A 56,398-nucleotide genomic window follows, 5' to 3' on the forward strand; every position below is an offset into this window, starting at 1 on the left:
GTCCTCGACCACCTTGGGGCTCTTGGACTTGTCGGGGGTCTCGGCGCGGATCTTCTCCAGGATGACCCCGTCGGCGTCGACGACGCCCGCCATCACCTTGGTGCCGCCGATGTCGATGCCGACCGTCGGGACCCGGGGGGCGGTCAGGTGCGAGCGGCGCTCACGGCTCCCGATGGTCCGCAGGACGGTGCCCCGCGCCGACCCGCGGTGGGTGAGCGAGAAGTCCCGGTAGGTGGTCATCGAGTCGTGTCGTCCCTGTCGGAGGCGGTGGTGGCGGCGGCGGTGTCGGTGGCGGGGAGGGAGCCGGACGGGGTGTCCCGTCCCGATTCTGCCACCCGCTCCAGTTCGTGGCTCAGCTCCTCCAGCTCGGAGCCGCCGGCCATCTGCCGGGTGAGCTCGTCCAGCGTGATGGAGTCCCGGGTGTGACTGCCCGCCATGGCCCCGCGCTTGAGCAGCACGAAGCGGTCGCCGACGAGGTGGGCGTGGTGCGGGTTGTGCGTGATGAGGACCACGCCGAGTCCGGCGTCGCGGGCGGCGGCGACGTACTTGAGGACCACGCCGGACTGCTTGACGCCGAGCGCGGCGGTGGGCTCGTCCAGGACGAGGACCTTCGCGCCGAAGTGGACGGCGCGGGCGATGGCCACGCACTGGCGTTCGCCGCCGGACAGGGTGCCGATCGGCTGGTCCACGTCCCGCAGGTCGATGCCCATGCGCAGCAGCTCGGCGCGGGTGGTCTCGCGCATCAGCGCCACGTCGAGGCGGCGCAGGGGGCCGCGGCCCCGGGTGGGCTCGGAGCCCAGGAAGAAGTTCCGCCAGACCGGCATCAGGGGGACGACGGCGAGGTCCTGGTAGACGGTGGCGATGCCCCGGTCCAGGGCCGCGCGGGGGTTGGCCAGGACGGTCTCCTCACCCTCGATCTCGAAGGTGCCGGCGTCGTGCCGGTGCAGCCCCGCGATGATCTTGATGAGGGTGGACTTGCCGGCGCCGTTGTCGCCGAGCACACAGGTGATCTCCCCGGCCGAGACCTCCAGGGAGACCTCGCGCAGGGCGCGGATGCTGCCGTAGAACTTGCTGACCCCGGTCAGCTTCACCAGTGGCGTGCTCATGACCGTGCCTCCGCCCGCTTGCGGACCCATGCGTTGAGCAGCGTGGCGAGCAGCAGCATGGCGCCGAGGAAGAACTTGAACCAGTCCGGGTTCCACTGCGCGTAGACGATGCCGTTGCTGGCCATGCCGAAGATGAACGCGCCGACGGCCGAACCGATCGCGGAGCCGTAGCCGCCGGTCATCAGACAGCCGCCGATGACGGCCGCGATGATGTAGAGGAACTCGTTGCCGACGCCCTCCCCCGACTGGACCACGTCGAAGGAGAACAGGATGTGCTGCCCGGAGATCCAGGCGCACAGCGCGACGCCCATGTAGAGGCCGATACGGGTCTTGACGACCGGGACGCCGGTGGCGCGGGCCGCGTCGGCCCCGCCGCCCACGGCGAAGATCCAGTTCCCGGCGCGGGTGCGCAGCAGGATCCAGGTGGCGACGGCGACCAGGACCAGCCACCACAGGATGGTGACCTTGAGGGTGACCGAGCCCACGTTCCACTGCGAGGCGAACAGCGCCCGGGCGGAGGGGAAGCCCTCCATGTCGGCGATGGACTTGGTGGACACGGTGCCGCTGATCAGCTTGGTGAAGCCGAGGTTCAGGCCGGTCAGCATCAGGAAGGTGCCCAGCGTGATGATGAAGCTGGGCAGTTTCGTACGGGTCAGCATGAACCCGTTGAAGAAGCCGATGGCCAGGGTGACCAGCAGGGAGACGCCGACGCCGACCCAGACGTTGGCGGTCATCTGGTAGCTGAACATCGAGCTGACCAGTGCCGAGGTGGTCACCATGACGCCCGCGGACAGGTCGAACTCGCCGCCGATCATCAGCAGGGCGACGGGAACGGCCATGATCCCGATGGTGGAGGCCGAGTAGAGGACCGTGCTGAGGCTGGAGGCCCTCAGGAAGCTGTCCGCGGCGAAGGAGAAGAAGACGAAGACGGCGGCGGCGCCGACGACCGCGCCCAGCTCGGGGCGGCCCAGCAGCCGGCGGACGTAGGAGACGGGCGCCAGCCGCTCGTCGGCCGCCGGGGCGGCGGCGCTCATCGGCTGCCCCGCTTGATGAACGGCTCCAGCGCGGCGGCCTGGTCCGCGGTGACGATCTGCGGGCCGGTCAGCACCGGCCGGCCGCCACCGAGCACGTCCCCGTTGTAGCGGTGCAGCCACAGCAGGTCCACGGCCTCGTAGCCCTGGAGGTAGGGCTGCTGGTCGACGGCGAAGCCCAGGGCGCCGGACTTGAGGTCGCGGGCGACGGACTCGTTGAGGTCGAAGGTGTCCACCTCCGCCTTGCTGCCCGCCGCCTCCTTGGCCTTGACGGCGGTGGGGGCGAAGGGGGCGCCCAGGGTGAGGATCCCGTCGACGCCGGGGTCGGCCTGGAGCTTGGCCTGGATGGCGGCCTGGACGGAGGGCATGTTGGTGCCCTCGACGTACAGGTTCTCCAGGCTGCCGCCGAAGGTCTTCTTCGCCCCGGCGCAGCGCTGCTCGTGGCCGACGTTGCCCTGTTCGTGCAGGACGCAGACGGCCTTCTTCAGCCCCCGCTTGGTCATCTCGGTGCCGACGGCCTCGCCCGCGATCTCCTCGTCCTGGCCGATGTGGGCCAGGGCCCCGTACGCGGCCGACTGGGCGGAGCCGGAGTTGACCGTGATCACCGGGATGCCCGCCTTCACGGCCTTGGCCACGACGTCCTTGAGGGCGTCGGGCTTGGCCAGGCTGACGATGATCCCGTCGGCCTTCTGGTCGATGGCGTTCTGCACGAACTGGGCCTGCTGCTGCGCCTGGTCGTCGTGCGAGTAGACGAAGTTGATGTTGTCCTTCGCCGCCGCCTCCTTGGCGCCCTTCTGGACGATGTCCCAGAAGGTGTCGCCGTCACCCGCGTGCGTGATCATCGCGAAGGTCCAGCGCGGTGTGGAGACGGCGGGCCGGCCCGCCTCCGCGGCTTTCGCCCGTTCCTCGGCACGCTTGCCGCCCGTGCTGCTGCAGCCCGCGAGGGAGGCCCCCAGTACCGCCGCGAGCACGGCGCCGACGACGCGTACCCCTGTCCGAACCCTAGCCACGTCCCCGTGCCCTTCCCTCGTCCGTCATGAATCGGTCATTTCCGGTGTCAGCCGCCCAGTATCCGCCACAGTGGACCATGCGGGGTCATCGGGGCGTGCGGGCGCGGATTGACAGGTCCCCCGTACGGGGTCACGTTGAGTGCATGCGCATCGGGCTCATCGGAACGGGCCGGATCGGCTCCTTCCACGCGGCCGCGCTGGCCCGCCACCGGGACGCCGGCTCCCTGCTGCTGGCCGACGCCGAGCCGGGGCGGGCCGCGCGGCTCGCGGACCGGCTGGGCGCCACCGCCGCGCCCGCCGTCGACCAGGTCTTCACCTGGGGCGTGGACGCGCTGGTCGTGGCCTGCGCCACCGAGGGGCACGCCGAGCTCGTCGTCCGGGCGGTGCGCGGCGGGCTGCCGGTGTTCTGCGAGAAGCCGCTGGCCCCGGACCTGGCCCGGACCCTGGCGGTGCTGCGCGAGGTGGCCTCCGCCGGCGGGCTGCTCCAGGTGGGCTTCATGCGCCGCTTCGACCCCGGCTACCGCACGGCGCGGGAGCTGGTCCGTTCGGGTGCGCTGGGGCGGCTGCACACCGTCCGCACCACGACCGCCGACCCGGCCCCGCCGGACGCCGCCTACCTCACCGCCTCGGGCGGGCTGTACCGGGACTGCCTGGTGCACGACTTCGACATGGTGCGCTGGGTGACCGGGCGGGAGGTCACCGAGGTGTACGCGGCCGGTTCGGACGCGGGAGCGGCCGTCTTCCGCGAGAGCGGCGACATCGGCACGGCCGCGGCGGTGCTCACCCTGGACGACGGGACCCTGGTCTCCAGCACCGGCACCCGCCGCAACGGCGCCGGGTACGACGTGCGGATGGAGCTCGCCGGGGAGCTGGACCAGGTCTCCTGCGGGCTGGACGACCGTACGCCGATCGCCTCGACGGAACCGCACGGGCCGCCCCCGGCGAGCAAGCCGTGGACCGGCTTCCTGGAGCGGTTCGGACCCGCCTACGAGGCCGAGCTGGCGGCCTTCGTCCGGCTGGTGCGCGGCGAGGGGGACAACCCGTGCGACGGCCGGGAGGCGCTGGCCGCGTTCCGGATCGCGGAGGCGTGCGAGCGCTCGCGGCGGGAGCGGCGCCCGGTACGGCTGGAGGAGCTCCCGGACCTGTAGCGCGGGCGGGACGGGCATCCGGCCACAGTAGGCCCGGTGATCAAATCCGGAAGAGGCGATTACCGGCCAAACGGCAGGGCCGTGTGGAGTCCCGGGACCGGGGTGCCCGCGCCCGGGCCGGGGTCAGGCTTCGAAGTCCCGGAAGACGGCCCGGCCCTTCGGGCGGTAGGTGTGGATGGCCGTCCCGCCGCTGGTGGTGCGGGAGGCGGCCAGCTCGCAGGCGGTGGGCAGGCCGCCGGTGGGGAACAGGCGCCGGCCCGCGCCGAGGAAGACCGGGAAGACCAGGAGGTTCAGCTCCTCGACCAGGTCCCGGGCGAGCAGCCACTGGGCGAGCCGCCCGCTGCCGTGCACCTGGAGCTCGCCCCCGATGGCGTCCTTGGCCCGGACGACCTCCGCCTGGAGGTGCTCCCCGTCCAGGACGGCGGCCGGGCCCCAGGCGGGGTCTTCGAGGGTGGTGGAGGCGACGTACTTCGTCAGCCGGTTGAGGCTTGCGGCGATCGGGTTCGCGGGGTCGTCGTGGTGCGGCCAGTACGCGGCGAAGATCTCGTACGTCCGCCGGCCGAGCAGGAAGGCGCCGGCGCGGCTGAAGACCTCCTCCATGAACTCCTGCATACCGGCGTCGGCGTGGGGGGCGAGCCAGCCCCCGTAGCGGAACCCGTCGCTGCTGTCCTCCTCCCGCCCTCCGGGGGCCTGCATCACCCCGTCGAGGGTCAGGAAGGTGGTGAGGGTCAGCTTGCCCATGGCTCGGCGCTCCTTGTGTCGGTGACCTGCTCCCCTTCCAGACTCCCGCCCGGCCCCTCACTCATCGGCGCGGCGCGCGTGAACGCCAGGTCGGATTCCCGCCAGCGCCGCCCACCCCCGGCCGATTTGATTGAACTCGCAACCAAACAGCTCGGAAGGGAGCGGGAATGAACGACGACACGGTGGCTCTGGTGACGGGCGGCAGCCGGGGGATCGGGGCGGCCACCGCACTGCGGCTGGCGGCGGACGGCTTCGACGTCGCCCTCACCTATGTCAACGGTGACGGGGCCGCGGCCGAGGTGGCCGGCCAGGTGGAGGCCCTCGGCCGCAGGGCGCTGGCGGTACGGGCCGACGCGGGCTCCGCCGACGGTTCCCGGACGGCGGTGGAGGAGACCGTCCGCGCGCTGGGACGGCTCGACGTCCTGGTCAACAACGCGGGCGCGGGCGTACTCGGCCCGATCGGGACGCTCGCCGCCGCCGACGTGGACCGGGTCCTCGCCGTCAACGTCCGGGGCGCCTTCCTGGCCGCGCAGGCGGCCGCCCAGCACATGGGCCCCGGCGGACGGATCGTCACCGTCGGCAGCTGCATGGTGCAGCGGGTCCCCGGGCCGGGCGGCACCCTGTACGCGATGAGCAAGGCGGCCATGACCGGCCTGACCAAGGCCCTCGCCCGGGAGCTCGGCGCCCGCGGCATCACCGCGAACCTGGTGCACCCGGGGCCGACGGACACCGACATGAACCCGGCCGACGGCCCGTACGCCGACGCGCAGCGGTCGTTGACGGCGCTCGGGCGCTACGGCACGCCGCAGGAGGTGGCCGCCCTGGTGTCCTTCCTCGCCGGGCCGGACGCGGCGTACGTCACCGGGGCGGAGTTCTCGGTGGACGGCGGCCACGCCGCCTGAGGGAACGCCGACGGGCGCACCGCGTTCGCGGTGCGCCCATCGGGCCGTTGCCGGGCCCCGGGGGTGTCGGCCCCCGAGGCGGCCGGCGGGCGGCGCGGACTCAGCCGCCCAGCTCCTGGTGGCGGGCGGCGTGCACGGCCGCGCCGGCCTCCGTCAGCGAACCGAACAGGCGCAGGCGGGAGAAGCCGCCGTCCGGGAAGATGTCGATCCGGACGTGCGTGCCGACCGCCGGGGTGTCCAGCACGAAGCGGTGGTTGGTGTCGGGCTGCAGGCGGGTGCGCGGCAGGAACTCGGTCCACTCGCCCTCCTCGCCCGTCTTGACCGACAGCGAGGCCCAGCCGGCCGAGTTGCCCTTGAGGTAGGCGGTGTCGATCTCGACGGCGCGGATCTCGGACTCGGCGACGAGCTGGTAGCGGATCCAGTCGTTGCCGTTGTCACGGCGGCGGGCGGTCTCCCAGCCGTCGTCCATCTTGCGGGAGCGGCCCGGGTTGATGGTGTTGGTCGGCGGGGAGTAGAAGCGGTTGGAGGCGTCCTCGACGGAGCCGCCGTTCTCCAGGGCCACGACGTCGAAGGTGCCCAGCGCGGCGAGCCACTTCGGGTCGGGGCGGACCTCGCCGTAGACGCGCAGGCGGGCGATGCCGCCGTCGGGGTGCTGGTTGAGGCGCAGGTGCGTGAAGCGCTGCTCGACGTCGACGGCGAAGCCGTTGGCCGCGTGGCCGCCGACCGGGGTGCGCTCGACGAGGGTCGTCCACTTGACGTCGTCGGAGAGGAGTTCCTCGGCGGTCGGGGAGCCCTCGACGGCGGCGGCCTGGACGGACACGGCCTGCGGCATGTTGCCGCGGAAGTGGGCGGTGTCCACGACGATGCCGCGGATGACGCCGGGGGCCCCGAGGCGGATCAGGGCGTAGTCGTGGTCCTCGGCGGTCGGCCAGGGCTGCTCGGCGGAGACACCGCGGCGGCGGCGGGTCTCCCAGCCGTCCATGACCTTGCCCTTGTGGCCGAAGTGCTCGGGGTCGAAGTGCGCGGCCTCGGCGATCAGCAGGTTCTCGCGCTCGGCGAAGAACTCGTCGTTGGCGGCGATGACACCGGCGCCCAGCTCGCGGGCGGCGAGGTTGGCGTACTGGGTGAACTCGAACTCCGCGGTGCGGTAGTCGGCGTACGGGTCGCCGCCTCCGTACGGGTTCGCGTTACCGGTGAAGGATGCAATCGCCACTGTCAGTTCTGCCTTTCAAGGAGGAGGCCCGTGGGCTCGGTCGGGGTGCCGTGGTCGGCGATCTTGCGACCGCGCAGCCAGGTGGACTTCACGACGCCGTGCAGGGTCTTGCCCGCGTACGCCGTGACCTGGTTGCGGTGGTGCAGGTGCGCCGGGTCCACGGTGAAGGTCTCTTCGGGGGCCAGGACGGCGAAGTCGGCGTCGCGGCCGGCCTCGATGGCGCCCTTCTGCGACAGCCCCGCGAGGCGGGCCGGCGCGGCGGACATCCAGCGGACGACGTCCTCCAGGGAGTGGCCGCGGCCGCGCGCCTCGGTCCAGATCGCCGGCAGGCCCAGCTGGAGGGAGGAGATGCCGCCCCAGGCGGTGGAGAAGTCGCTGGTCTTCAGGTCCGCGGTGGAGGGCGAGTGGTCGGAGACGATGCAGTCGATGGTGCCGTCGGCCAGCGCCTCCCAGAGCAGGTCCTGGTTGGCGGCCTCGCGGATGGGCGGGCAGCACTTGAATTCGCTGGCGCCGTCGGGCACTTCCTCGGCGGTCAGGGTGAGGTAGTGCGGGCAGGACTCGACGGTGATCCGCACGCCCTCCGCCTTGGCGGCGGCGATCAGCGGCAGCGCGTCGCTGGAGGACAGGTGCAGCACGTGCACCCGGGCGCCGAGCCGCCGGGCCTGGGCGATCAGGTTCTCGATCGCGGTGTTCTCGGCGTCGCGCGGACGGGAGGCGAGGAAGTCGGCGTACTTGGGGCCGGGCACGACGGGCGCGGAGCCGAGGTGGTGCGGGTCCTCGGCATGGACGATCATCAGGCCGCCGAAGCCGGTGATCTCGGCGAGGGAGGCGGCCAGCTGCTCCTGGTCGAGCTCGGGGAACTCCTCGACGCCGGAGGGCGACAGGAAGCACTTGAAACCGAAGACGCCGGCGTCGTGCAGGGGGCGCAGGTCCTTGACGTTGTCGGGCAGGGCGCCGCCCCAGAAGCCCACGTCCACATGCGCCTTGGCCCGGGCGACCTCCTGCTTGACGCGGAGGTGGTCGACCGTGGTGGTGGGCGGGAGGGAGTTGAGGGGCATGTCGAGGAGGGTGGTGACGCCTCCCGCGGCGGCCGCGCGGGTCGCCGTCCAGAAACCCTCCCACTCGGTGCGGCCCGGGTCGTTGACGTGGACGTGGGTGTCCACCAGGCCGGGGAGCAGGACGTCGTCACCGAAGTCCTCGACCCGGGCTCCGGCCGGCACCTCGGCCTCGTACGCCAGCACGGCCGCGATCTTCCCGCCGGCGACGGCGACCGAGGCGGCGCGCGTCCCCTCGGGGGTGATGACGCGTGTCGAGCGCACTACCAGTTCCACAGCCGCATCGGCCACCGGAACCTCCCCATCTACTTCCACAGAGCGAAATTCAACGTTCTGTTGACGGAGTCTTCCCCCCGATCCGGAGCCCGTCAAGAGCCCCCGGACGGACGGCCGACCCACCCCCGTCGCAATTGGATGTTTCCACTAGATGGAATTAGGATTTCACTATCCAGAATGTAGCTACCGCCACGGGTACCCCGGCGGGTACCTTCCGAGGGTGTCCGCCACCAGGACAAACCGCCTTTGACCGGCGGGGACGGCCGAGGCCCGGCTCTAGGGCCGACGTCGAGCGACCGGTAGGCTGCTTCCTTGCCTGCCAGCACCGAAAGGACCGCGCCGTGCCGACGTCCAGCGCCAGCACCACCGACGCTTCCGCCAAGCCCACCGCCGCCAGCGGTGGCGTCCAGTCCCTTGAGCGCGCCTTCGATCTGCTCGAACGGATGGCCGACGCCGGGGGCGAGGTCGGCCTGAGCGAGCTCTCCGCCGCGAGCGGTCTGCCGCTGCCGACCATCCACCGCCTGATGCGCACCCTCGTCGCCTGCGGCTACGTCCGGCAGCAGCCCAACCGACGGTACTCCCTCGGGCCGCGTCTCATCCGGCTCGGCGAGTCCGCGGCCCGGCTGCTGGGCACCTGGGCCCGCCCCTACCTGGCCCGTCTGGTCGAGGAGACCGGCGAGACCGCCAACATGGCCCTGCTCGACGGGGACGAGATCGTCTACGTCGCCCAGGTGCCGTCCAAGCACTCCATGCGCATGTTCACCGAGGTCGGCCGCCGGGTGCTGCCGCACTCCACCGGCGTGGGCAAGGCGCTGCTCGCCCACACCCCGGCCGAGGAGGTACGCGCCCTGCTGGCCCGTACCGGTATGCCGGCGGCGACCGAGAAGACCATCACCACGCCCGAGGGCTTCCTGGAGGCCCTGGAGCAGGTCCGCAGGAGCGGCTACGCCGTCGACGACAACGAGCAGGAGATAGGGGTCCGCTGCCTGGCCGTGTCGGTGCCGAACTCGCCGACCGCCGCCGCGATCTCCATCTCGGGTCCGGCCGGCCGGGTGACGCAGGAGGTGGCCGAGTCCTTCGTGCCGATCCTCCAGGGTGTGGCCGCGGAGCTGTCGGTGGCCCTGCAGAGCCAGAGCCCCGCGTAGGCCGGTACGCAGGACGTGAGCCCCGGCGCTCTCCCCCGTGGGGGCGCCGGGGCTCACGCGTGTGCGGGCCGGGGTGGAGCGGGCCTGCTCAGGCCGCCGGGGCGGAGGCGGCCGAGGGCTCGGCGGCGCCGTGGGTGAGCCGGCCGTCGGTCATGGTCGCCGTGCGGTCCATCCGGTCCAGGTGGGCGCGGTCGTGCGTGACCAGGACGGTGGCGGTGGAGCGCTCGCGGGTGAGGGTGACCAGCAGGTCGAGGACGGCCGAGCCGCGCTCGTGGTCCAGGGCGCTGGTGGGTTCGTCGACCAGCAGCACCGAGGGCTCGTTCATCAGGGCGCGGGCGATGTTCACGCGCTGGCGCTGCCCGCCGGAGAGCTGGTGGGGGCGCCGGTCGGCCTTGTCGGCCAGGCCCACCGCGTCCAGCAGCTCCAGCGCCCGGCCGCGCAGCCGGCGGGAGGGCCGGCCGGAGAGGTGGGCCATCACCAGGAGCTGCTCGGCGGCGGTCAGCGAGGCCGGCAGGTTGGGCTGCTGGAAGACGATGCCGATCTCCTCGCGGCGCAGGGCCGCCTTCTCGGCGGCGCCGAGCCGTGCGGTGTCCCGGCCGGCGACGAGCACCCGTCCCGCGTCGGGGGTGACCAGGGTGGCCGCCACGGCCAGCAGGCTGGACTTCCCGGAGCCCGAGGGCCCCACGATCGCGGTCAGGGTCCCGGCGGGCACCTCCAGCTCCACGGCGTCGAGGGCGGTCAGCCGGCCGTCGCCGTCGGGGTAGGTGAGGGTGACGTCGTGCAGGTGGAGGGTCATCGGGCGCTCCCCAGGGCGGTCAGCGGGTCGACGGCGGTGATCCGCCGGATGGACAGGGCCGCGCCCAGCACGCCGAGCACGATCATGATCGCGGCGGGGGCCAGCACGGTGGCGGCGTCGAGGACGAACGGCACGTCGCCGCCGCTGATCAGGGCGCCGATGCCGGAGGCGAGCGCGGTGCCGGCGCCGGTGCCGATCGCCAGCATCACCACGGCCTGGCCGAGGGCGTCCTTCAGCAGGTACGGGGTGGAGGCGCCCAGGGCCTTCAGGACGGCGATGTCACCGCTGCGCTGGATGGTCCACACCGTGAAGAAGGCGCCTATGACCAGCGCGGAGATGGCGAAGAGGAACCCGCGCATCAGCTGGAGCGAGCCGTTCTCGGCCTGGTAGGAGCCCAGGGCCCCCAGCGCCTCGCCGACGGTCTGGCTGCGGGTGCCGGCCGCCCGGTCCCCGGCGGCCCAGTCCACCTCCCCGGAGCCGGCGAGGGCGAGGACGGTGGCGGTGGCCTCCTGGGGGACGGCGGGGCCGGCGAGGCGCTGCCAGTCGTCCAGGGCGGCCCAGACGACGGGGGTGTGGCTGTAGGCGGCGGTGCCCGAGACGGCGGCGACCGTCAGCTCCAGGGGCCCGGCCCTGAGCCGGTCCCCGGCGGTGAGCCCGCCGAGCTCCTTGGCGGCCTTCTCGGTGAGGACGACCCGGCCCCGGCCCAGCCCCGTCCCGGCGGGGGCGAGGCGACCGCCGGGATCGACGCCGAAGACGGAGACGGCGGCGGTGCGCTCACCGGCCACGGCGTTGGTGGTGCGGATTCCGAGCGGCTCCGCCGCCTTGACGCCGGGGCGCCCGCGCCAGGTCCGCCAGGCGCTCTCGGGCAGCTGGGAGCTGGTGAAGGAGACCTTCTGGTCCCCGGGCGGGACGGCGAAGGCCAGCCGTGAGGCCGGCAGCCCGGTGATGGCCGAGATGTTCTCCCGGGCCAGGCCGGAGGTCAGCCCGGACAGCAGGCCGACCAGCAGGGTGATGAGCAGGACGACGGAGCCCATGAGGGCGAAGCGGCCCTTGGCGAACCGGAGATCTCTCCATGCGACGAACATGTCCCCCACCTTGGCCGTGGGCCCGGGCCGGGCACATCGCGCCACGGGAGGGATCCTGGTATCGAAGGAGGCATCCCGATATCGAACTTTCGGTTGACCGGTGCCCTGGCCGGCCCGCTTACGCTGGTCGGACGATGTCCTCCGCCGCGCCCGCCCGCCCCCTGACCCCCGTCACCCGCGTCCTGCGGCTGTGCCTGCACGCCCTCTTCGCCGGGCTGCTGGCGCTGGCCGCGGCCCGGGCCGTCACCGGCTCCGCGCCCCGGGCCGGGTGGACCGCCGCCGTCTGCGCCCTGCTGGCCGCCGGGTACGCGGCCGGCGTACGCGCCCCGGCCGTCGGGCGGTCGGCGCGCGCGGCCGGGGTGTGGCTGGCCGGGATGGGCGCGGTGTGGGCCGCACTGCTCGCCCTCTCCCCCGACGGGCTGTGGCTGGCGTTCCCGCTGTACTTCCTGGAGCTGCACCTGCTGCGGCTGCGCTGGGCGCTCGCGGCCGTCGCGGTGACGGCGTGCGGGGCGATCGGCGGCTTCGTCGCGCACACCGGCGCCGCCAACCCGGGCGCCTTCCTCGGGCCGCTGCTGGGCGGGGCGGTGGCCGTGGCCACCGTCCTGGGCTACCAGGCGCTGTACCGGGAGAGCGAGCGGCGCCGGGAGCTGATCGAGGAGCTGATCGCCACCCGCGCCGAGCTGGCCGCGGCCGAGCGGGGGGCGGGGATCCTCGCCGAGCGGGAGCGGCTGGCCCGCGAGATCCACGACACCCTGGCCCAGGGCCTGTCCTCGATCCAGCTGCTGCTCCGGGCGGCGGAGCGCACGCTCTCGGAGGACCCGGCGCCCACCCGCCCCGTCCCCGCCCCGGCGGACGTCGTGCCCGGGGCGGCCCCGGCGTTCTCGGCGGCCCCGACAGTCTCGGCGGCACCGGTGGGTCCGGCTACCCCGGCGGGCAGGGCGGCAGCCCCGAGCACGTCTGCGGCCCCGGCGGCCCCGGCAGCGGCCGTGTCCGCGGCCTCCGTGGCGGCGGCGCTCGGGCATATCGCCCGGGCCCGGGAGGCCGCGCAGGACAACCTCGCCGAGGCGCGCCGGTTCGTCCGGGCGCTGACTCCCCCCGACCTGGAACACGGCTCGCTGGCGGCCGCGCTGGAGCGGCTGTGCTCGGGGGCGCCGGGCCCGCGCGTGCGGTTCTCCGTCAGCGGCGTCCTGCGCGAGCTGCCCACCCCGTACGAGGTGGCCCTGCTGCGGATCGCCCAGTCGGCGCTGGCCAATGTGGTGCGGCACGCCCGGGCCGGCCGGGCGGAGATCACCCTGACCTTCATGGACAGCTCCGTCACGCTGGACGTCGTCGACGACGGCCGCGGCTTCGACCCCGACCGGGCGCCCTCCGGCGACGGCGGGTTCGGCCTCCCCGCGATGCGGGCGCGGGCCGAGTCGCTGGGCGGGCTGTTCACCGTGGAGTCCGGACCGGGCCAGGGCACCGCCGTGGCCGTCACCCTGCCGCTGCCCCTGGAGACCTGACGATGACCATCCGGCTGCTCCTCGCCGACGACCACCCGGTGGTCCGCGCCGGGCTCCGCGCGGTGCTGGACACCGAACCGGACTTCGCGGTGGTCGCGGAGGCGGCGACGGCGGAACGGGCCGTGGAGCTGGCGGCGTCCGAGCCGGTGGACGTCGTCCTGATGGACCTCCAGTTCGGCACCGGGATGCACGGCTCGGCGGCCACGGCGGCGATCACCGCCCGCCCCGGCGCCCCCCGGGTACTGGTGCTGACCACGTACGACACGGACGCGGACATCCTCGCCGCGGTGGAGGCGGGCGCCTCGGGCTACCTGCTCAAGGACGCCCCGCCGGAGGAGCTGGCGGCCGCGGTGCGCACAGCCGCGGCCGGGCAGTCGGCGCTGGCCCCGGCGGTGGCGCTGCGGCTGATGGACCGGATGCGGACGCCCGCCGAGGCACTGACGAAGCGGGAGCTGGAGGTGCTCCAGCTGGTCGCGGACGGCCTGTCGAACCAGCAGATCTCCAAGCGGCTCTTCCTCAGCCAGGCCACCGTCAAGTCCCATCTGGTGCACGTCTACGCCAAGCTCGGGGTGGACTCCCGTACGGCGGCGGTGGCGGCGGCGGCCACGCGGCGGCTGATCCGCACGCCCTGAATATCGCTTTCGCCGGACCCACGGTGATCATTAAGGTCTGGACCATGACCTCCTTACTGACACGCACCGCGGCCTCGGCCGCACTCGCCGTTTCCCTCCTCCTCGGCTCCGCCGCCGCGGCCTCCGCCGCCGCCGAGCCCGAGCTCACCGGCCTGAGCTGCGGCTACGACAACCGCACCCCGCCCCCGCCCCTCGCCCTCGGCGACCGGGGGCGGACGGTCCTGGAGGCGCGCTGCCTGCTGGCCTTCTGGACCGGCCTGCGGGCCACCGACGAGGAGCCCGCGACCGTCTTCGGGCCCGACGCCGCGTCGGCCACGCGGTCCTTCCAGGAGCGGCGGGCCCTGCCCGTGACCGGCGCGGTGGACGCCGCGACCTGGGCGGAGCTGCGGCACAGCTGACCGGCCCCGCCGGCCGGCCCCCCCAGGCCGGCCTTCACGCCACCCAGTAGGGGCGCTCCACCGCCGGAGCCAGCGGCACGCCGTCGTGGAAGGCCGCCGCGAGCCGGCGTACGCCCTCGTCGAGGCGGTCGGGCGGCAGGGTGTACGGGATGCGCAGACGGTGTTCGAAGGTGCCCGGGTCGACGCCGAACCGGGCGCCCCGGCCGATGTGCACCCCCGCGGCGGCCGCCCGCTCGGCCAGGGCCGAGCTGACCGGCTCACGCAGGTCCACCCAGAGCGAGAGGCCGCCCGGCGGCAGCCGCCAGGACCACTCGGGGGCGTGCCGCTCCAGCGAGCCCACCAGGGCCGCGCGCCGCACCCGCAGCTCCGCGAGCCGCCTGGGCAGGTGCCGGTCCAGGCCCTCCAGCAGCGGCAGGGCCACCACCTGGTCGAGGACCGAGCCCGTCATGTCCGCCGAGACCCGTACGGCCGTCAGCTCGTTGACCAGCCTGGCCGTGGCCCGGATCCAGCCCACCCGCAGCCCGCCCCAGTGGCTCTTGCTCAGCGAGCCGATGGTGATCACGTGGTCGGCGCCGGAGCGCGGGGCGAGCGAGGCCAGCGGCGCGGGGGCCGGCACGTCCAGGGCGATGTCGGCGATGGTCTCGTCGACCACCAGCCAGGTCCCGGTGGCGCGGGTGGCCGACAGCAGCCGCAGCCGGTGCTCCTCGGGCATCAGGGCGCCGGTCGGGTTGTGGAAGTCGGGGATGGTGTACGCCAGGCGCGGGAGGGTCCGGTGGAGCGCGGACTCCGCGGTCTCCATGTCCCAGCCCGCGTCGGAGACGGGGACCGAGCCGGTGCGCAGCCGGGCGTGGCGCAGGGCGTCGAGGGCGTTGGCGTAGGTGGGGCTCTCGGTGAGGACCCGGTCGCCGGGCCGGCAGAGCAGGCTGACGACCAGGGCGAACGCCTGCTGGGCGCCCGCGGTGACGAGGATCTGCTCGGGGCGGGTGGGCAGGCCGCGCCGGGTGAACCGGTCGGCCACGGCCGCGCGCAGGTCGGGCAGGCCGAAGGGGTGGTAGCCGGGGCTGCGGGCGAGGGCGGGCAGGCGGGGCACGGCCCAGGCGAGGGCTTCCGCGAGGCTGTCCTCGGGGGCTCCCATGGCGGCGATCGCCAGGTCGATGCCGGCCTCCCCGCCGGCCCGGGCGCCGGAGCCGGCGGTCGGCAGGTGGGCACCGACCGGGCCGTGGCCCTCGGGGAGCTCGGTCCAGGTGCCGGAGCCGCGCCGGCTGCGGAGGTAGCCGCTTCCGCGCAGCAGGTCGTAGGCGCCGGTGACGGTGGCGCGGCTGGCGCCGAGGGCTTCGGCGAGCTCCCGCTCGGCGGGCAGCCGGACGTGCAGGGCGATCCGCCCGTCGAGGATCAGGGTGCGCAGCGCGTCGGCGAGGGAGCGGTAGCCGGGGCGGGCCAGCACCTGTGCCGGGAGCATGGCCGCGACCTGACGGCTGCCGAGCGTCGTGTCCGCCGCGGGGACCGCCCGGGGGGCCACGCTGTGGACCGCCCTGTGGACCGCTCCGTGGACCGCTCTGTCGGCCACTGTGTGGACCACTCGCCCGTTCGCCATGCCAACCTCCCCTGATTGGCTCTGCCTGCCGGGCCAATCAGGGGCCAGACTCCCCTCATTGGCCCGTAAATGGCAAGGAGAGGCCCATGTCGTCGTCCCCGATGTCGTTCCCGCCGTCGTCCTCGATGTCCTCCTCGACGTCCGGCGACCCGTTGACCGACCGTGACGAGCGGGTCCTGCTGGCGGCCGCCGAACAGCGGATCAGCGCGCCGCTGCGGATCGGCGCCGCACTGGCCGCAGGCATACGGCGTCTGCTCGGGCGGCGTCCGCCCGTACGGCGCGCACCCGTACGGGGGAAGGCGCGAGAATCGCTCCCATGTCAGCAGCCGAACACACCCGTCCGTCCGCTCCCCCGGTGATCGCGGGCCTGCTCCTGGCCGCCGGCGGCGGCCGCCGCCTCGGCGGGCGCCCCAAGGCCCTGCTCCCCTACCATGGCCGGCCCCTCGTGGAGAACGCCGTACGCGTGCTGCGCGAGGCCGGCTGCGATCCGGTGCACGTGGTGCTGGGCGCCTCTGCCGCGGAGGTCCGCGAGCGTGCCGACCTGAGCGGATGCGTGGTCGTGGACAACCCCGACTGGGCTGAGGGCATGGGCTCCTCCCTCCGGGTGGGCCTGGCCTCGCTGGGCGGTACGGGGGCCGGCGCGGCCCTGGTGTCCCTGGTGGACCAGCCAGGCATCGGGCCGGCGGCCGTGACCCGGGTACGGGAGGCGTACCGCTCCCCCGACAGCCTGGTGGCGGCCTCGTACGACGGGGAACGCGGGCATCCGGTGCTGTTCGGGGCGGCCCGCTGGGCGGACATCGCGGCGACGGCGACCGGGGACCAGGGTGCGCGTGTCCACCTGAGGAACCACGCCGGCGAGGTCATCCTGGTGGAGTGCGGGGACGTCGCGGCCGCCTTCGACATCGACACCCCGTCCGACCTGGCACGTCTCGCCTGAGGCGGCCTGGAGCCGGGCCTGAGCGGGCTGTGACCGTGATGGCACTGAGGGCCACAGGGAGCGGGAATCTGTCGACTCAGAGAATCTCGACATCAACAAACCATTGAACTTCCACCATGAGGAAATTACTATCCACTGGTCAGAAGCGCCCTGAACCCCCAGACGGCGCCCGCGACCGTTGACCGGAACTCTCCACACCCGACGGCACTGCGTGCCGTCTCGCGCGAGCATTCCCCGCGGCCGCAAGGCACCGCCGCTGAAGGAGTGACAGATATGTCCGCACCAGCGCCGTCCCCGCTGGCCATCGTCGACGCCGAGCCCCTGCCCCGGCAGGACGAAGTCCTCACCGATGCGGCCCTCGCCTTCGTGGCCGAGCTCCACCGGCGGTTCGCCCCCCGCCGCGCCGAGCTCCTCGCCCGACGCGGCGAGCGGCGCGCCGAGATCGCCCGCACCTCCACGCTCGACTTCCTCCCGGACACCGCACAGGTCCGCGAGGGTGACTGGAAGGTCGCGCCGGCACCGGCCGCCCTGAACGACCGCCGCGTGGAGATCACCGGTCCGACCGACCGCAAGATGACCATCAACGCCCTCAACTCGGGCGCCAAGGTCTGGCTCGCCGACTTCGAGGACGCCTCGGCCCCCACCTGGGAGAACGTGGTCCTCGGCCAGCTCAACCTCATCGACGCCTACGAGCGCCGGATCGACTTCACGGACCCGCGCACCGGCAAGGCGTACGCCCTCAAGCCCGCCGAGCAGCTCGCCACCGTGGTCATGCGCCCGCGCGGCTGGCACCTGGAGGAGCGCCACCTGCGCTTCGAGGGCGGCCCGGCCTCCGGCTCCCTCGTGGACTTCGGCCTCTACTTCTTCCACAACGCCCAGCGCCTGATCGACCTCGGCAAGGGCCCGTACTTCTACCTCCCGAAGACCGAGTCGCACCTGGAGGCCCGCCTCTGGAACGACATCTTCGTCTTCGCCCAGGACTACGTCGGCATCCCCCAGGGCACCGTCCGCGCGACCGTCCTCATCGAGACCATCACCGCGGCCTACGAGATGGAGGAGATCCTCTTCGAGCTCAAGGACCACGCCTCCGGTCTCAACGCGGGCCGCTGGGACTACCTGTTCTCCATCGTGAAGAACTTCCGTGACGGCGGCGAGAAGTTCGTCCTGCCGGACCGCAACGCGGTGACGATGACGGCCCCCTTCATGCGCGCCTACACCGAACTGCTCGTCCGCACCTGCCACAAGCGCGGCGCGCACGCCATCGGCGGCATGGCGGCCTTCATCCCCTCCCGCAAGGACGCCGAGGCCAACCGGGTCGCGTTCGAGAAGGTCAAGGCCGACAAGGACCGCGAGGCCCACGACGGCTTCGACGGCTCCTGGGTCGCCCACCCCGACCTGGTCCCGATCGCGATGGCCTCCTTCGACGCCGTCCTGGGCGAGAAGCCCAACCAGAAGGACCGGCTCCGCGAGGACGTCGCCGTCGCCCCCGGCGACCTGATCGCCATCGACTCCCTGGACGCCCGCCCCACCTACGAGGGCCTGCGCAACGCCGTCCAGGTCGGCATCCGCTACATCGAGGCGTGGCTGCGCGGCCTCGGCGCCGTCGGCATCTTCGGCCTCATGGAGGACGCCGCCACCGCCGAGATCTCCCGCTCCCAGATCTGGCAGTGGATCAACGCCGGAGTCGTCTTCGAGAACGGCGAGCGCGCCACCGCCGAACTCACCCGCTCCTTCGCCGCCGAGGAACTCGCGGCGATCCGCGCCGAGGCCGGCGAGGAGGCGTTCGCGGCCGGAAAGTGGCAGCAGGCCCACGACCTCTTCCTGCAGGTCTCCCTGGACGCCGACTACGCGGACTTCCTCACCCTTCCCGCGTACGACCAGCTGACCGGCTGACACCACTTCGGCTGAATCGCACAGCAGCCGAACCCCCTCCGCCCCCGCCGCCCCCCAGGGCCCGGGGGCGGAGCCATGTCCCGACCGACCGGTCGGGCGTTACGTCATCGTAATCCGACTGTACCTAGCGGTAACAAGCGGGCGCGTGCCACCTTTCCGATGCCACCGGCGCCGGCGGTACCCCCACTTTCCAAGCCACGCACCGAAGTTGTTGGCGACTTCGGCGTGGCCGACCGCAGGAGTTCCGCAGTGATCGGATTCCGCAAGGCCGGCAAGGACCGGGCCGCCCGAGGCCGTGTGCGACGGGTGGCCGGTGCCGGGATGGTCGCACCGCTCGCCGCCGGCGCGCTGCTCTTCGGCGGGGCCGGGCCGGCGGCGGCCGGGCCCGGGACGGGTCCCACCGCCGTCGTGTCCATGGGCGACAGCTACATCTCCGGCGAGGCCGGACGCTGGAAGGGCAACAGCCTGACCAACAGCGGGAGCAGGAACGGCACCGACCGGGCGTGGGTCAGCGGCAGCAGCTACGACCCCGCGAAGGTGTACGGCGCCACGGCGGGCGGCTGCGACCGCTCGGACTCGGCCGAGGTGCTCAGCGCGGGCGCCGTCGCCGAGACGGCCGTCAACCTGGCCTGCTCCGGGGCGACCTCGCAGAACGTCTTCCGCGCCTCCAGCGGGGGCGTGTCCTACAAGGGCGAGGCCCCTCAGGCCGACCAGCTGGCGGCCGTGGCCGCGAGCCGCAACGTGAAGGTCATCGCGCTCTCCGTCGGCGGCAACGATCTCGGGTTCGCCGACATCATCAAGGAGTGCGCGATGGACTTCGTGCTCTGGAACTCGTACTGCTACGACGACCAGCAGGCGGGCGTGGACGAGAAGATCGACGGGGTGATGGCGAACGTCGGCAAGTCGGTGGACGAGATCCGGGCGGTGATGCGCCAGGCCGGCTACACGGACTCCTCCTACCGCATCGTCCTGCAGTCCTACCCCTCCCCGATCCCGCGCGGCGCCGAGAACCGCTACACCCAGAGCGACTGGAGCCGGCTCAACAGCGGCGGCTGCCCCTTCTGGAACCGTGACTCCGACTGGGCCCGGGACTCCCTGGTCCCGCAGCTCGCGAACCGCCTCAAGCAGGTGGCGGCGGCCAAGGGGACCCAGTTCCTGGACCTGCGCGACATGCTCCAGGGGCGCGAGGTCTGCGCCAAGGCCAGCAAGCAGGTCACCTCGGCGGTCCCCGCGTCGGGGCAGAGCAGCGAGTGGGCACGCTGGATCGACAACAACGAGACCCAGGGCCTGGTCCAGGAGTCCATGCACCCGAACTACTTCGGCCAGCTGGCCGTCGGCCGCTGCCTGGCCCTGGCCGTGGCCCAGCCCGCGAACTCGGCCTCCAGCTGCAAGAACACCGCCGGGAGCGACCAGAGCGGGATGTACCTGACGTCCGCCCCGTGAACGGGTGAGGTGGGCCGAGGGGGCGGGCTGTCATGATCAAACCAGGGGCACCCCGCCCCCGAAGCCGCACCCACGAAGGAAGTTGACCGGACATGGCCGTCATCCACCGCACCACCATGAAGCCCGGCAAGCGGGAGCTGCTCGCCGGCTGGCTGCCCACCCGGCCCTGGTACGCCGGCGCGTCCCCGGCGCCGGAGCTGACGCCGGCCGGCGGGTTCCGGCTCGACGACCCGGAGGGCGAGGTGGGCATCGAGTTCATCGTCGTCACCGACGCCTCCGGCGGTGAGCCCGTCGCCTACCTGGTGCCGCTCACCTACCGCGGCGCCCCGCTGGAGGGCGCCGAGGCGGGGCTCGTCGGCACCTCCGAGCACGGGGTCCTCGGTACCCGCTGGATCTACGACGGGGCCCACGACCCGGTGTTCACCGAGCGGCTGCTCGCCCTCCTCCGGGGCGCCGCCGAGCCCCAGCAGCAGAGCGTGACGGACGCCGCCGACCCGACCGTCGTGGCCGAGTCGGACGGGGAGGTCCTCCCGGCGGGTGCGGTGGTGGTGGCCGTGGAGGACGGACCGGACGGAACCCGTCTGGCGGTGGAGGCGGACGGGCGGCGGCTCGGCCTGGAGCTGGTGCGGGTGCTGGGGACCGGCCGGGCCGCTCCCGGGACGCTCGGCCGGGTCACCGCCGGCTGGGAGCTGCCCGACAGGACGGCGCGGCGCGGGCCGGTCGCCGTCCTGTACGCGGGCTGATCCGGGCCTGCGGCGCGCCGGCTTCCTCGCCCGGTCCGGGCCTGCGGTGCGCCGGCTACGCCGCCCGGTCCGGGCCGGTGAGGGCGCGCATCGCCGTGGTGAAGGCCGCCCGGCAGCGGAGCCAGTCCGGGTCGGGGGACGGGGCGTGCAGGTCGGCGAGCTTGGGCAGCAGGTCCGCGGAGAAGGCCCGGGCCGCCTCGGCCGGGAGCAGCGAGGGCAGGTTGTCGATGGCGATCACGTCGAGCGGCCGGCTGCCGCCGCGCAGCCGCCGGACCGGGGTCGTCCAGTCGGTGAGTCGGTCGTAGACGGGGAGCAGGTGCAGCTCCGAGCCGGTGTCGCAGGTGATGTCGGCGATGACCGAGAGCCGGCCGGTGCCGCTCTCCAGGTCGGCGGCGGTCAGGAAGGGCGGCACGGGCCGGGTGGTGAGCACCGCGTTGACCAGGATGTCGTGGTCCAGCAGCGCGGCCCGGTCCAGGCGGCGGGTGGCCCCGCGCCCCCAGCGGGTGACGGCGATCCCGGCGGTGGTGAGGGCGTCGCAGGCGCCGCGCCCGCTGCGGCCGCCGGCGCCGATCACCAGGGCCCGTAAGCCCCCGGGCGCCGCCTCCCGCAGCCGGGCGTCCAGTTCCCGGCGGGGCGCCGGGACCAGGGGGGCGGTCAGCCGGCCCCGCGCGTGCAGGGCGGCCAGCGCGGCGCCCGCGTAGCCGGCCCAGTAGCCGAAGGCGGCCAGCCGGCGGCCCTCGGCGTCGGCGAGGTACTCCAGGTCGAGCAGGGTCCCGCCGCCCACGGCGAACCGCCGCAGCAGCCCGGGGGCCTGGGGCTGGCCCTTGTAGGCGTGGCCGAAGTAGACGTGCCGGTGGTGCAGGGCCTCGGGCGCCGGCGGGAGTTCCTTCAGGCCGAGGACGTACGCCGTCCCGGGCGCGTCCCGCGCCCAGGAACCGGCGGGCGCGGTACGGCAGCCGGCGGCGGCGTACGCGTCGAGCGGGAAGACGCGGTGGGCGGAGTCCTCCACGGTGATCCGTACGCCGCGGCGGACGAGGAGCCCGGCGTCCTCGGGGGTCAGCGGCGCGCGGCGTTCGGTGGGGCGGGTCTCGCTGCGGATCCACAGCTGCGGGGTTTCGGCCATCGCTGTACCACCTGTCCGGTCAGAGGGGTGGGACGAGCCAGCGCTCCAGCGATGTCTTTCCGCGTCCCTTACGCCGTACGCCGGATCGGGGCGGCAACTCCGGGCCCCCTGGCACCCCGTGCCCCGCCGGTCCACAGCGGTCTCAGGAGCCCGGCCGCCCGGGCCCCCGGCTGCCCCTCACAGCTCCCGCAGGAGTTCGCGCAGCGGGGTGCGGGCGCCTTCGGTGTGGGCCGCCCGCAGGGCTTCCGGGGTCAGCCGCAGCCGCAGGACGCGTTCGGCGCGCGGGGCGCAGGCGGTGGCCGGGCGGTGGCCGGCGACGGCGCCGAGCAGCCGGGCGGCCAGCTCGTACCGGCCGAGCTCGGCCTCCATCTGGGCCAGCAGCTCCGCCGACAGCGCCTGGCCGAGCCGGTCGCCGAGGGCGAACTGGGTCTCCAGGGAGCGCAGCAGCCAGGTACGGGCCAGCTCGGGCCGGCCCTCGCGGCGCCGGCGCAGGGCCTGCGCGTAGCCGGCCCAGGACCGGGCCCACAGGTCGGGCCCCTCGCCCGCCCCGGCGGGCGGGGCCGTCGGGCCGATGGCGGCGAGGGCCATCGCCAGGGCGGCCTCCAGCGCCTGCCGGCCGGGCCCGAACCCGGGTCGCTCCGGCAGCAGTTCCAGGGCGTCGCGGTACTCGTCGGCGGCCTCGGCGGGCCGGTCCCGCCACAGGGCGACGGTGCCCCGTACATGCGCGAGGTAGGCCAGGACGGCGTCCTCCCCCTCCTGCACGGCCGCCGCCCACGCCTCCACGAGCAGCGGATCGGACACCTCCGGCCGGCCGAAGCTCGCCGCCAGCCAGGCCGCCAGCCACAGCGCCCGGGCCGGACGGGGCGCCGGGTGCGCGGCCAGGGCCCGTTCCAGGAGCCGGCCGCCCTCCTCCACCAGCCCGCAGGCCGACCACAGGAACCACAGGCGGACGGCGATCTCCAGCGCGCCGCCCGGACCGCCCGGGCCGGACGGGTCCATCGCCCGGCGCAGCTCGGGCAGTTCCCGCAGGGCCAGGGCGCGGGCCTCCAGCTGCGCCCCGACGCGCCACAGCCACGCGGCCCGTTCCGCGGTGACGCGGCAGCGCTCGTGGTGGCGGCGGGCGGCGGTGTCCGCGTCCCCGTCCGGGTTACGGGCCAGGCGCCGGGCCGCGAAGGCCCGTACGGCCAGCGGCAGCCGGTAGCGGGCGGCGTGCCCGGGCTCCGCCAGCAGGGCGGGGGACAGCCGGCGCAGGATCCGGGCGGCGTCGCGCGGGCCGAGCGCGCCGAACCCGCACACCTCGGCGGCGGCCGCCTCGTCGAAGGAGCCCGCGAAGACCGAGAGCCGCTCCCACAGCAGCCGCTCCCCGGGCGGGGCCAGCCGGTACAGGCGCAGGGCGTCGGCCCCGCCGGCCCGGCCCGCGCCGCCGGCGAGGAACTCCAGCGGGTCGTCGGTCAGCCGGCGCAGCGCCTCGGCGGGCCCGGTCCACCGGGCCCGCGCGGCCGCCAGCTCCAGCGCGCCGGGGACCCCGTCGAGGGCGCGGCACAGGGCGGCCACGGCCCCCGCGTTGTGCTCGGTGAGGGCGAAGCGGGGGTCGGCCCCACGGGCCCGCTCCGTGTAGAGCCGTACGGCGGCGGAGCGGGCGATCTCGGCCACCGCGGGCGGTGCGGCGGCCTCCCCCGGCGCGGCGGAGTCCCCGGGCGCGGGGGGCAGGGCCAGCGGGCCTACCGGCAGCAGGGTCTCCCCGTCCACCCCGAGGACCCGCTGCGAAGTGGCCAGAACCCGTACCCCGGGCCACCGGGCCAGCAGCTCTCCCACCAGCTCCCCGGCCCCTTCCCCGAGCTGCTCGCAGCCGTCCAGGACCAGCAGCGCCTCCCGCCCGGCGAGCCCCCCGCCCAGCTCCGCGGCCAGGGCGTCCGCCGGGGAGGACGGCCACCGCGCCAGGCCGGCCCACAGGACGTCGGCCCCGCGCTCCCCGCGGAGCTCGCGGACGGCGCGCACGGCGATCCGGGTCTTGCCCACCCCGGCCGGTCCCGTGAGCGTGACCAGGCGTTCCCTGTCCACCAGGGCTCGGGTCCGGGCCACTTCGGCGCCCCGGCCGACGAGGCTGGACAGTTCGGCGGGCACCTCGTGGCGCATCCACGACCCGGGCTCCCCCATCGGTCCTCCCGCTGCTCGTCTCCTGGGGTCGCGCACCTGCCTCCCGTCCGGCTCCGCCGTCCGATGCGGCGGTTCGGCGCACGAAGAGAGATGATCAGCCGAAAGTCCGGTTAACCGGTCCAGGGCCGGGAAAACCGCCAGGGGTAAGTATGAACTCGGCCATTTCCTCCATCGACGACACCGACCGCGCCCTGGTGCACGCCCTCCAGCTCGCACCCCGTGCCAGCTGGGAGCGGCTCGCCTCGGTGCTGGGGGCCCGGCCGGAGACGCTGGCCCGCCGCTGGGAGCGGATGACCTCCTCCGGTGAGGCGTGGGTGTCGGGGCTGGGCCTGCGGACGGGCGGCCAGGCGCCCTGTATGGCGTGGGTCGAGGTGATGTGCGCGGCGGGCGCCTCCCCCGCCGTGGGCGCGGCCCTGGTGGACGACGCCCACACGCTGGGGGTGCAGCACACCACGGGCGGCCGGGACCTGCTGGTCTTCGTGGCCGTACCGGACCTGCACATGCTGTTCCGCTACCTGTCGTTCCGCGTGCAGCGCATCGAGGGCGTGACGGGCACCCGGTCCTCCGTGGTCACGGCGGTGCACTCGGCCCCCGACCGCTGGCGGATGGACCAGCTGTCCCCCGCCCAGACCGCCCTGCTGACCGGCCGCACCCGGCGCGCCCCGGCCGCGCCGGGCCCGGCCGCGCCGCCGGTCACCCCGGTACCCGAGGAGGACCGGCCGCTGATGATGGCGCTGGCCGCGGACGGGCGGCGCAGCGTGGCCTCGCTGGCCCGGGAGGCGGGGATGAGCGAGTCGACCGTACGGCGCAGGCTGAGCAGGCTGGAGGCGGGGCAGAGCCTGCGCTACAGCTGCGCGATGGCCTCGGGCCTGTCCGGCTGGCCGGTGTCGGCGACCCTGTGGGCGGAGGTGCGCGAGCACGAGGTGGCCGACTGCGCGGCGGTGGCCGCGGGGCTGCGCGAGACGCGGACCTGCATGTCGGTGAGCGGGACCTGGAACTTCATGATCAGCGCCCGGCTGCGCACCGTCGAGGGGCTGGCGCGCTACACCGCCGACCTGTCCCGGCGGCTGCCGGGGCTGCGCGTCACCGATACGGCGGTGGCGCTGCACGTACGCAAGTCGGAGGCGCAGGAGCTGGACCCCACGGGGCGGCGGCTGCGGACGGTCCCGCCGGACATCTGGACGGACCCGGCGCCGGGGGCGGCGGACCGGAGCTGAGACGGGCGTGCGGCGGCCCGTACGCCACACCCGCAGTGGGTGACGTACGCACCGCCGCACGCCCGCCGGGGGTGTGCTGGGCGCCCCCTGCGGGGCGTCAGTGCACGAAGGCCGGTTCCGCGGCGGGTTCCGCCGCGGTTTTGCGGGCTCCGAGGTGGTTGAAGGCCAGGTTGAGCACGATCGCGACCACGCAGCCGGTGCTGATGCCGGAGTCGAGGACGACCAGCAGGTCCTTGGGGAAGGCGTGGTAGAAGGTCGGCGCGGCGATCGGGATCAGGCCGATGCCGACCGAGGCGGCGACGATGAGCGCGTTCTCGCCCTTCTCCATGGCCGCGCCCGCCAGGGTCTGGATACCGCTGGCCGCCACCGAGCCGAAGAGCACGATCCCGGCGCCGCCGAGGACCGGCAGCGGGACGACCCCGATGACGGAGGCGGCCACCGGGCACAGGCCCAGCAGGATCAGGATGCCGCCGCCCGCGGCGACGACGAAGCGGCTGCGGACCTTCGTCATGGCGACGAGCCCGATGTTCTGGGCGAAGGCGCTGCACATGAAACCGTTGAACAGGGGGCTGAGCGCACTGCCGAGGGTGTCGGCGCGCAGGCCCCCCTCGATGGTCCGCGCGTCCGCCGGACGTCCCACGATCTTGCCGAGGGCCAGGATGTCGGCGGTGGACTCGGTCATGCAGACCAGCATCACGATGCACATCGAGACGATGGCCGCGACGTTGAACTGGGGTGCGCCGAAGTGGAACGGGGTGGGGAAGCCGATGAGGTCGGCGTCGCGGACGGCGTCGAAGTGGGCCATGCCCAGCGGTATCGCGATCAGCGTTCCCGCGACGAGGCCGAGGAGGATGGAGATCTGCTGGAGGAACCCGCGCAGGAGTTTGCGCATCGCCAGGACGATCACCAGGGTGAGGGCGGCCATGCCGATGTTCTTCATGGACCCGTAGTCGGTGGCGGTGCGGTTGCCGCCCTGCGACCAGTTGAACGCCACGGGCAGCAGCGAGACGCCGATCAGGGTGATGACCGTGCCCGTGACCACCGGCGGGAAGAACCGGACGAGCCGGCCGAAGTAGGGGGCAGCGAGGAAACCGATCAGTCCGGCGACGATGATCGCGCCGAAGATGACGGGGATGGCGTCGTGTCCCTGCCCCTTGCCGATGGCGATCATCGGGGTCACGCCGGCGAAGGAGACGCCGTTGACGAAGGGGAGTTTGGCGCCGATCTTCCAGAACCCGAGGGTCTGGAGGAGGGTGGCGAGTCCTGCGGTGAAGAGGGAGGCGCCCATCAGGAAGGCGGTCTCCGTGGCCGAGAGGCCGACGGCGGGACCGACGATCATGGGAGGGGCGACGACACCCGCGTACATGGCGGCCACGTGCTGGAGGCCGCTGGTGAACATCTTGAACGGAGGCAGGGTCTCGTCGACCGGGTGCTTCTCGTCCGGTACTGCGACTGCATCTTTGCGGAACCTGGGCGCATCGGCCACGGCTTCCTCCGGTCGGTTAAACACGTCGGCAGGGACGTGGGTGTCATGGAGGTGGTGCGAAAGCGTGCTGGTCGAGCCTGTATGGAGTTGTGGGTGGAGCTGCTTCTCGTGCTTCTCGTACTTCTCGTCCCAAGGTGCGCGGAAACGATTCGCCCAAAAACCGGTTCCGCCCGGTGGGGCCAGCCCGGGGTCGGGGCTGGGGGTGCCGTGGCAGGGGCGCGGGTGACGCGCCGTACTGGGGAGGGGTGTTACGTGTCACCGGCCCCGGGGCGCCCTCGGATCTCTCCTCGGGCGCTTCCCGGGAACGGCTCCCGCGGACCCCGCTCGGGCCCGCGGCGGCCGGCCAGGGGCCGTCCCCCCCGGCCGGACTCCGTGGGGGTCAGCCCTGCGCGGTGATGCGCGCCAGGCGCTGGGCCTCCGCGCGGGTGGACACCGCGATGGCGTCCTCGTCCGCGAAGAGCAGCCGGTTGTTCTCGACGATCTGCTTGCCGTTGACGAACGAGGCGGTCACCGGGGCGGCCGCACCGAAGACCAGCGCGGTCACCGGGTCGGCGATCGAGGAGTGCAGGAAGGTGCTGATGTTCCACAGCACCAGGTCGGCGCACTTGCCGGCCTCCAGCGAGCCGATGTTGTCGGCACGGCCGAGGACCTGCGCACCGCCGTAGGTACCCAGGCGCAGCGACTGGCGGGCGTTGAGAGCCGCCTCGCGGTGCACCGGGTTCAGACGGTTGATCAGCAGCGCGTTGCGCAGCTCGGTGTGCAGCTCGCCGGACTCGTTGGAGGCGGTGCCGTCCACGCCGAGGCCGACCGGGACGCCGGCGGCCAGCATGTCCGGGACGCGGGCGATGCCGGCGGCCAGGCGGGCGTTGGAGGACGGGCAGTGCGCCACGCCGGTCTTGGTCCGGGCGAACGCGGCGATGTCGGAGTCGTTCATGTGGACGCTGTGCGCCATCCACACGTCCTCGCCGAGCCAGCCGGTCGACTCGAAGTAGTCGGTCGGGCCCATGCCGAAGAGCTCGTGGCAGAACTTCTCCTCCTCGACGGTCTCCGAACCGTGCGTGTGCATCCGCACACCGAGGCGGCGGGCCAGCTCGGCGCCCTGCTTCAGCAGCTCGGTGGAGACGGAGAAGGGGGAGCAGGGGGCGACGGCGACCTGGGTCATCGCGTCGAAGGAGGCGTCGTGGTACTTCTTGACGGTCGCCTCGGTGTCCGCGAGGGCGCCTTCGAGGGTTTCGACGGCGTGGTCCGGCGGCAGGCCGCCGTCCTTCTCGCTGCGGTCCATGGAGCCGCGGGCGAGGGTGAAGCGGACGCCCATCTCGGACGCGGCGCGGATGATCGCGCCGGAGAGGTCGCCGGAGTTCCTGGGGTAGACGTAGTGGTGGTCCATCGCGGTGGTGACACCGCCGCGGGCCATCGCGGCCAGGGAGCCCTGGGCCGCCGCGTACGCCATCTGCTCGTCGATGCGCGCCCAGGTCGGGTAGAGCGCGACGAGCCAGTTGAAGAGGTTGTGGTCGGTGGCCAGGCCCCGGGTGATCCACTGGTAGAAGTGGTGGTGGGTGTTGACCAGACCGGGGGTCACGAGGTGCCCGGTGCCGTCGATGCGGCGGACGACGTTCTCGAGGTTCTCGGGGGCCTTGCCCGCACCGACGAACTCGATCGTGTTGCCTGCGATGACGACGTGACCCGAGGCGTACTCGGTGTCGTTTGCGTCGACGGTCGCGATCGCACAGTTTTCGATGACGATGCGCTCCACAGCGCCGTCAAGGGCTGCCGATGCTGCCATGGGACTTCCTCGTGCTTTCAGTGGCGGTGCGGGCACGGCAAAACCCAGGGGATTTGAGTGCCGGAGCCGGGGGCCTGACAGCTGACAGTACTGCCGCCCCGTGTGATGCGTCCGGGTGCCGATTCAGGAAGCTGTGGGGGTGTCGCCCCGGGGCCACTGCGGAGCCCCGGGACGCGCGTGCACTGCTCGGAGGTGGTTCAGAGGTTGGTCATGTCCACGGGAATACGGGCGTCGACGCCGTCGCGCAGGACCGTCGCCTCGATCAGACCGTACGGACGGTCCGCGGCGAAGTACACCTCGTTGTCGTTCTTGAGGCCGAAGGGCTCCAGGTCGACGAGGAAGTGGTGCTTGTTCGGGAGCGAGAAGCGGACCTCGTCGATCTCCGAACGGTGGTTGATGATGCGCGAACCCATCTGGTACAGGGTCTGCTGGAGCGAGAGGGAGTAGGTTTCCGCGAACGCCTGGAGCATGTGCTTCTTGGTCTCGGCGTAGGACTTCTCCCAGTTGGGCATCCGCTGCTCGTCGTCCGACCAGTTGAAGCGCCAGCGGCCCGACACCTGGGTGGCCAGGATGCGGTCGTACGCCTCCTGCAGGGTCGTGTACTTGTCCTTCACGTAACCCCAGAACTCGGAGTTCGTGGAGTTCATGACGACCAGGTCCTTGAGGCCGGAGATGACCTCCCAGCTCTCGCCGTCGTACGTGATCTGGGTGACGCGGGTCTCCATGCCCTGGCGGACGAAGGAGTGGTTGACCTCGTCGGAGCCGATGAACTTCGAGTTGGCGTCCGAGGTGGCGATCCGGTCCCAGCCGTACTCCTCGATCCGGATGCGCGCCCGCTTGATCGGCTCCTGGCTGGTGACGAACCAGCGCGCCAGGTGGATGCCGAACTGCTCGGCGGACTCGATGCCGTACTCCTTGGCGAACGCGTACACCGTGTTCTTGGTGGTGTCGGTCGGAAGGACGTTGGCGTTCGAGCCGGAGTAGTGGACGTCGTCCATGTCGCCGGAGAGCGCCACCGAGACGTTCAGGTCCTTGATGTGGTGCGTGTCGCCGTCCCGCGTGATCTTGACGACGCGGTTCTCTGCCTTGCCGTACTGGTTCTGGCCCAGAATCGTGGCCATGCTAGCTCCCTCGGTAAACGGAGTAGCCGAACGGGTTGAGCAGCAGCGGTACGTGGTAGTGCTCGCCCGGGTTCACCGCGAAGGTGATCGTTACCTCGGGGAAGAACGCACCGCTGTCCCTTACGCGGGGGGCGTCCTGCTGCGCCTCGGCTTGCTTCTTGTCGAAGTACGTCTCGGTCTCGAAGTCGAGACGCACGTGTGTGGTGCCCTCCGGCAGCGCCGGCAGGTCCTTGCAGCGCCCGTCGGCGTCGGTGGCGGAGCCGCCCAGGGCCGCCCACTCGCCCTCCAGGCCCGCGCGGGCCGACAGGGAGATGGCGACGCCCTCGGCGGGGCGGCCGATGCTGGTGTCCAGAATGTGCGTGGACACCGACGCGGTGGTCTCGGTGCTCATGGTCACTCTCCTCCTGCGGATCCGACGAGACGGGTCAGACGGATCCGGTTGATCTTCACGAGCTCGCCGCGCGCGATCTCTCGCTCCTGCTCCGGCGAGTTCCCGATCCGGACCTTGACCGCGTCCCGCATGAACTCACCGGTGGCACCGGTGGCGCAGATGAGGAACACGTGGCCGAACTTCTCCTGGTAGGCCAGGTTGAGCTCCAGGAGTTCGTTCCTGAGCTCCTCCGAGGCACCGGCCATGCCACGCTGCTCGCGGGCGGAGGTCGGGTCCCCCGGCTTCGGCCGGCCGATCGGCGCGTGGCCTCCCATCGCCTCGCCCAGGTCGTCCGCGGTGAGCTCCGCCATGGCGGTCTCGTTCGCGGCGTACAGGGCATCGGCGGTGGCGAAGGGGCGCTGGGCGAGCAGCTTGCCCACCCACGCCGAGCTGGCGCACACCTCGTGCAGCTCGGCCGTGGCCGCGCTGTCGTCCAAGGCGTTGAACCGGGTCAGACCCGGGGTCGGACTCGAAGTCACGGTAGACCTCCGTGGCCTGTTGTTGCTTGACGGGCTGCGCATAGCTAACGCCCTCGACAACACGGCGTCAACACTTTGTTGAAACTTCCTGTACACAAAAGCCGCCCCCCGGGTGAATTGGGCGGCGGCTCGTGACCGTGGGTCGAGTGTCCCTCACTCCGGGCTGTCCGGCCTCGCTGTCTTGTTCGGGCGGGTCGAGGTGGCGGAGTCGCGGTTCAGATAGTTGTAGACCGTGAAACGGCTGACGCCCAGGGCCCCGGCGACGGTCTCCACGCCGTGCCGCACGGAGAAGGCGCCCCGCGCCTCCAGTATGCGCACGACGTCCTGCTTGGACTTCCTGTCGAGCTGTGCCAGCGGTACGCCGTGCCGGCGCTCCAGCGCCGCCAGGATGTGGTCCAGCGAGTCGGAGAGCTGCGGCAGCCGTACCGCCAGCACCTCCCGCCCCTCCCAGCTCAGCACCACATCGTCGGGCTCCGCCCGGGCGGGGTCCATCAGCTCGCCGCCCATCGCGTCCACCAGCGGCTTGACCGCGGCGACGAACGGGTGGTCGCGGGGCTCGGTCATGCGCCGTCCTCACCGATCACGTTGACCTGGAGCGAGACCCGGGTGGCGCCGGCGTCCAGCGCGTCGCGCAGCAACGCGGTCACCGCGCCCAGCACCTGGCCGGCGTCGCCCTCGGCGGTGTTGCCGAAGGGACCCACGTCGACGGCGTCCAGCTGGGCCTTCTGGATGACCTCGCGGGCGGCCACGGCGTGGGCGGGGGCCTCTTCGAGGTCGAAGGGCTCGGTCGTGAACTCCACTCTCAATCGCACGCCGCCCAAGCTACCCGGCAGTCCTGAGATTCCGGGAGCCGGCACTTGACAAGTCCGACACCCGGCTTGCAGTCTTCCATCAAGCAGAAACTAACTTCCGCAATACGGAAGGAGCGCACACCCCTCATGGGATACACGGACCAGCGCTTCGATGTGAACCTTTCGATCCTCTTCACGGAACTCCCGCTCCTGGAGCGTCCCGCGGCCGCCGCCGCGGCGGGCTTCACCGCGGTCGAGCTGTGGTGGCCCTGGATCGAGACCCCCACCCCCGCCCAGGAGGAACTGGACGCTCTCAAGAAGGCTCTTGAGGACGCCGGCACCCAGCTGGTGGGCCTGAACTTCTACGCCGGCCAGCTGCCGGGCCCGGACCGCGGCGCGGTGTCGGTCCCCGGCGAGGAGTCGGACCGCTTCAACGCCAACATCGACGTCGCGGCGGACTTCGCCGCCTCGGTCGGCTGCAAGGCGCTCAACGCCCTCTACGGCAACCGCGTCGAGGGTGTGGACCCGGCCGTCCAGGACGAGCTGGCCCTGAAGAACCTGGTCGTGGCCGCCCGGGCCGCGGACCGCGTGGGCGCGATCCTCCTGATCGAGACCCTCAACAAGCCCGAGTCGCCGCTCTACCCGCTGGTGAGCGCGCCGGCCGCGATCGAGATCGTGGACAAGGTGAACGAGGCCACCGGCCTCGGCAACGCCAAGTTCCTCCTCGACCTGTACCACCTGGCGATGAACGATGAGGACCTCTCCGAGGTCATCGAAAAGTACGCCGCCAAGACCGGGCACGTCCAGATCGCCGACAAGCCCGGGCGCGGTGCCCCCGGCACCGGTGAGCTGCCGCTGGAGGACCTCCTCGACCAGCTCAGGAAGGCCGGCTACCAGGGCTTCGTCGGCCTGGAGTACAAGGCCGCCGACGCCGCCGCGTCCTTCGCGTGGCTGCCGGCCGAGGCCCGCGCCGCCCAGTAGAAGGACGAAGTCCGGGCGAACGCCCAGGCGACCCCCGCACTTTTCGTACGTATCAATAGAAGGACCCTCATCATGAGCACCCTCCCCAAGATCGCTTGGATCGGCCTCGGCATCATGGGCTCCCCCATGTCCGAGAACCTGCTGAAGGCCGGCTACTCGGTCACCGGCTTCACGCTGGAGCAGGACAAGCTGGAGCGCCTGGCCGCCGCCGGCGGCACCGCGGCGGGCTCGATCGCCGAGGCCGTCAAGGACGCCGACGTCATCATCACGATGGTGCCCGCCTCCCCGCAGGTCGAGGCCATCAACTACGGCCCCGAGGGCATCCTCGAGAACGCCCGGTCCGGCGCGCTGATCATCGACATGTCGTCGATCACCCCGCAGACCTCCGTCGACCTGGCGAAGAACGCCGCCGAGAAGGGCATCCGCGTCCTCGACGCCCCGGTGTCCGGCGGCGAGGCCGGCGCCATCGAGGCCGTCCTGTCGATCATGGTGGGTGGCGAGCAGGCCGACTTCGACGAGGCCCTGCCGATCCTCGAGGCCCTCGGCAAGGTCATCGTCCTGTGCGGTCCGCACGGCTCCGGCCAGACGGTGAAGGCCGCCAACCAGCTCATCGTCGCGGTGAACATCCAGGCGTGCGCCGAGGCCGTGGTCTTCCTGGAGAAGTCCGGCGTGAACCTGGAGGCCGCCCTCGACGTCCTCAACGGCGGTCTGGCCGGCTCCACGGTCCTGACCCGCAAGAAGGACAACTTCCTGAACCGCGACTTCAAGCCCGGTTTCCGGATCGACCTGCACCACAAGGACATGGGCATCGTCACCGACGCCGCCCGCAACGTCGGTGCCGCCCTGCCGGTCGGCGCGGTCGTGGCCCAGCTGGTCGCCTCCCTGCGCGCCCAGGGCGACGGCGGCCTGGACCACTCCGCCCTGCTCCGCGCGGTCGAGCGCCTCTCCGGCGCCCAGGTCTGATCCCCCCGCGGCCCGCCCGCCCGGGCCGCACTCCCCCTGAAGGGGGCCCGAGTTTCCGGATGGTGCCGGTGCTGACACCTGTCCTGTCGCGCCCAAGCGCCGGCACCGTCCGGATCACCTCCCCATTCTTTCTTTCAACAAACTGTTGACGATGCGTTCACGCCGAAATTAGGCTGTTCCGCATGACGGAAGACGCTTTCCGTCGCAGTTTCCCGTACGGAAGGTCACCATGTCGAAGCGCACGCTGACGACCGAGTCCGGCGCCCCGGTCGCCGACAATCAGAACTCCGCCACCGCCGGCGTCGGTGGCCCGCTCCTGATTCAGGACCAGCAGCTCCTGGAGAAGCTCGCCCGCTTCAACCGTGAGCGCATCCCGGAGCGCGTGGTGCACGCCCGCGGCTCGGCCGCGTACGGCTACTTCGAGGTGACCGACGACGTCACCGCCTACACCTCGGCCAAGTTCCTCTCCGAGGTCGGCAAGAAGACCGAGACCTTCCTGCGGTTCTCCACGGTGGCCGACTCCCTCGGTGGCGCGGACGCCGTCCGCGACCCGCGCGGCTTCGCGCTGAAGTTCTACACCGAGGACGGCAATTACGACCTCGTCGGGAACAACACCCCGGTGTTCTTCATCAAGGACCCGATCAAGTTCCCCGACTTCATCCACTCCCAGAAGCGCGACCCCTTCACGGGCAAGCAGGAGCCGGACAACGTCTGGGACTTCTGGGCGCACGCCCCCGAGGCCACGCACCAGATCACCTGGCTGATGGGCGACCGCGGCATCCCGGCCTCCTACCGCCACATGAACGGCTACGGCTCCCACACCTACCAGTGGACCAACGCCCAGGGTGAGGCGTTCTTCGTCAAGTACCACTTCAAGACGAACCAGGGCATCCGCTGCCTGTCGTCCGAGCAGGCCGCCGAACTCGCCGGCAAGGACGCCAACTCGCACCAGACGGACCTGCTCCAGGCCATCGAGCGCGGTGTGAACCCGAGCTGGACCCTCTACGTCCAGGTCATGCCGGCCGCCGAGGCCGCGGACTACCGCTTCAACCCGTTCGACCTCACCAAGGTGTGGCCGCACGCCGACTACCCGCTGCAGCGCGTCGGCCGCCTGGTCCTCGACCGCAACCCGGACAACGTCTTCGCCGAGGTGGAGCAGTCCGCGTTCTCCCCGAACAACTTCGTCCCGGGCATCACCGCCTCGCCGGACAAGATGCTCCAGGGCCGCCTGTTCGCGTACGCCGACGCCCAGCGCTACCGCCTCGGCGTCAACCACACCCAGCTGCCGGTCAACGCCCCCAAGGCGACGAAGGCCGACAACTACGGCCGCGACGGTGTGATGGCGCTGCGCAACGGCTCGCGCCACGACAAGAACTACGAGCCCAACTCGTACCAGGGTCCGGCCGAAACCGGTCTCGCGCTGGGCGCCCCGAAGGCCGTCTCCGGCTACACGGGTACCCACGAGGCGCCGGCCCACACCAAGGACGACGACTTCTTCCAGGCCGGTGAGCTCTACCGCCTGATGTCGGAGGCCGAGAAGCAGCGTCTGGTGGCGAACATCGCCGGCGGCCTGTCCCAGGTCACCCTCGAGGACGTCATCGAGAAGAACCTGGCTCACTTCCACGCCGCGGACGCCGACTACGGCCGCCGCGTCGAGGAGGCCGTGCGCGCCCTGCGCGACGCCTGAGCCCCACAGATGTGCCGGGGGTCTGACGGGAGGTCAGGCCCCGGGTGCTGAGCCCGCACCGCGGACCCGGATGAGGGGTGGTACGCGGTGGGGGCCGGACGAGGACCGTGGTGGGCGAGCGAGCCAGTGCGGTGGTCATGGGTTCCGAGGCCCGTCTCTTGACCTGAGGGAGACGACGCCGGAGTTCTCGTCGCCCGCCCGCCACGGTCCCAGCCATTCCCCTTCGTACCGGGGCCGCGCACAGAGCCCCCTGTACGGAGGACACCTCCCCTTCAGTCTCCGCCCGGCGGTGCGAACGTCCTGTCGCGCCAGCCTCGCTCCGTCGGGCGGTCACAAACCAGAGCGCCGAGTCACGGACGGTCCCGTGACTCGGCGCTTTGCCGTACCCGTGGCCGTCCTGGCCGTCACACGTCACACGTCACACCGAGCGGGCGGCCGTACGGATCAGGTCCAGGACCTCCTGCGGCCGCGACAGCATCGGCACGTGCGAGGAGTCCGCCTCGGCGGTGGTGGCGCCCATGCGCTGCGCGGCGAAGCGCTGGAGTTCCGGATCGACCGCCCGGTCCCGCGTGGTGACCAGGAACCAGCTGGGCCTGACCCGCCAGGCAGGGTCATCGACCGTGGAGCCCAGGACCTCGGCGCGGGGCGCACCCTGCGTGGCCCACACCAGGCGCTGCTCCTCCTCCGGCAGGTCGCCGCAGAAGTCGGAGATGCCGTCGCGGGAGATCCAGATGCGGCCGTCCTCCTGGTCCAGGTGGGAGAAGAGCGGCGGCGGGTCGAACTTCCCGATCAGTTCCTCGGGGGTCTCGCCGCTGTCCGGCGCCAGCGCCGCGAGGTAGACCAGTCCCGCGACCCGTGCGTCCGTGCCGGCGGCGGTGATGACGTACCCGCCCCACGAGTGCCCGACGAGCAGGGCCGGGGCGCTGACCCGGGCCAGCGCGCGGTGGACGGCGTCCACGTCCCCGTCCAGGGAGTCCAGGCTGTTCTGCGCGGAGACCACCTCGTGCCCCTCGCGCTGGAGGGCCGGGATCAGCTTGCTGTAACAGGATCCGTCGGCCCACAGGCCGTGGGCGAAGACGATGCTCGGCTTGCTCGACGACATCTGCGTGCTCCTCCGGGGACGGGGCTGCCGCGGCCGCGCCCGGCCTTCCGGGGCGGGGTGCGGGCGGCGGGGCCCGCGGCGGCGGTGCCCCTCCAGAAGTCCACACCAGGACCCGCCGTGCCGCATCCCGGCGCGCGCTCACGAGCGGCAGGGAGACGGGCACGTGAAGCGGCCCCCGTCCCTCCTTCCGGAAGGGCGGGGGCCGCTGCGCGGTGCGGGGGCGGTCAGACCTGGAGGGCCTTGATCGCGGTCGGGGCGTGGCCCGGCTCGGTGGCGAGCTCCTCGAACTCGGTGACGTCGCTCATGTCGACCGTCTTGCTCATCGCGATGTTGGTGACGCGCTCCAGGATGGCCTCGACGACGACGGGGACCTGGAACTCCTGCGCCAGCTTCTTGGCCTGCTCGAACGCCTCGCCCAGCTTCTCCGGGTCGGTGACGCGGATGGCCTTGACGCCCAGGCCCTCGGCGACCTTGACGTGGTCGACGCCGTAGACGCCGATCTCCGGGGTGTTGATGTTCTCGAACTCCAGGTTGACCTCGAAGTTGATGCCGAGGCCGCCCTGCGCCTGGCGGATCAGACCCAGGTAGGCGTTGTTCACGAGGACGTGGACGTACGGGACCCGGTGCTGGGCGGCGACCGCCAGCTCCTCGATCATGAACTGGAAGTCGTAGTCGCCGGAGAGGGCGACGACGGGGGTCTCGGGCTGCGCGGTCGCGGCGCCGATGGCGGCCGGGATGGTCCAGCCGAGCGGGCCGGCCTGGCCGCAGTTGACCCAGTGGCGCGGCTTGTAGACGTGCAGGAACTGCGCGGCGGCGATCTGCGAGAGGCCGATGGTGGTGACGTAGCGGGTCTCCGGGCCGAACGCCTTGTTCATCTCCTCGTAGACGCGCTGCGGCTTCATGGGGATGTTCTCGAAGTGCGTACGGCGCTGCAGGGTGGCCTTGCGCTCCTGCGCGGAGGCGGCCCAGGCGGAGAAGTCCGGGAGCTTGCCCTCGGCCTTGAGCTCCTTGGCGACCTCGATGAAGAGCTCCAGGGCGACCTTGGCGTCGGAGGCGATGCCGAAGTCGGGGGCGAAGATCTTGCCCAGCTGGGTGGGCTCGATGTCGACGTGGACGAACTTGCGGCCCTTGGTGTAGGCGTCCAGGTTGTAACCGGTGTGACGGTTGGCCCAGCGGTTGCCGATGCCGATGACGGTGTCCGACTCCAGGAACGTCGCGTTGCCGTAGCGGTGGGCGGTCTGCACGCCGACCATGCCGGCGGCCAGCTCGTGGTCGTCCGGGATGGTGCCCCAGCCCATCAGGGTGGAGATGACGGGGATGTTCGTCAGCTCGGCGAACTCGACCAGCAGGTCGCAGGCGTCGGCGTTGATGATGCCGCCGCCGGCGACGATCAGCGGACGCTCGGCCTCCAGCAGGAAGCCCAGGGCCTTCTCGGCCTGCGCGCGGCTGGCCTGCGGCTTGTAGACCGGCAGCGGGGTGTAGGTCTCGGGGTCGAACTCGATCTCCGTCAGCTGGACGTCGATCGGCAGGTCGATGAGGACCGGGCCGGGACGGCCGGAGCGCATCAGGTGGAACGCCTGCTGGAAGACGCCGGGGACCTGCGCGGCCTCCAGGACCGTGGTGGCGGCCTTGGTGACGGGCTTGGCGATCGAGGCGATGTCGACGGCCTGGAAGTCCTCCTTGTGGAGCTTCGAGACCGGGGCCTGTCCGGTGATGCACAGGATCGGGATGGAGTCCGCGATCGCGGAGTACAGGCCGGTGATCATGTCGGTGCCGGCCGGGCCCGAGGTACCGATGCAGACGCCGATGTTGCCCGCCTTGGCACGGGTGTAGCCCTCGGCCATGTGCGAGGCGCCCTCGACGTGACGGGCCAGCGTGTGCGCGATCCCGCCCACGTTCTTGAGCTCGCGGTAGAACGGGTTGATCGCGGCACCGGGCACGCCGAACGCCTGTTCGACACCCTCGAGCTTGAGGATCTCAACGGCGGCAGCGGCGGCTGTCATACGAGGCATCAGGTTCTCCTGCGGGTCTGGCGGTCAGACTTTTTCCGGCATCCGGAATTATTGTTCTGCTATACGAAACAAGCTAAGTGGCGGCTCCCTGCGCGTCAAGGCGGTGGGGCACCCCGGAACCCACCAAAAGCCGCATCTGTTTCGGTGAGTTGCACAAATGACCGCCCTCGCGGACCGAAACGGCGTGATTCGGCGGGCACGCTCGCCCCGGCGGTCGCCGGTGGTGGAGCATGGACGCACGCACAGCGACGGAGGGGGTCCAGGGCTCATGGCGGAAGCGGTACCGGTGCGCTGCCCGGCGTGCCAGCGCGAGAACAGCTACACCTCACCGGTCTTCCCGTGTGCCTGCGGGAGTCCGGTCGTCCCGCCGCTGGACCGGGAGGCCGCGCCTCTGCCGCTGACGCACCGCACCTGGCAGGACAGCTGGGTGACGGTGCGGTGCGGGGCCTGCGGACGGGAGAGCGAGTGGCCGCACCCGGAGGTGGGCTGCGGGGCGTGCGGGACGGTGGTGCTGGTACCCGTACGGCCGCCGGGGCCGGCCACGGCGGACGGGGGCGCGGAGACCGGGCCCGGCGCGGGCGGCGAGGGTTCCGACGGGCGGGAGCCAGCGGCGGCGGACGGCCCGGACGGGACCGGGCACCGGGCGGGCGGCCCCGGCTCCGGTCAGGCCGCGGCGCGGGGTCCCGTCTCGCGGCCGCCGTTCCGGCCCGTGACCATCCGTACCGCCCGGGACGCGGTCGCGGCGGCCGTGCTGTACCTGCGCTGGCTCGGCTTCCGGGACGTCCGCCAGCCCGACGGGGTGCCCATCCCCTCGGCGGCGGTGGACCTGCGGGCGCCGGGGGTGGTGGCCCAGGTGGACCCGACCACGGCGCCGGCCGGGCTGCGGGCGGTGGAGTGCGTGTGGCTGAACGGTCTGACGGCCTCGGCGACCAGCGTCTACTTCGCCCTCGCGGGCTATACGGAGGAGGCCCGCAGCCGCGCGGACGACCTGGGGATACCGCTGTTCGTCATGGACCTCACTGGTATGCCCCAGCCGGCCAACGACCCGGCGGACGCACTGGTCGGGCGGGGAGCTTAGGCTCGGGGGCTGTCGGCCCTGACCGCTGACCCGACCGCCGAGCCGAGGAGAGTCCGATGAGCCTGTACGACATCCCGCTGACCACCCTGGACGACGAGCCCACCAGCCTGGGAGCCCACCGCGGCAAGGCCGTCCTGGTGGTGAACACCGCCTCGCAGTGCGGGCTCACCCCCCAGTACTCGGGTCTGGCCCGGCTGCAGTTCAAGTACGAGGAGCGGGGCTTCACCGTCATCGGCGTGCCCTGCAACCAGTTCGGCGGCCAGGAGCCGGGTACCGCGGAGGACATCCAGACCTTCTGCGCGGCCGGCTTCGGGGTGACCTTCCCGATGCTGGAGAAGTCCGAGGTCAACGGGGAGAACCGGCACCCGCTGTACCAGGAGCTGGTGAAGACCCCGGACGCCGACGGCGAGGCGGGGGACATCCAGTGGAACTTCGAGAAGTTCCTGATCTCCCCCGCCGGCGAGGTCGTGGCGCGCTTCCGCCCCCGCACCGAGCCGGAGGCCCCCGAGGTCATCGCGGCGATCGAGGCACACCTGCCGGCCTGACCCCGGGCCCGGCGGGCGCCCGTGCGGTACGGGCGCCCGGGGGCCTCATTCCGCCACGTCGGCCTCGTCGTACTCGGCGCCGGAACCGGCGGCCGTGAGGTCCCGCAGCTCCACCCGGCGGATCTTGCCGGACACGGTCTTGGGCAGCTCGGCGAACTCGATGCGCCGGATCCGCTTGTACGGGGAGAGCACCGCCCGCGAGTGCGCGAACAGCAGGCGCGCGGTCTCCTCCCCGGGCTCCCAGCCGGCGGCGAGGGTGATGTACGCCTTGGGCACGGCGAGCCGCAGCGGGTCCGGGGCCGGGACGACGGCCGCCTCGGCGACGGCCTCGTGCTCCAGCAGGGCGCTCTCCAGCTCGAACGGGCTGATCTTGTAGTCGGACGCCTTGAACACGTCGTCGGCCCGGCCCACGTAGGTGAGGTAGCCGTCGGCGTCGCGCGAGGCGATGTCCCCGGTGCGGTAGAGCCCGTCCGCCATGGCCTCGGCGGTGCGCTCGGGGTCGTCGCGGTAGCCGGTCATCACCCCGGCGGGGGCGGTGCGCAGGTCCACGCAGAGTTCGCCCTCGTCGGGGGACTCCTTGCCGGTGACGGGGTCCAGCAGCACGATCTCGTAGCCGGGCGCGGGGCGGCCCATGGAGCCCGGCTTGACGGGGGCTCCGGGGAAGTTGCCCACCTGGAGGGTGGTCTCGGTCTGCCCGAACCCGTCGCGGATGGTGAGGCCCCACGCCTGCCTGACCCGTTCGATGACCTCGGGGTTCAGCGGTTCGCCCGCTGCCACGGCCTCGCGCGGGGGCCGGCGCAGGGCCGTCAGGTCGGACTGGATCAGCATCCGCCAGACGGTGGGCGGGGCGCAGAAGGTGGTGACCCCGCCCCGGTCCATCTCCGCCATGAGCCGCTGCGCGTCGAAGCGGGTGTAGTTGTGGACGAAGACGGTGGCGCCCGCGTTCCAGGGGGCGAAGAGGTTGGACCAGGCGTGCTTGGCCCAGCCGGGCGAGGCGATGTTGAGGTGGACGTCGCCGGGGCGCAGACCCAGCCAGTACATGGTGGACAGGTGCCCGATGGGGTACGAGGCGTGGGTGTGCTCGACGAGCTTGGGGCGGGCGGTGGTGCCCGAGGTGAAGTAGAGCATCAGGGGGTCGGAGGCGGCGGTGGGCCCGTCGGGGCGGAAGGCGCTGTCGGCCGCCCCGGCGTCCGCGAGCCGCAGCCAGCCGGCCGGGACCTCGTCCCCGGCGGCGATCCGTGTGTAGCCGCCCGGGACCTCGTCGAACTTCGGGGCGTCCTCGACGCGCGCGATCACATGGCGCACGTTCCCGCGTTCGATGCGGTCGCGCAGGTCGGCGGGGCCGAGCAGCGGGGTGGCCGGGATGACGACGGCGCGCAGCTTCATCGCGCCGAGCATCACCTCCCACAGCTCGCGCTGGTTGCCCAGCATGACCAGGATCCGGTCACCGGCGGCGACCCCCTGCGCGCGCAGCCAGGTGGCGGCGGATCCGGACCGCAGCCGCATCTCCTCGAAGGAGACGGCGAGGGTGGTCCCGTCCTCCTCCACGATCCGCAGCGCGTCGGCGGTGTTCCCCTCCGCGATGCGGTCGAACCAGTCGAACGCCCAGTTGAACCGCTCGGGGCGGGGCCAGGTGAATCCGGCGCGGGCCTCCTCGTACCGGCCCCGGCGTTCGAGGAGGAAGTCCCGTGCGGCGAGGAAGCTGTTGGTGGCGCTGTTCTCCGTCATGGTCATGATATGCATCGTGCCGCGCCGGACGGGCCCCGCACCAGGGCGACATCAGCCTCGGACGGACCCGAAGCGCACCTTCCCGGGCCCGTCGCCCAGCGCGGCGAGCATGGCCTCCCCCTCGGCGACGATCTCCTCCTTCACCGCCGCGGCCGTCTCCCGGAACAGCTCGACGATGACCACACCGCCCGCGGCGGCCCACACCCCGCCCAGGAACCCGTCGGCCATCAGCACGCACCGGCTCTGGTTCCCGCTGGTGTTGCGCCCCTTGAACTCCGGCGGGACGACACGGGCCCGGTCGGCGTGCGAGAGCAGCAGGTTGTCGAACTCGGGGAGGAAGCGGGGCGGCGCCGGGGTGCCGGGGTCGGGGCGGGGGGCGTCGGGCAGGTCGAACAGCTCGACGCCGTTCTCGTCGCGGAAGGTCACCAGGCGCGGGCGGAGCCCCTCGAAGACCCCGCGGAGCCGGGTGAGCCCGGCCCAGGTCTGCATGTCCTTGACGGAGGCGGGCCCGAAGGCGGCGAGGTACCGCAGCACCACCCCGTCCATCCCCTCCCCTTCCCTCTCCCTCTCCCCCGTCCACCGCTCCAGGGTGGTCAGCCGCACCTGCCCGCCGCGCCCCCACACCCCGCGCGGGGTGACCTGGACCAGGGGCAGCAGACAGCGCGCGGCCACGGCGAGCGCCTGGGGATCGGCCCCGGGCCACTGCCGCAGCAGCTCCTCGCGGATCTCCCCCATGGTCCGCGGCTCCTCCTCCACGAACCCCCGGGCCCGCCCGGCCAGCGCCCCGAGGTCGACCCCTGCCAGGCCCTTCCGGAAGTACCCCACCTCCCGGTCCCGCGCCCCCTGCACCAGGGGCCTGAGGGTCAGGGCGTCCTGGACGGTATGGGCGTGGATGGTCGACCGCATGGTCACCATCCGCACCACCTGCCGCTCCTCCATCAACCGCCCCAACTCCTCGGGCCGGAACCCGGCGAGGCGTGCGTGCAGCTGGTAGTAGGGCGGTTTGACGTTCTGCGCCTGTAGCCCGAGCAGATGCGCGACGGCCCCACCCGCCGGCATCGCGGCGCGTCCGAGCAGCAACTGTCGGGCGAGCGTGGCCCGGTTGAGAGCCCGGACACCGAGTACGGAACGCGCGGGGGAAGCCATACCGGCAACCTAGCCCCCGGATGCCGGGGCGGGCGTCAGTTCTCCCCCTCCGCGAGGGGCATGTAGCCGATGCACTCCACGTCGATCTGGTCGGCCAGTTCGACCAGGGCGTTGGCCAGTCCCAGGGTCGTGCCGGGGTCGAGGTCGGTCTCGCCGTCGTAGACCGAGTACAGCCAGCCGCCCGCGAGGCGGCGCAGCAGGGCGGTGACCTCGTCCGCTGGAATCAGCAGCCCGCCGTCCGCCACCGAGACCAGGGGTACGTACGCGTTCATGGCGACACCTCCTCCGCTGCGCCCTTCAGCTGTCCGGCCCGGCCGCCGCGATCGCCGCGAGGGCCGAGCCCGGGTCCTGTTCCACCACGAGGTCGCCGAGGCTCACGACGCCGACGAGTTCGCCGTCCCCGGTCACCACCGGCAGGCGGCGCAGGGCCTTGCGCCGCATGAGGGTGATGGCCTGGTCGACGCCCTCGTCGGGTCCGACGGTGACGAGGTCGGTGGTGCAGACGGCCTCCACGGCCGTCTCGGCGGGGTCCCGGTCCCCGGCCACGGCCCGGACGACGAGGTCCCGGTCGGTCAGGATGCCGCGGAGCCGGCCCGCGTCGACGACGAGCACGTCACCGATGTCGGCGTCCCGCATCACTCGTGCCGCCTCGGCCAGCGAGGTCGTTCGAGCGACGGCCACCGGGTTCCCGGTCATCACCTCACGCACCTTGCGCGCCATGGCTCCTCCCAGCGCCGGATACCGCTCCCAGCACGCGGCTACCCGCGCCGGGGCCCGCCAATCCCCGCCCCGGCCTGCGGGGCGGGCGAGACGTCGTCCAGCCGGCGCAGCGCCGCCCGGCGCTGGAGCAGGGCCACCACCGCCACGCCCGTCCCGAGCGCCAGCCAGCCGGCGGGGCCCGCGACCATGACGGCGCCGGTCAGCAGCAGCGGTCCGACGGCCTTCTGGGCGGACGGGGAGATACCGGCCACCCCGAGGTAGGCGGCCCGCGCCTCCTGGGGCGCGAGGGAGACGGCCAGCTCCCAGGAGCACACCGAGCGCACCAGCTCGGCGGCGGTGACCAGGACCGCCGCGCCGAGCAGGAGGGCGGAGGCGGCCCAGGGGCCGTGGGCGGGGGTGAGCGCGAGGAGCGCGCAGGCGGCGAGCAGGAAGAGCCCGTACCAGGCGACGGCGGTCGCGGCCTGGCGCGCGGTGGCGACCTTGGCCGACACGGTGAGCTGGAGGACGACCACGAGCACGGTGTTGACGGCGAGGAACGCCGGGACGACGGCGTGCGGCGCGTCGGTGTGGTGGACGAGCCAGAGCGGCAGGCCGACGTTGAGGAGGGAGTCGTCGAGGTTGAGCGGCAGGTCCAGCAGGACGAAGCGGAGGTAGCCGCGGTCCCGCCAGGGGCTCCTGCGGCGGCCGGGCGCGGGGGTGGTGTCCCGCGCCGGGCGCGCGGGGGTGACGAGGCGGCCGTGGCCCTGCGGTTCCCGGGTGCGCCACACGAGCGCGGAGGCGAGCAGGAAGGACAGGGCGTTACCGAGGATGAGCGCCTCGTAGGCGCCCCGGGTGCCGACGGCGAGACCGAGCGCGGCGATGCCCGCGCCGACGGCGTAGCCCGCGTTGGCGGCGCTGCGCGACAGGGCCTGGTAGGTGGCGCGCCGGTCGCCCGCCACGCGGGTGGCGAAGAGCATTTCGAGGATCTTGGCGGCCCGGTCGCCGAGCTGGGTGAGGGCGACGATCAGCAGGAGCAGCTCGAAGCGGGTGACGACGAGCATCGCGCAGAGGGCGGCGAGGCGCAGGAGGTGGCAGCCGATCAGGAGGGGCCGTATCGGGAACCGGCCGGCGAGGTGGCCGGCGACCGGGGAGCCCGCGATGCCGGCCACGGCGCCGACGCCGAGCATGAGGCCGAGGCGGCCGGCGTCGAGGCCGACGACGAAGGTGAAGAAGAGGACGGACGAGGCGGCCCAGACCCCGGTCCCGGTGCGGTCGAGGAGCTGGGCGAGCAGCATGACGCGCGCGTCGCGCCCCCCGGGCGGCCGCCGCAGCTGCGCGAACAGCCCGCTCGACGCCGCGCCGGGGTCGGCCCCGGTCCCCTCGCCGGTGTCCCGGCCGGTGCCGGTGCCGTTGTCCTCGTGCTGGTCCGCCGTGCCGCGCCGCCCCATGCCGGGCTCCCGCCTTCCCCCGTCGAAAGTATCTCGATGTCGAGATACCTGGGGTAGCTTGCCGGGTCATCTATCTCGACGTCAAGATATTTCGAGCGCGGACGGCAGAAGCGCGGACGGCAGAAGCACTGACCGCGGAAGGCGGAGGGCCCCCGCCCCGGCAGGACGGGACGGGGGCCATCGGCTAGCGGGCGGCCAGGAGCGTCGCGGCCACGGCCGCCGGGACCGGGGCCAGGCCCGCCGGGCGGGTGGTGAAGGTGCCCCGGCCCTGGGTGCGGCCGCGCAGGCGGGACGCGTAGCCGAAGAGTTCGGCCAGCGGCACCGTCGCCGTCACCACCGCGGTGCCGGTCCGGGTGGCCGAGCCGGTCACCCGGCCCCGCCGGGCGGCGAGATCGCCGAGGACCGTGCCGACGGACTCGTCCGGGACGGTCACCGTGATCTCCGCGACCGGCTCCAGCAGCTCCAGCGTGCTCGCGCGCAGGGCTTCCCGCAGCGCGAACCGGCCGGCCGCACGGAAGGCGAGCTCCGAGGAGTCCTTGGAGTGGGTCGCCCCGTCGGTGAGGACGACCCGCAGCCCCGTCACCGGGTGCCCGCCGAGCGGCCCTTCGGCGAGGGCGTCCCGGCAGCCGGCTTCCACGGCCCGCGCGTACTCCTGCGGAACCCGGCCCCCGACGACCGCCGAACGGAACGCGAAGCCCGGCTCGCCCAGCGGCTCGACGTCGATCACCACATGGGCGAACTGGCCGGCGCCGCCGTCCTGTTTGACGTGCCGGTAGGCCAGCCCGCTGACCCCCTCCACCACGGTCTCCCGGTAGGACACCCGGGGCCGGCCCACGACGACCTCGACCCCCTGGTCCCGGCGGATCTTCTCCACCGCGACCTCCAGGTGCAGCTCGCCCAGCCCCGACAGCACGGTCTGCCCGGTCTCGGCGTCGGTGCGGACCACCAGCGAGGGGTCCTCCTCGGCGATCCGGGCCAGCGCGGCGGAGAGCCGGCCGGTGTCGGTGCTGCGGGCCGCCTCGACCGCCACCGACACCACCGGGTCGGCCACGGTGGGCGGTTCGAGGAGCAGCGGCGCCCCCGGCGCGCACAGCGTGCTTCCGGCCCGGGCCGCCTTGGGTCCGATCACGGCGACGATGTCACCGGCCACCGCCTCCTCCCGCTCCTCGTGCCGGTCGGCCTGCACCCGCAGGATCCGCCCGATCCGTTCCGTCCGGCCCGTCCCGGGGTCCAGGACGGTGTCGCCCTTGCGCAGGGTGCCCGCGTAGAGGCGTACGTACGTCAGCCGCCCGGTCGCCGTCGCCGTCACCTTGAAGGCGAGCGCGGCCAGCGGCTCCGCCGGGTCGGCGGGGCGGCCCTGCACCGCCGGCATGTCGGCCGGCGACGGCAGGTACGCCACGACGGCGTCCAGCAGCGGCTCGATCCCGCGGTTGCGGTACGCCGAACCGCACAGGACGACGACGCCGTCCCCGGCGAGGGTCAGCTCGCGCAGGGCACGGACCAGCGTGGCCTCGCCCAGGGACCCCGCGGAGCAGAACTCCTCCAGGGCGTCGGAGTGGAGCTCGGCCACCGTCTCCTCCAGCAGCCGGCGCCGCCGCTCCGCCTCCTCCCGCAGCGCTTCGGGGACGGGCGCCGTCTCGTACGAGTCGGCGCCCGCGCCCCACAGCAGGGCGCGCATCCGCAGGAGGTCGACGACGCCGGTGAAGGCGTCCTCACGGCCGACGGGCAGCTGGACGACCAGGGGCACGGCCCCGAGCCGGTCCCGGATCGAGGCCACCGCCGCGTCGAGGTCGGCGCCCGCGCGGTCCAGCTTGTTGACGAACGCGATCCGCGGCACGCCGTGCCGGTCCGCCTGCCGCCACACCGACTCGCTCTGCGGCTCGACCCCGGCCACGGCGTCGAACACCGCGACGGCCCCGTCCAGGACGCGCAGGGAGCGCTCGACCTCGTCGGCGAAGTCGACGTGCCCGGGGGTGTCGATCAGGTTGACGCGGTGCCCGTCCCATGCGCAGCTGACGGCCGCGGCGAAGATGGTGATGCCGCGGGCGCGTTCCTGGGCGTCGAAGTCGGTGACCGTCGTGCCGTCGTGGACCTCGCCGCGCTTGTGGATGGTGCCGGTGGCGAAGAGGATCCGCTCGGTGACGGTGGTCTTGCCGGCGTCGACGTGGGCGAGGATGCCGAGGTTGCGGACGGTGGTGAGGGGGTCGGGACGGGAGTGGGTACGGGTGCGCATGGCCCAGGGCCTTTCGGATGCCGTGGAGCGGGTGGAGAGGGCAGCGCGATTTCCCGGTGGGTGCACGCAGACGCACGGCTGCTCTGACGACACGCCAGAGATAAGTGCACATGGGCCATTTCATGGCCTGCCTGAGTGCCTCACACGGGTACGGTGACAGCCGCGCAGCTGTTACCGCGCGCTGCGAGACACCGGGATCACGTCGTACCGGGCCGGGGGAACCAGGGCGGTGGCGGTGTGCGTACGCATGGCCCTGTTCCCCTTCTCTTCGTCCGACGGCATGAGGCGCGCGGCCCGTCTCGGCGGCGCGCAGGGCGAGTTTAGGCAGGGCGCGCCGCTCGCCGCACCGCGTTTTTCCCCGGCCGGTCCCGGCCCCTTCAGACGAGGAAGCGCTCGCGCAGCCGGGTGACGGTGGCGGGGGTGATGCCGACGGTGCCGGTGAGGTAGCCGGAGGGGGAGCCGTACCGGCTGGTCAGGTCGGCGAGGACCAGCGCCATGACCTCCGCCGGGGCGCGGCCGTACGAGGGCCAGAGCAGGGTGCGGTCCGGGTGGGCGGCGTGCCAGTCGGCGACGAGGCGGGCGGTGGCGAGCTCGGTGAGGGCGAAGTCGGCCAGGATCTGTTCCTCGTCCACGTCGAGGAGGGTCAGGAGGAGGGCGGCGATCAGGCCGGTGCGGTCCTTGCCGGAGGTGCAGTGGAAGACGGCGGGCCCAGGGCCGTCGGCGATCAGCTCGACAGCCCGGCGGATTTCCTCGACGCCGTCCTCGGCGACCTCGGCGAAGCGGTCGGCGAGGTAGCGCCAGGGGTCGAGGGCGGGGTCGATCAGGGCCTGGTCGTAGGGGCGGTGCTCGATGCTGAGGTTGGCGTAGGTGAAGCGCTCCGGCTCGGGTATCCGGCCCTTGGCCTCGATCTCCCAGGGGTAGCGCAGATCGATGACGGTACGGATGCCGAGGCCGAGGAAGCGGTCCCAGTCACCGTGCGCGGTGTCGAGCTTCCCGAGGGAGTCGGCGCGGTAGAGGACACCCCTGGCGACGGTCCGGCCGTCGGCGGAGCGGTAGCCGCCGAGGTCGCGGAAGTTGTGGAGGCGGGCGAAGGGGATGTGACGGGGGGCGGACACGGCTAACTCCGGCGGCAGGAAAGGCGGTTGTACCGACAGGATGTCTCACCCCTCCCCCGGGGGATCGGGTGGGTGCGGGGAGGCGATGTCCCACAGGCCGCCGTCCGCCTGGGTCACCGTCCAGTCGCCCGGCAGGGAGAGGGAGCGTCCGAGCTGGACGTCGGTGAACTCGACCCTGCCGTGGAAGACCGCGCCCTCGAAGCTGAGACCGGCCCGGAACTCGGACCGCTCGATGCAGAACAGGCCGTCGAAGACGGTTTCGTCGAAGACGGCACCGCCGGTGAACTCGGCGTCCAGGAACAGCACGCTGCCCTTGAAGCGGGTCTCCCGGAAGCCGGCGCCCGGGTGGCCGACGCGGAGGGCGTCACTCTGGAAGAGGCCCTCGAAGACGGCGCGGTCGAAGCTCGCCCCGCCCCGGCAGGTGGTGGCCCGGAACAGGCCCGTGCCCGCGAAGCGGGCGTCGTTGAAGTCCACGAAGCCTTCGAACCGGGCCGCTTCGAACGAGGCCGCACCCTCGAAGGCGGCGTGGGCGAACGTCGCCGGGCCGGCGCAGTGGACACGGTCGAAGACCGCTTCCCCCTTGACGTCCAGGTGGTCGAAGACCGCCTCCGCGTCGAAGCGCGTGCCCTTGGCGGAGAACCGGCCCTCGCACACCGAGCCGGCGAACGAAGCCCCGTCGGCGAAGACGGCGCCGTCCAGCGTCAGCCCGCGCCCACAGGCCGTGCCGGTCAGGTCCGCCGGCCCCGACACCGTCATACCGCCCATGTCGGCGCCCTCCCGCAGACGGGCGGACCGGAACGACATGCCGGCGGACCATACGGCCCGGAGGAACCGGGCGTCACGGGTGAAGTCGGCGCGGTCGAAGGAGGCCGGGGCGCTGAAGTCGCTGCCGGTGAAATCGGCTTCTTCGTGGAAGACGGCGTGTTCGAAGAGGGCCCGGCCGTGGAAGAAGGCCCGGCGGAAACGTACCGGTCCCGCGAACTCCGCCCCGGCGAAGCCGGCGTCGCCCGTGAAGAGGACGTCCTCCTCCGCCCAGCCGCCCTCGAAGCGAGCGGCGGTGAAGTCCACCCGGCCGAGCCGGATCACCCCCGTCTCCGGCTCGCGCACCGCGTCGAGCACCCTGCCCAGCAGGCCGTCCGCGAAGGTGGTCCCGCGCAGATCGAGCTCCGTGTCCGGTCCCAACGTCCGCAGGAAGGCGTCCTGTTCCGCCTCCGTCAGGTGGGTCAGGCAGGCGCGGCGGCCCGGCAGCCGGATTCCGGGACAGCCCAGCGGCTCGGCATCGGTGATGCCGGCGCGGCACGGGGGCCAGGCGGCCGCCGTGTCCCGGACCGATTCACCGGCCCGCTCCAGCAGTTCCCCCAGCTGCCGGGGATCGCCCCCGTACACCCACGCCCCGGCGCCGTCCCCGAGCGGGGTGAACGCGCTCAGCGCGGCCGGGCCGACCCGTTCGCCGAGTTCCTCGTACAGCCGCTGGGACAGGGCGAGGAGGAGCCGCCCGCCGCGGCCCCGCCGGGCCCCGCGCAGCCGCTCCGCGACCAGGCCGTGGTCGATCAGGCGTTCCGCTTCCTCCGGTTCGCCCTCCCGGTCCGAAGTGCCGAGGACCAGGGCGAGCGGGGGCACGCCCTCCCCCAGCGCACCCCTGTGGCCGGCCAGCGTGGCCGGCAGGGCCACGAGCAGCCGGCCAGCGCGGCTGAGGGCGTCGGGCGCGTCGATCAGCAGGTGCAGGGTCCTCGAACCCGCGCCGCCGAGCAGCGACCCGCCGACCTGGGACCCGGTCATCAGCCGGGCCATGAGGTCCCGCAGCTCCTCGACCGCCGAGCTTCCGCGTGGCATGGCCCCCTGGCCCACCCGGACGTCCACGGTCACCTGCGGACCGTCGTGGGCCTGTGTCCGGTACGAGCGCGCGGGCGGATGGGCGTCCAGCACCGAGCGGAAGGACGCCTGGTCCAGCAGGGCGGTCCCGGAGAGGAACACCAGACGGTCGGGGTGCAGAGTGTGCACCACCCCGAGCAGCCGGCCCTCGTGGGACACCGGGCCGCCGACGAAGTGGGTCCAGGTCTCCGGTTCCGGGGAGAGCCGGACGAGTTCCCCGTTGGCCGCTCCGCCGTCGCCGACCAGGGCTCCGGTCAGCGCGGCCGGCTGTCCCGCCTCCGTGGCCCCGTCGACGCGCAGGCGCGCCTCGGCCCCGGGCGGGGGCGTGCCCCACAGCTGCGGGACGAACCGCGCGGGGTCGGCCAGGTCCCGCTCGCTCTCCAGCAGCAGGACGGGCGGGCTCGCGTCGTCCCACCACACCGCCCGGCAGGCGAACTCCCGGCCGCCCGCCCTGACCCACGCCGCCGTCTCCCCCGGCCTCGGGAGGACCTGCCCCACCGTGAGGACCAGCCGGGGCGCGAGCAGGGTTCCCACGTCCGTGGGCTCGCGCAGCGATTCGAAGCCGACCCGGACCACCCGGTCGCCGAGCCCCCCGTCCGCGGCCGGGGCGGAGTCCGGTGCCTCGGCCGGGTCCGCCGGCCCGCGTTCCGCGAACGGCAGCGCGCCTTCCGGGACCAGGCGGCGGCCCTCCTCGCCCGTCGTGACGCGGGTCGCCGAGAAGTCCGGGCCCGTGCCCCGGTTGCGGGACATGAACTCCCACACCCGGCGGCGGACCAACTCCCGTACCGCCGCCACGTCCCCCCGTAGCTGGGAGCCGAGGAGGGCCTCCCGTACGCCCGGTAAGAACTCGAACTCGGTCTCTTCCGACCGCTGTTGCCCGTCCCAGGGGGCGAAGAGGCCGCCGAGGGCCACCTCCGCCAGGTGGCCGTGCTCGGAGCCGCGCAGCAGGGAGCGGCGGACGAGGGTCATCACGGGCAGGGTCAGCGGTACGGCGGCCAGGTGCGCGGCGAGCTGCTGGGCGGTCGGGGAGGCGCCGGCGCGGAAGCGCTCCACCAGCTCCAGCGGGTCGGCGGCCCGCCGGGGCGGGGCCGGGGGCCGGTCCGGGGCCGCGTCCAGACGCAGGCAGGCCAGGCGGCGCCAGCGCCCGTCGCCGGACACCACCCGTACCAGGCGGCCCAGGCTCCCGGAGGCGAGGCCCACCACGGGGACGGCCGGTCCGCCGCCGCGCGCCCGGCGGGCGGCCGGGACCCGCTGCCAGGAGCGGGTGGCGGCGGCGGGCCGGTCGGAGCGGACGGCGAAGGGCACGGGCCGGACGGCGCCCCGGCTCCACAGCCGTTCGGGCAGGACGTTCAGCACGGCCACGGCGTTGTGGCTGCTCCAGTGACGCAGGACCGCGCGCAGCGGCCCCTCCTGCCAGCCCCCGGCGACGGTGTCGGAGACGACGAGGATCAGCCGCCGGCCGGCCGGGTCGGCGAGTTCGAGGGGGTTGCGGGGGGCTCCGCCGGGGCCCCGGGCGAGCTGCGGGGTCGCGCCGCGGCCGGTGCCGCCCAGCTGCCAGGTGCGGACGTCGCGGAAGACCCCGCTGCGGGTGAAGACCCCGCTGAGCTCGGCGACCAGGTCGGCCCACAGCAGCATCGAGTGGTGGGTGTCGACGACCAGGGCCAGGTCCAGCCAGCGGCTCTCGGCGGGGCGGAGCACCGGGGTGGGGACCATGGCCTCGATGCTGCGCTCCACGGTGAGCTGCTCGTCGAGTTCCTCACCGGGCCCGCCGATGGAGCGGCGGCCGACGGGCCGCAGGGAGCGCATCAGGCCGAGCGGGTCGTCGAGGGAGGCGGTGCGCGGCAGGCGCAGGGGTACGCCGCGCCGTCCGCCCTCCCCGTCGGCGTGCCCGGCGGACGTGCCGGGGCGGGTTCCGGCGGGGAAGAGCTGGGCGGCGCCGGGTGCGGAGGCGGGGGCGGGTCCCGGCGGGGCGGGCGGCGGTGACGGCGGCTGCGCCGCGGTGTCACCGGCCGCCGGGGCGGGGGCGGGGGCCTGCGCGGCGGCGGGGTCCACCCGGGCGGCCAGCCACAGGATGTCGGCGATCTCCTCCGCCCCGACGGCGGTCCGCGGGGCGATGCCGTCCTCGGCTCCTTCGGCGAAGGCGGCGAGGAGCCTGTCGATCACGCCGTGGGCCCGGTCAGGTGCTGCATGACGGTGGCGAGGAAGCGGTCGCGGTCCCCCGGCGCCGACCAGGCCCCCGCCAGGCGCAGCTGGATGGCGTTGAGGAGCTGGTCGGTGGCCAGGTCGCCGTCCTCGGCGCGTTCGAGGAAGCTGCGGACGAGGTCCTGGTACTCGGCCGCGTCGGCGCCGGTGATGTCCACGCCGAGCCTGCCGCGCACGATACGGGCGAGCTTCTCGGGGCCGGGGGCGTCCAGGTGGAGGCGTACGCAGCGGCGCAGGAAGGCGGGCGGGAAGTCGCGTTCGCCGTTGCTGGTGAGGACGACGACGGGGAAGTAGCGGCACTGCACGCGGCCCTGGGTGACGGCGACGCCCGCGTCGGGGTCGTCGTCGGTCCCGATGGCGACGGTCGGTTCCTCCTTGGCCAGCCGGGCGAGTTCGGGGATGACGAAGCCGCCGTCCTCGAAGACGGTGAGGAGGTCTCCGGGCAGGTCGATGTCGCTCTTGTCGATCTCGTCGATGAGCAGGACGCGCGGCCTGCTCTGCGGCAGCAGGGCGGTGCCGAGCGGGCCCAGGCGCAGGTAGCGGGCGATGGAGGGGGCGGGCGCGGCGGGGGCGGGGGCGCCGGGGACGCGGACCTGTTCCAGGCCGGCCTCCTGGAGCCGGCCGATGGCGTCGTAGAGGTAGAGGCCGTCGCGCAGGACGGTGCGGCTGGTGATGGGCCAGTGCAGGACCGGGCCCAGGGCGAGGTCGGCGGCGATGCTGTAGGCGAGGGTGGACTTCCCGACGCCGGGCTTGCCGGTGATGAGCAGCGGCCGGCGCAGGTGGAGGGCGGTGTTGACGACATCCTTCTCCGGCTCGTCGGGGACGTAGCCCTCGCCGCGCCGCCGGGTGCGCTCCCACGCCTCGCCCGCGCAGCCGGGCGGCCCGTAGGCGGGGTCGGGCGCGCCGGTGAAGTCCCGCCAGGGCGGCGGCGATCCGGCTTCCAGCCGGGCGCGGCGCTCCTCGCCCGGGCCCGACCCCTGGTACAGCCACCAGTCCTTCGCCACTGCCTCTTCCTCCATCGTCGCGTGAAGTCCTGCCGTCGGTCGGGCCGTTGGGGCCGTTCGGGTCGTTCGATCGTCGCTCGGTCGTCGTGCGGGGGGGTCAGGTCAGGGAGCGGAGGTCGATCGTGTCGTCGGGATCGTCCCACAACAGCACCAGCCGGTCTGCCCCTTCGGCCGCGCCCCCGGCGGCCGCCCGGCGCGCTTCGGCCACCCGGGCGGGCAGCCCCAGCACCGCCGGCGCGCCCGGGAGCGCCTCCGGGGAGAGCAGGACGGACAGACCGCCGGCGGGTGCGCCGCCGCCGCGCAGCCAGACGGCGACGGGTACCCCTCCTTCGAGGAGCGCCTCCAGCAGGGCGCCGATCCGGGCCGCCGAGGCGTGGCCGAGGACGCAGGCGGGCGCGGTGCGGGCCCCCAGCTGCACCCCGAGGGCGTCGGTGACCTCCGCGTCCTCGACGACCCGTACGGTGTCCCGGTGCCGGCCGCCGTGGGTGTGCATCCAGCGCCACTTGGCGTGCCAGGCGGTGCGGGTGTCCTCGCGTTCCTGCGGGCAGCGCACCACCACCTCGTAGAGCATCCCGAGGGGCCGGGTCCGGCCGGCGGGTCCGCGCGGTACGGGCCACTGGTCGAAGTCCGTCTCCAGCATCTCGTACGGCACATGGAACTCGATCCGTTCGACGCTCCCGTACGACTGCCCGTCCCCCTCGTCCGCCTCGGGCGCGGCGGCGAGCTCGGTGAGCCGGCGCAGGAGTTCGGCGCGTACGGCGGCCTGGGTGAGCGGGCGGTCCTCCGACTCCCAGATCTGGCGGGTGTGTTCGCCGCGCAGCCACATCCGGGCGTGCAGGCCGTCCTCGCCGCCGGGCGGGGACTCCAGCCGGACGTGCAGCACGGCCCGCCGGGCGGGGGCGGGCGGCGGACGCAGCACGGGCAGGGCGAGGCGCTGGCGGGTGGCGCGGACCCACTGGGCGAGCCGGGCCGCCCAGGCCGGGTCGCCGAGGCCGCCGCCGGGGCCGCGGGGGCGGGTGGCGCGGTCGGCGAGGTAGTGCACGAAGGGCACGGCCAGGGGCATGCCGGTGCGGCCGCCCTGCCGCTCGTCGAGGTCCGCCACCACGTCGAGGAGGCTGTCGGCGGGCAGTCCGCTGTGGACGGGGGTGGCACAGCCGGCCTCCTTGAACGCCCAGGTGTACGCCTCGTAGGCGCAGCGCGGCAGGCCGCGGCCCTCGAACAGGGCGCCGAGCCCGTCCCAGCCGGTCTGGTCGAGGCGGGCGGCCCGCGGCAGGGCGGGCCCGTGGAGTCCGTCGTCGAGGAAGGAGCCGGCGTCCCAGTCCCGGTCGACGAGGAACTGGGGCAACTGCCAGCCCTCGCCGCGCTCGCGCAGCTCCTGGAAGGTGCGGTGGATCCGGCGGGCGGCCTGCGGGAGGGCGGTGGCGCCCTCGCGTACGGACCGGTCGCCGAGTTCGCCGAGCAGGGCCTCGGTGAAGCGGCCGGCGCCCCGCTCGGCGTCGTTCTGGGCGGCTTCGCCCTCGCGGGAGGCGTAGAGGCGGAACTGCCGCCGCCCGGGGACGGTGGCGCCGCCGCCGTAGTCGGTGCGGCCGAAGTTCCACCGGCTGTCGCGGGGGGCGTCGACCCGGCAGGCGTCCACCAGGGCGGCCTGGAGCGGGAACCGGCGGTGCTTGACCAGGTCGGTGCGCCACCAGCGCAGGGCGGAGTCGAGGTTGAGGTGGCGGATCTGGCCGGGTCCGGCGTCGGCGCAGGGCAGCATCAGCTCACCGTCGCGGAGGAAGCCGTGGCCGGCCCAGAAGATCCAGAGCAGGTCTCCGTCGCACTGCGGGAGTTCTTCGAGGAGGGCCGACTTGGCGTTCGCCTCGGTGGCGGGCCGGTGCGCGGGCCGCAGCGCGGCCAGGCCCGGGGAGCCCGTCCAGTCGAGCCGGTCGGGATCGTCCAGCGGGGAGAGCAGCAGCCGTATGTTCGCCGCCGGGACCTCGCCGGGGCCGGTCAGCCAGCGGGCGAAGCGCAGGGCGTCGCGGGCGGGTCCGCGCAGGTCCCAGCGGTGGCTGATCCCGTACCGTTCGACCCCGGCGACGAGCGCGAAGGTCCGCCGGGGGGTGAAGGCCGCGGGTAAGTCGAGCTGTGGGGGCGGGAGTTCGCGGTCGGCCCGGGTGCGGGGGTGCGTCACCCGATGCCCGCCTCGGTCACCGCCCGTTCGATGCGCTCGTAGAGGGACGGCTGTTTCCAGTAGGCGCTGTGGGAGGCCGGGAAGGGCTGGCGGCTGCGGACCTCGTGGTCGCTGACGCGCGGGTCGCCGGGGAAGACGGGCCCGGCGAGGTAGGAGAGCACGTCCTGGCGGTCGTAGACGTTGAGCCAGCGCGGGAAGCCGTACGGGAGGGCGCTGCCGGGCGGGAGGGCGGTGAGCGCGCCGAGTTCGTACAGGTACGGGGCCTGCGAGCCGACGGTGACCAGCAGGCCGGCGCCGGGTACGGGGGCGCCGGTGGCGGCCTCCAGGGCGAGGAGGTCCACCAGGGCGATCCCGCCGAGGCTGTGGCCGATCAGTACGGTCGGGCCCGGCTCGGCGGTGATGCGGGCGTGCAGGAACGCGCGCAGCTCGGTGCCCCGGGCCTGGTAGCGCAGGATGTCGCCGAGTGCGGGGGTGGCGCCGACGGTGAGGGAGCCCCGCCAGGCGTTGAGCAGGGGCTGCGTCGAGACCCGCAGCGCGAGCCGGCCGAGGAGGGCGGCCGCGCGGGCGCCGGGGACGCGGGCGCCGCCGCCCAGGCGGGTGGTGAGGAGGTCGACGAGCCGGTCCCGTTCGGCGGCGGTGCAGTCGGCGTCGGCCCCGGCGGTGGCGAGGGCGCCGGCGGTGACGGAGCGGGCGAGGGCTGCTGCGAGCTCGCGGGCCTGCGGTTCGGCGGTGGCGCGGACCCCGGCGCGGGCGGCTTCGGCGGAGCCGGCGGCGGCCTCCAGGGCCGGGCGGAACCCGGCGGCGAGGCCGGTGCCGTCCAGCAGGGCGCGGAGCTCGCCGGGGTGTTCGCCGGGGGTGTCGTAGGGGGCTTCGGCGAGGCGGTGCAGCAGCTCCAGGACGTGTGCGCCGGCCACCTGGACGCCCGGCAGGGCGAAGGGGTCGTCCCCCTCGGCCTCCCCCGGGCCGCCGGTGTCCCAGCCGGCTTCCGCCAGCACGCGCAGCTCGCACAGCGGGTCGGCGAGCAGCAGCCCCCATTCGGCGGTCTCGGCGTCGGCGGCGTCCGCGTGCCCGGGGACGCGCAGCCCCGGGACGGAGCGGCCGCCCGAGCCGAGGGCGGCTCCGAACCGTTCGCCCCAGAAGCAGGAGTCGACGGCGGCTCCGGGGAAGCGGGCCGCG

The 56,398-nt window shown here is 73.5% G+C and carries 49 protein-coding genes (2 of these 49 running past the window's edge); 16 read left to right on the plus strand and 33 right to left on the minus strand.

What is annotated here, in order from left to right; genetic code table 11:
- The 4 genes in view from ABZ716_RS15410 to ABZ716_RS15425 are tightly spaced (each overlapping or abutting the next) and all read right to left on the minus strand, a layout consistent with a single transcriptional unit that may run on beyond the window.
- Positions 1–240: the 5' portion of an ROK family glucokinase gene (locus ABZ716_RS15410; RefSeq protein ID WP_358813223.1), read on the minus strand. It extends 921 nt beyond the left edge of the window; 240 of the gene's 1,161 nt are visible here — the first part of the coding sequence; the start codon lies at positions 238–240; its stop codon lies beyond the left edge, outside the window.
- Positions 237–1,106, minus strand: coding sequence for an ATP-binding cassette domain-containing protein (locus ABZ716_RS15415; RefSeq protein WP_358959298.1), 870 nt, complete (start codon positions 1,104–1,106; stop codon positions 237–239). Before ABZ716_RS15415 ends, ABZ716_RS15410 begins: the two co-directional genes overlap by 4 nt.
- On the minus strand, positions 1,103–2,140 hold the full coding sequence (locus ABZ716_RS15420) for an ABC transporter permease (RefSeq protein ID WP_358959300.1): 1,038 nt from the start codon (positions 2,138–2,140) through the stop codon (positions 1,103–1,105). The genes ABZ716_RS15415 and ABZ716_RS15420 overlap by 4 nt, the downstream gene beginning before the upstream one ends.
- Entirely contained in the window at positions 2,137–3,147 is a 1,011-nt protein-coding gene (locus ABZ716_RS15425; protein ID WP_351879764.1) for a sugar ABC transporter substrate-binding protein, read from the minus strand. Before ABZ716_RS15425 ends, ABZ716_RS15420 begins: the two co-directional genes overlap by 4 nt.
- 143 nt (positions 3,148–3,290) lie before the next feature.
- Between ABZ716_RS15425 and ABZ716_RS15430 the strand changes: the two genes are divergently transcribed.
- A complete protein-coding gene (locus ABZ716_RS15430; protein ID WP_358813220.1) occupies positions 3,291–4,295 on the plus strand; it encodes a Gfo/Idh/MocA family oxidoreductase in 1,005 nt (334 codons plus the stop codon).
- Positions 4,296–4,418: 123 nt separating this feature from the next.
- Here the strand turns inward: ABZ716_RS15430 and ABZ716_RS15435 are convergent, their stop codons facing one another.
- Complete coding sequence (locus ABZ716_RS15435; protein ID WP_358959302.1) at positions 4,419–5,036, minus strand: dihydrofolate reductase family protein; 618 nt, start codon at positions 5,034–5,036, stop codon at positions 4,419–4,421.
- Positions 5,037–5,203: 167 nt separating this feature from the next.
- On the opposite strand from ABZ716_RS15435, the gene ABZ716_RS15440 reads away from it, so the two are divergent.
- Positions 5,204–5,938, plus strand: a complete 735-nt coding sequence (locus ABZ716_RS15440) for an SDR family oxidoreductase (protein ID WP_358813218.1) — start codon at positions 5,204–5,206, stop codon at positions 5,936–5,938.
- 100 nt (positions 5,939–6,038) lie between these two features.
- Here the strand turns inward: ABZ716_RS15440 and alc are convergent, their stop codons facing one another.
- Positions 6,039–7,151: an allantoicase gene (gene alc, locus ABZ716_RS15445; protein WP_358959304.1), complete on the minus strand. Its 1,113-nt coding sequence runs from the start codon at positions 7,149–7,151 to the stop codon at positions 6,039–6,041.
- 2 nt (positions 7,152–7,153) lie between these two features.
- Positions 7,154–8,497 carry an allantoinase AllB gene (gene allB, locus ABZ716_RS15450; protein WP_351879749.1) on the minus strand — a complete coding sequence of 448 codons (1,344 nt, stop codon included), beginning with the start codon at positions 8,495–8,497 and terminating at the stop codon, positions 7,154–7,156.
- A 326-nt stretch (positions 8,498–8,823) separates the two neighbouring features.
- Here allB and ABZ716_RS15455 point away from each other — a divergent pair, with 326 nt between their 5' ends.
- Positions 8,824–9,627, plus strand: a complete 804-nt coding sequence (locus tag ABZ716_RS15455; protein ID WP_351879746.1) for an IclR family transcriptional regulator — start codon at positions 8,824–8,826, stop codon at positions 9,625–9,627.
- Between the two features lie 88 nt (positions 9,628–9,715).
- Here the strand turns inward: ABZ716_RS15455 and ABZ716_RS15460 are convergent, their stop codons facing one another.
- The gene (locus tag ABZ716_RS15460; RefSeq protein WP_358813216.1) at positions 9,716–10,423 is read right to left on the minus strand and encodes an ABC transporter ATP-binding protein; all 708 of its coding nucleotides are present in this window, start codon (positions 10,421–10,423) and stop codon (positions 9,716–9,718) included.
- A complete protein-coding gene (locus ABZ716_RS15465; protein ID WP_358959307.1) occupies positions 10,420–11,508 on the minus strand; it encodes an ABC transporter permease in 1,089 nt (362 codons plus the stop codon). Before ABZ716_RS15465 ends, ABZ716_RS15460 begins: the two co-directional genes overlap by 4 nt.
- A 134-nt stretch (positions 11,509–11,642) precedes the next feature.
- Here ABZ716_RS15465 and ABZ716_RS15470 point away from each other — a divergent pair, with 134 nt between their 5' ends.
- Genes ABZ716_RS15470 through ABZ716_RS15480 form a run of 3 tightly spaced genes read left to right on the plus strand, consistent with a single transcriptional unit; the run spans position 11,643 to position 14,040 of the window.
- Positions 11,643–13,010, plus strand: a complete 1,368-nt coding sequence (locus tag ABZ716_RS15470) for a sensor histidine kinase (RefSeq protein WP_358959309.1) — start codon at positions 11,643–11,645, stop codon at positions 13,008–13,010.
- Between the two features lie 2 nt (positions 13,011–13,012).
- Positions 13,013–13,642, plus strand: a complete 630-nt coding sequence (locus ABZ716_RS15475; protein ID WP_358813213.1) for a response regulator transcription factor — start codon at positions 13,013–13,015, stop codon at positions 13,640–13,642.
- 44 nt (positions 13,643–13,686) lie between these two features.
- Positions 13,687–14,040 (plus strand): peptidoglycan-binding domain-containing protein, encoded by a 354-nt coding sequence (locus tag ABZ716_RS15480; RefSeq protein WP_358959314.1) that lies wholly within the window; start codon positions 13,687–13,689, stop codon positions 14,038–14,040.
- Positions 14,041–14,074: 34 nt separating this feature from the next.
- Here ABZ716_RS15480 and ABZ716_RS15485 read toward each other — a convergent pair whose 3' ends face one another.
- Both ABZ716_RS15485 and ABZ716_RS15490 read right to left on the minus strand, forming a co-directional pair.
- Entirely contained in the window at positions 14,075–15,559 is a 1,485-nt protein-coding gene (locus ABZ716_RS15485) for a PLP-dependent aminotransferase family protein (RefSeq protein WP_358959316.1), read from the minus strand.
- A gap of 130 nt (positions 15,560–15,689) precedes the next feature.
- The gene (locus tag ABZ716_RS15490) at positions 15,690–15,878 is read right to left on the minus strand and encodes a hypothetical protein (RefSeq protein ID WP_358959318.1); all 189 of its coding nucleotides are present in this window, start codon (positions 15,876–15,878) and stop codon (positions 15,690–15,692) included.
- Positions 15,879–15,950: 72 nt separating this feature from the next.
- Here ABZ716_RS15490 and ABZ716_RS15495 point away from each other — a divergent pair, with 72 nt between their 5' ends.
- The 4 genes from ABZ716_RS15495 to ABZ716_RS15510 all read left to right on the plus strand — a co-directional run bounded on the left by ABZ716_RS15495 (position 15,951) and on the right by ABZ716_RS15510 (position 20,650).
- Positions 15,951–16,571 carry a nucleotidyltransferase family protein gene (locus tag ABZ716_RS15495; protein WP_358959320.1) on the plus strand — a complete coding sequence of 207 codons (621 nt, stop codon included), beginning with the start codon at positions 15,951–15,953 and terminating at the stop codon, positions 16,569–16,571.
- Between the two features lie 273 nt (positions 16,572–16,844).
- Complete coding sequence (gene aceB, locus ABZ716_RS15500) at positions 16,845–18,464, plus strand: malate synthase A (protein ID WP_358959323.1); 1,620 nt, start codon at positions 16,845–16,847, stop codon at positions 18,462–18,464.
- Between the two features lie 159 nt (positions 18,465–18,623).
- The gene (locus ABZ716_RS15505) at positions 18,624–19,907 is read left to right on the plus strand and encodes a GDSL-type esterase/lipase family protein (protein WP_358959325.1); all 1,284 of its coding nucleotides are present in this window, start codon (positions 18,624–18,626) and stop codon (positions 19,905–19,907) included.
- A 92-nt stretch (positions 19,908–19,999) separates the two neighbouring features.
- Positions 20,000–20,650 (plus strand): 1,4-alpha-glucan branching protein, encoded by a 651-nt coding sequence (locus ABZ716_RS15510; protein ID WP_358959328.1) that lies wholly within the window; start codon positions 20,000–20,002, stop codon positions 20,648–20,650.
- Between the two features lie 55 nt (positions 20,651–20,705).
- Here ABZ716_RS15510 and ABZ716_RS15515 read toward each other — a convergent pair whose 3' ends face one another.
- Together ABZ716_RS15515 and ABZ716_RS15520 are read right to left on the minus strand one after the other, a co-directional pair.
- Positions 20,706–21,773 carry a saccharopine dehydrogenase gene (locus tag ABZ716_RS15515; RefSeq protein ID WP_358959331.1) on the minus strand — a complete coding sequence of 356 codons (1,068 nt, stop codon included), beginning with the start codon at positions 21,771–21,773 and terminating at the stop codon, positions 20,706–20,708.
- Positions 21,774–21,950: 177 nt separating this feature from the next.
- Positions 21,951–23,930 (minus strand): hypothetical protein, encoded by a 1,980-nt coding sequence (locus ABZ716_RS15520; RefSeq protein WP_358959333.1) that lies wholly within the window; start codon positions 23,928–23,930, stop codon positions 21,951–21,953.
- A 149-nt stretch (positions 23,931–24,079) separates the two neighbouring features.
- Here ABZ716_RS15520 and ABZ716_RS15525 point away from each other — a divergent pair, with 149 nt between their 5' ends.
- Complete coding sequence (locus ABZ716_RS15525) at positions 24,080–25,147, plus strand: Lrp/AsnC family transcriptional regulator (RefSeq protein ID WP_358959336.1); 1,068 nt, start codon at positions 24,080–24,082, stop codon at positions 25,145–25,147.
- Positions 25,148–25,244: 97 nt separating this feature from the next.
- On the opposite strand, the gene ABZ716_RS15530 is transcribed toward ABZ716_RS15525, so the two are convergent.
- The 7 genes from ABZ716_RS15530 to ABZ716_RS15560 form a co-directional block, all read right to left on the minus strand.
- Complete coding sequence (locus ABZ716_RS15530) at positions 25,245–26,633, minus strand: nucleobase:cation symporter-2 family protein (RefSeq protein WP_351879703.1); 1,389 nt, start codon at positions 26,631–26,633, stop codon at positions 25,245–25,247.
- 379 nt (positions 26,634–27,012) lie between these two features.
- Positions 27,013–28,416, minus strand: a complete 1,404-nt coding sequence (locus ABZ716_RS15535; RefSeq protein WP_358813202.1) for an 8-oxoguanine deaminase — start codon at positions 28,414–28,416, stop codon at positions 27,013–27,015.
- Positions 28,417–28,613: 197 nt separating this feature from the next.
- Entirely contained in the window at positions 28,614–29,537 is a 924-nt protein-coding gene (pucL, locus tag ABZ716_RS15540) for a factor-independent urate hydroxylase (protein ID WP_351879697.1), read from the minus strand.
- A 1-nt stretch (position 29,538) separates the two neighbouring features.
- Complete coding sequence (gene uraH, locus ABZ716_RS15545) at positions 29,539–29,928, minus strand: hydroxyisourate hydrolase (protein WP_358813201.1); 390 nt, start codon at positions 29,926–29,928, stop codon at positions 29,539–29,541.
- A 2-nt stretch (positions 29,929–29,930) separates the two neighbouring features.
- Positions 29,931–30,446 carry a 2-oxo-4-hydroxy-4-carboxy-5-ureidoimidazoline decarboxylase gene (gene uraD / locus ABZ716_RS15550; protein WP_358813200.1) on the minus strand — a complete coding sequence of 172 codons (516 nt, stop codon included), beginning with the start codon at positions 30,444–30,446 and terminating at the stop codon, positions 29,931–29,933.
- Between the two features lie 153 nt (positions 30,447–30,599).
- Positions 30,600–31,010 carry a helix-turn-helix domain-containing protein gene (locus tag ABZ716_RS15555; RefSeq protein WP_358959339.1) on the minus strand — a complete coding sequence of 137 codons (411 nt, stop codon included), beginning with the start codon at positions 31,008–31,010 and terminating at the stop codon, positions 30,600–30,602.
- On the minus strand, positions 31,007–31,258 hold the full coding sequence (locus ABZ716_RS15560; RefSeq protein WP_351879685.1) for a hypothetical protein: 252 nt from the start codon (positions 31,256–31,258) through the stop codon (positions 31,007–31,009). Before ABZ716_RS15560 ends, ABZ716_RS15555 begins: the two co-directional genes overlap by 4 nt.
- Before the next feature lie 126 nt (positions 31,259–31,384).
- Between ABZ716_RS15560 and ABZ716_RS15565 the strand changes: the two genes are divergently transcribed.
- From ABZ716_RS15565 to ABZ716_RS15575, 3 genes are all read left to right on the plus strand, one after another.
- On the plus strand, positions 31,385–32,218 hold the full coding sequence (locus ABZ716_RS15565; RefSeq protein ID WP_351879682.1) for a TIM barrel protein: 834 nt from the start codon (positions 31,385–31,387) through the stop codon (positions 32,216–32,218).
- A gap of 72 nt (positions 32,219–32,290) precedes the next feature.
- The gene (locus tag ABZ716_RS15570) at positions 32,291–33,181 is read left to right on the plus strand and encodes a 2-hydroxy-3-oxopropionate reductase (protein WP_358813197.1); all 891 of its coding nucleotides are present in this window, start codon (positions 32,291–32,293) and stop codon (positions 33,179–33,181) included.
- A 229-nt stretch (positions 33,182–33,410) separates the two neighbouring features.
- Entirely contained in the window at positions 33,411–34,868 is a 1,458-nt protein-coding gene (locus ABZ716_RS15575; protein WP_358959348.1) for a catalase, read from the plus strand.
- Positions 34,869–35,286: 418 nt separating this feature from the next.
- Here ABZ716_RS15575 and ABZ716_RS15580 read toward each other — a convergent pair whose 3' ends face one another.
- Both ABZ716_RS15580 and gcl read right to left on the minus strand, forming a co-directional pair.
- A complete protein-coding gene (locus ABZ716_RS15580) occupies positions 35,287–35,970 on the minus strand; it encodes an alpha/beta hydrolase (protein ID WP_358959350.1) in 684 nt (227 codons plus the stop codon).
- Between the two features lie 224 nt (positions 35,971–36,194).
- Entirely contained in the window at positions 36,195–37,982 is a 1,788-nt protein-coding gene (gene gcl, locus ABZ716_RS15585; RefSeq protein WP_358959353.1) for a glyoxylate carboligase, read from the minus strand.
- A 268-nt stretch (positions 37,983–38,250) separates the two neighbouring features.
- On the opposite strand from gcl, the gene ABZ716_RS15590 reads away from it, so the two are divergent.
- Together ABZ716_RS15590 and ABZ716_RS15595 are read left to right on the plus strand one after the other, a co-directional pair.
- On the plus strand, positions 38,251–39,060 hold the full coding sequence (locus ABZ716_RS15590; protein WP_358959355.1) for a hypothetical protein: 810 nt from the start codon (positions 38,251–38,253) through the stop codon (positions 39,058–39,060).
- Between the two features lie 56 nt (positions 39,061–39,116).
- Positions 39,117–39,605, plus strand: a complete 489-nt coding sequence (locus ABZ716_RS15595; protein WP_351879667.1) for a glutathione peroxidase — start codon at positions 39,117–39,119, stop codon at positions 39,603–39,605.
- A 45-nt stretch (positions 39,606–39,650) separates the two neighbouring features.
- Here ABZ716_RS15595 and ABZ716_RS15600 read toward each other — a convergent pair whose 3' ends face one another.
- From ABZ716_RS15600 to ABZ716_RS15650, 11 genes are all read right to left on the minus strand, one after another.
- Positions 39,651–41,333 (minus strand): AMP-binding protein, encoded by a 1,683-nt coding sequence (locus ABZ716_RS15600; RefSeq protein ID WP_358959453.1) that lies wholly within the window; start codon positions 41,331–41,333, stop codon positions 39,651–39,653.
- Between the two features lie 51 nt (positions 41,334–41,384).
- Complete coding sequence (locus ABZ716_RS15605) at positions 41,385–42,479, minus strand: winged helix DNA-binding domain-containing protein (protein WP_358959359.1); 1,095 nt, start codon at positions 42,477–42,479, stop codon at positions 41,385–41,387.
- Positions 42,480–42,514: 35 nt separating this feature from the next.
- Positions 42,515–42,751 carry a DUF6213 family protein gene (locus ABZ716_RS15610; RefSeq protein WP_358959362.1) on the minus strand — a complete coding sequence of 79 codons (237 nt, stop codon included), beginning with the start codon at positions 42,749–42,751 and terminating at the stop codon, positions 42,515–42,517.
- Positions 42,752–42,776: 25 nt separating this feature from the next.
- Entirely contained in the window at positions 42,777–43,199 is a 423-nt protein-coding gene (locus ABZ716_RS15615; protein WP_351879658.1) for a CBS domain-containing protein, read from the minus strand.
- A 38-nt stretch (positions 43,200–43,237) separates the two neighbouring features.
- On the minus strand, positions 43,238–44,626 hold the full coding sequence (locus ABZ716_RS15620; RefSeq protein ID WP_358959365.1) for an MFS transporter: 1,389 nt from the start codon (positions 44,624–44,626) through the stop codon (positions 43,238–43,240).
- Between the two features lie 184 nt (positions 44,627–44,810).
- Positions 44,811–46,859: an elongation factor G gene (fusA, locus tag ABZ716_RS15625; RefSeq protein WP_358959367.1), complete on the minus strand. Its 2,049-nt coding sequence runs from the start codon at positions 46,857–46,859 to the stop codon at positions 44,811–44,813.
- A 377-nt stretch (positions 46,860–47,236) separates the two neighbouring features.
- Complete coding sequence (locus ABZ716_RS15630; protein ID WP_358959370.1) at positions 47,237–47,974, minus strand: tyrosine-protein phosphatase; 738 nt, start codon at positions 47,972–47,974, stop codon at positions 47,237–47,239.
- 45 nt (positions 47,975–48,019) lie between these two features.
- Complete coding sequence (locus ABZ716_RS15635) at positions 48,020–52,009, minus strand: pentapeptide repeat-containing protein (protein ID WP_358959372.1); 3,990 nt, start codon at positions 52,007–52,009, stop codon at positions 48,020–48,022.
- The gene (locus tag ABZ716_RS15640; RefSeq protein WP_358959375.1) at positions 52,006–53,067 is read right to left on the minus strand and encodes a MoxR family ATPase; all 1,062 of its coding nucleotides are present in this window, start codon (positions 53,065–53,067) and stop codon (positions 52,006–52,008) included. The genes ABZ716_RS15635 and ABZ716_RS15640 overlap by 4 nt, the downstream gene beginning before the upstream one ends.
- A gap of 82 nt (positions 53,068–53,149) precedes the next feature.
- Positions 53,150–55,222, minus strand: coding sequence for a hypothetical protein (locus ABZ716_RS15645; protein WP_358959376.1), 2,073 nt, complete (start codon positions 55,220–55,222; stop codon positions 53,150–53,152).
- On the minus strand, positions 55,219–56,398 hold the 3' portion of the coding sequence (locus ABZ716_RS15650; protein WP_358959379.1) for a hypothetical protein. It continues 80 nt past the right edge of the window; only the last 1,180 of its 1,260 coding nucleotides appear in the window; the start codon falls outside the window, past its right edge — the gene reads right to left on this strand; the stop codon is at positions 55,219–55,221. Before ABZ716_RS15650 ends, ABZ716_RS15645 begins: the two co-directional genes overlap by 4 nt.

Source organism: Streptomyces sp. NPDC006687 (assembly GCF_040636215.1).
GTDB lineage: Bacteria > Actinomycetota > Actinomycetes > Streptomycetales > Streptomycetaceae > Streptomyces.

What these genes read in the sequence shown, in the direction of transcription:
- ABZ716_RS15415 (WP_358959298.1), bottom strand. Translation starts at nt 1,106, where the DNA reads ATGAGCACGCCACTGGTGAAGCTGACCGGGGTCAGCAAGTTCTACGGC.
- ABZ716_RS15420 (WP_358959300.1), bottom strand. Translation starts at nt 2,140, where the DNA reads ATGAGCGCCGCCGCCCCGGCGGCCGACGAGCGGCTGGCGCCCGTCTCC.
- ABZ716_RS15430 (WP_358813220.1), top strand. Translation starts at nt 3,291, where the DNA reads ATGCGCATCGGGCTCATCGGAACGGGCCGGATCGGCTCCTTCCACGCG.
- ABZ716_RS15435 (WP_358959302.1), bottom strand. Translation starts at nt 5,036, where the DNA reads ATGGGCAAGCTGACCCTCACCACCTTCCTGACCCTCGACGGGGTGATG.
- ABZ716_RS15440 (WP_358813218.1), top strand. Translation starts at nt 5,204, where the DNA reads ATGAACGACGACACGGTGGCTCTGGTGACGGGCGGCAGCCGGGGGATC.
- ABZ716_RS15460 (WP_358813216.1), bottom strand. Translation starts at nt 10,423, where the DNA reads ATGACCCTCCACCTGCACGACGTCACCCTCACCTACCCCGACGGCGAC.
- ABZ716_RS15465 (WP_358959307.1), bottom strand. Translation starts at nt 11,508, where the DNA reads ATGTTCGTCGCATGGAGAGATCTCCGGTTCGCCAAGGGCCGCTTCGCC.
- ABZ716_RS15470 (WP_358959309.1), top strand. Translation starts at nt 11,643, where the DNA reads ATGTCCTCCGCCGCGCCCGCCCGCCCCCTGACCCCCGTCACCCGCGTC.
- ABZ716_RS15475 (WP_358813213.1), top strand. Translation starts at nt 13,013, where the DNA reads ATGACCATCCGGCTGCTCCTCGCCGACGACCACCCGGTGGTCCGCGCC.
- ABZ716_RS15480 (WP_358959314.1), top strand. Translation starts at nt 13,687, where the DNA reads ATGACCTCCTTACTGACACGCACCGCGGCCTCGGCCGCACTCGCCGTT.
- ABZ716_RS15490 (WP_358959318.1), bottom strand. Translation starts at nt 15,878, where the DNA reads ATGCCTGCGGCCAGTGCGGCGCCGATCCGCAGCGGCGCGCTGATCCGC.
- ABZ716_RS15495 (WP_358959320.1), top strand. Translation starts at nt 15,951, where the DNA reads ATGTCAGCAGCCGAACACACCCGTCCGTCCGCTCCCCCGGTGATCGCG.
- aceB (WP_358959323.1), top strand. Translation starts at nt 16,845, where the DNA reads ATGTCCGCACCAGCGCCGTCCCCGCTGGCCATCGTCGACGCCGAGCCC.
- ABZ716_RS15505 (WP_358959325.1), top strand. Translation starts at nt 18,624, where the DNA reads ATGCCACCGGCGCCGGCGGTACCCCCACTTTCCAAGCCACGCACCGAA.
- ABZ716_RS15510 (WP_358959328.1), top strand. Translation starts at nt 20,000, where the DNA reads ATGGCCGTCATCCACCGCACCACCATGAAGCCCGGCAAGCGGGAGCTG.
- ABZ716_RS15515 (WP_358959331.1), bottom strand. Translation starts at nt 21,773, where the DNA reads ATGGCCGAAACCCCGCAGCTGTGGATCCGCAGCGAGACCCGCCCCACC.
- ABZ716_RS15520 (WP_358959333.1), bottom strand. Translation starts at nt 23,930, where the DNA reads ATGGGGGAGCCCGGGTCGTGGATGCGCCACGAGGTGCCCGCCGAACTG.
- ABZ716_RS15525 (WP_358959336.1), top strand. Translation starts at nt 24,080, where the DNA reads ATGAACTCGGCCATTTCCTCCATCGACGACACCGACCGCGCCCTGGTG.
- ABZ716_RS15535 (WP_358813202.1), bottom strand. Translation starts at nt 28,416, where the DNA reads ATGGCAGCATCGGCAGCCCTTGACGGCGCTGTGGAGCGCATCGTCATC.
- pucL (WP_351879697.1), bottom strand. Translation starts at nt 29,537, where the DNA reads ATGGCCACGATTCTGGGCCAGAACCAGTACGGCAAGGCAGAGAACCGC.
- uraH (WP_358813201.1), bottom strand. Translation starts at nt 29,928, where the DNA reads ATGAGCACCGAGACCACCGCGTCGGTGTCCACGCACATTCTGGACACC.
- ABZ716_RS15555 (WP_358959339.1), bottom strand. Translation starts at nt 31,010, where the DNA reads ATGACCGAGCCCCGCGACCACCCGTTCGTCGCCGCGGTCAAGCCGCTG.
- ABZ716_RS15565 (WP_351879682.1), top strand. Translation starts at nt 31,385, where the DNA reads ATGGGATACACGGACCAGCGCTTCGATGTGAACCTTTCGATCCTCTTC.
- ABZ716_RS15570 (WP_358813197.1), top strand. Translation starts at nt 32,291, where the DNA reads ATGAGCACCCTCCCCAAGATCGCTTGGATCGGCCTCGGCATCATGGGC.
- ABZ716_RS15575 (WP_358959348.1), top strand. Translation starts at nt 33,411, where the DNA reads ATGTCGAAGCGCACGCTGACGACCGAGTCCGGCGCCCCGGTCGCCGAC.
- ABZ716_RS15580 (WP_358959350.1), bottom strand. Translation starts at nt 35,970, where the DNA reads ATGTCGTCGAGCAAGCCGAGCATCGTCTTCGCCCACGGCCTGTGGGCC.
- gcl (WP_358959353.1), bottom strand. Translation starts at nt 37,982, where the DNA reads ATGCCTCGTATGACAGCCGCCGCTGCCGCCGTTGAGATCCTCAAGCTC.
- ABZ716_RS15590 (WP_358959355.1), top strand. Translation starts at nt 38,251, where the DNA reads ATGGCGGAAGCGGTACCGGTGCGCTGCCCGGCGTGCCAGCGCGAGAAC.
- ABZ716_RS15595 (WP_351879667.1), top strand. Translation starts at nt 39,117, where the DNA reads ATGAGCCTGTACGACATCCCGCTGACCACCCTGGACGACGAGCCCACC.
- ABZ716_RS15600 (WP_358959453.1), bottom strand. Translation starts at nt 41,333, where the DNA reads ATGACGGAGAACAGCGCCACCAACAGCTTCCTCGCCGCACGGGACTTC.
- ABZ716_RS15605 (WP_358959359.1), bottom strand. Translation starts at nt 42,479, where the DNA reads ATGGCTTCCCCCGCGCGTTCCGTACTCGGTGTCCGGGCTCTCAACCGG.
- ABZ716_RS15610 (WP_358959362.1), bottom strand. Translation starts at nt 42,751, where the DNA reads ATGAACGCGTACGTACCCCTGGTCTCGGTGGCGGACGGCGGGCTGCTG.
- ABZ716_RS15615 (WP_351879658.1), bottom strand. Translation starts at nt 43,199, where the DNA reads ATGGCGCGCAAGGTGCGTGAGGTGATGACCGGGAACCCGGTGGCCGTC.
- ABZ716_RS15620 (WP_358959365.1), bottom strand. Translation starts at nt 44,626, where the DNA reads ATGGGGCGGCGCGGCACGGCGGACCAGCACGAGGACAACGGCACCGGC.
- fusA (WP_358959367.1), bottom strand. Translation starts at nt 46,859, where the DNA reads ATGCGCACCCGTACCCACTCCCGTCCCGACCCCCTCACCACCGTCCGC.
- ABZ716_RS15640 (WP_358959375.1), bottom strand. Translation starts at nt 53,067, where the DNA reads ATGGAGGAAGAGGCAGTGGCGAAGGACTGGTGGCTGTACCAGGGGTCG.